The organism is Deinococcus depolymerans, assembly GCF_039522025.1.
GTDB classification, from domain to species: Bacteria; Deinococcota; Deinococci; order Deinococcales; family Deinococcaceae; genus Deinococcus; species Deinococcus depolymerans.
On sequence record NZ_BAAADB010000003.1, the window covers coordinates 1 to 56,617 of the forward strand.

The 56,617-nt window shown below is 68.3% G+C and carries 48 protein-coding genes, 2 tRNA genes and 1 riboswitch (1 of these 51 cut by a window edge); of the genes, 31 read left to right on the top strand and 19 right to left on the bottom strand.

The window, feature by feature from the left end:
- Positions 1–135 precede the first annotated feature (135 nt).
- Both ABDZ66_RS00435 and ABDZ66_RS00440 read right to left on the bottom strand, forming a co-directional pair.
- Positions 136–2,871: an AAA family ATPase gene (locus tag ABDZ66_RS00435; protein ID WP_343754878.1), complete on the bottom strand. Its 2,736-nt coding sequence runs from the start codon at positions 2,869–2,871 to the stop codon at positions 136–138.
- An 85-nt stretch (positions 2,872–2,956) separates the two neighbouring features.
- Positions 2,957–4,135 (bottom strand): exonuclease SbcCD subunit D, encoded by a 1,179-nt coding sequence (locus ABDZ66_RS00440; protein WP_343754880.1) that lies wholly within the window; start codon positions 4,133–4,135, stop codon positions 2,957–2,959.
- A 286-nt stretch (positions 4,136–4,421) separates the two neighbouring features.
- Between ABDZ66_RS00440 and ABDZ66_RS00445 the strand changes: the two genes are divergently transcribed.
- The 6 genes from ABDZ66_RS00445 to ABDZ66_RS00470 all read left to right on the top strand — a co-directional run bounded on the left by ABDZ66_RS00445 (position 4,422) and on the right by ABDZ66_RS00470 (position 10,634).
- On the top strand, positions 4,422–4,556 hold the full coding sequence (locus tag ABDZ66_RS00445) for a hypothetical protein (protein ID WP_343754882.1): 135 nt from the start codon (positions 4,422–4,424) through the stop codon (positions 4,554–4,556).
- Positions 4,557–4,624: 68 nt separating this feature from the next.
- Positions 4,625–6,760, top strand: coding sequence for an SF1B family DNA helicase RecD2 (gene recD2, locus ABDZ66_RS00450; RefSeq protein ID WP_343754883.1), 2,136 nt, complete (start codon positions 4,625–4,627; stop codon positions 6,758–6,760).
- A 128-nt stretch (positions 6,761–6,888) separates the two neighbouring features.
- The gene (locus ABDZ66_RS00455) at positions 6,889–8,892 is read left to right on the top strand and encodes a DUF4900 domain-containing protein (protein ID WP_343754885.1); all 2,004 of its coding nucleotides are present in this window, start codon (positions 6,889–6,891) and stop codon (positions 8,890–8,892) included.
- Positions 8,889–9,350: a pilus assembly FimT family protein gene (locus ABDZ66_RS00460; RefSeq protein ID WP_343754887.1), complete on the top strand. Its 462-nt coding sequence runs from the start codon at positions 8,889–8,891 to the stop codon at positions 9,348–9,350. The genes ABDZ66_RS00455 and ABDZ66_RS00460 overlap by 4 nt, the downstream gene beginning before the upstream one ends.
- Entirely contained in the window at positions 9,337–9,816 is a 480-nt protein-coding gene (locus ABDZ66_RS00465; protein WP_343754889.1) for a type IV pilus modification PilV family protein, read from the top strand. The genes ABDZ66_RS00460 and ABDZ66_RS00465 overlap by 14 nt, the downstream gene beginning before the upstream one ends.
- Positions 9,813–10,634 (top strand): PilW family protein, encoded by an 822-nt coding sequence (locus tag ABDZ66_RS00470; protein ID WP_343754891.1) that lies wholly within the window; start codon positions 9,813–9,815, stop codon positions 10,632–10,634. Before ABDZ66_RS00465 ends, ABDZ66_RS00470 begins: the two co-directional genes overlap by 4 nt.
- A gap of 42 nt (positions 10,635–10,676) precedes the next feature.
- Here the strand turns inward: ABDZ66_RS00470 and ABDZ66_RS00475 are convergent, their stop codons facing one another.
- The 3 genes from ABDZ66_RS00475 to ABDZ66_RS00485 all read right to left on the bottom strand — a co-directional run bounded on the left by ABDZ66_RS00475 (position 10,677) and on the right by ABDZ66_RS00485 (position 14,964).
- Positions 10,677–11,663: an ABC transporter ATP-binding protein gene (locus ABDZ66_RS00475; protein WP_425544379.1), complete on the bottom strand. Its 987-nt coding sequence runs from the start codon at positions 11,661–11,663 to the stop codon at positions 10,677–10,679.
- A gap of 171 nt (positions 11,664–11,834) precedes the next feature.
- Positions 11,835–13,382: an ABC transporter permease gene (locus tag ABDZ66_RS00480; RefSeq protein ID WP_343754895.1), complete on the bottom strand. Its 1,548-nt coding sequence runs from the start codon at positions 13,380–13,382 to the stop codon at positions 11,835–11,837.
- 532 nt (positions 13,383–13,914) lie between these two features.
- Positions 13,915–14,964, bottom strand: coding sequence for a thiamine ABC transporter substrate-binding protein (locus tag ABDZ66_RS00485; protein ID WP_343754897.1), 1,050 nt, complete (start codon positions 14,962–14,964; stop codon positions 13,915–13,917).
- A 54-nt stretch (positions 14,965–15,018) separates the two neighbouring features.
- A riboswitch (TPP riboswitch) is annotated at positions 15,019–15,120 on the bottom strand.
- Positions 15,121–15,206: 86 nt separating this feature from the next.
- On the opposite strand from ABDZ66_RS00485, the gene ABDZ66_RS00490 reads away from it, so the two are divergent.
- The 4 genes from ABDZ66_RS00490 (at position 15,207) to ABDZ66_RS00505 (ending at position 18,451) form a co-directional block, all read left to right on the top strand.
- Positions 15,207–15,653, top strand: coding sequence for an NUDIX domain-containing protein (locus ABDZ66_RS00490; protein ID WP_343754899.1), 447 nt, complete (start codon positions 15,207–15,209; stop codon positions 15,651–15,653).
- Between the two features lie 133 nt (positions 15,654–15,786).
- Entirely contained in the window at positions 15,787–16,254 is a 468-nt protein-coding gene (locus tag ABDZ66_RS00495) for an NUDIX domain-containing protein (RefSeq protein WP_343754901.1), read from the top strand.
- Between the two features lie 86 nt (positions 16,255–16,340).
- A complete protein-coding gene (locus ABDZ66_RS00500; RefSeq protein WP_343754903.1) occupies positions 16,341–16,835 on the top strand; it encodes a MarR family winged helix-turn-helix transcriptional regulator in 495 nt (164 codons plus the stop codon).
- Complete coding sequence (locus ABDZ66_RS00505) at positions 16,832–18,451, top strand: MDR family MFS transporter (RefSeq protein WP_343754905.1); 1,620 nt, start codon at positions 16,832–16,834, stop codon at positions 18,449–18,451. The genes ABDZ66_RS00500 and ABDZ66_RS00505 overlap by 4 nt, the downstream gene beginning before the upstream one ends.
- 70 nt (positions 18,452–18,521) lie before the next feature.
- On the opposite strand, the gene ABDZ66_RS00510 is transcribed toward ABDZ66_RS00505, so the two are convergent.
- Together ABDZ66_RS00510 and ABDZ66_RS00515 are read right to left on the bottom strand one after the other, a co-directional pair.
- Positions 18,522–20,804, bottom strand: coding sequence for a DNA internalization-related competence protein ComEC/Rec2 (locus ABDZ66_RS00510; RefSeq protein WP_343754907.1), 2,283 nt, complete (start codon positions 20,802–20,804; stop codon positions 18,522–18,524).
- Between the two features lie 34 nt (positions 20,805–20,838).
- Entirely contained in the window at positions 20,839–21,231 is a 393-nt protein-coding gene (locus ABDZ66_RS00515; RefSeq protein ID WP_343754909.1) for a ComEA family DNA-binding protein, read from the bottom strand.
- Between the two features lie 201 nt (positions 21,232–21,432).
- Here ABDZ66_RS00515 and rpmH point away from each other — a divergent pair, with 201 nt between their 5' ends.
- The 4 genes from rpmH (at position 21,433) to yidC (ending at position 24,032) form a co-directional block, all read left to right on the top strand.
- Positions 21,433–21,576, top strand: a complete 144-nt coding sequence (rpmH, locus tag ABDZ66_RS00520) for a 50S ribosomal protein L34 (RefSeq protein ID WP_055362370.1) — start codon at positions 21,433–21,435, stop codon at positions 21,574–21,576.
- A 91-nt stretch (positions 21,577–21,667) separates the two neighbouring features.
- Complete coding sequence (gene rnpA, locus ABDZ66_RS00525; RefSeq protein WP_343754914.1) at positions 21,668–22,123, top strand: ribonuclease P protein component; 456 nt, start codon at positions 21,668–21,670, stop codon at positions 22,121–22,123.
- Positions 22,120–22,401, top strand: a complete 282-nt coding sequence (gene yidD / locus ABDZ66_RS00530) for a membrane protein insertion efficiency factor YidD (protein WP_343754916.1) — start codon at positions 22,120–22,122, stop codon at positions 22,399–22,401. Before rnpA ends, yidD begins: the two co-directional genes overlap by 4 nt.
- Positions 22,398–24,032, top strand: a complete 1,635-nt coding sequence (gene yidC / locus ABDZ66_RS00535) for a membrane protein insertase YidC (RefSeq protein WP_343754918.1) — start codon at positions 22,398–22,400, stop codon at positions 24,030–24,032. Before yidD ends, yidC begins: the two co-directional genes overlap by 4 nt.
- A 199-nt stretch (positions 24,033–24,231) precedes the next feature.
- Here yidC and ABDZ66_RS00540 read toward each other — a convergent pair whose 3' ends face one another.
- The 4 genes from ABDZ66_RS00540 to ABDZ66_RS00555 form a co-directional block, all read right to left on the bottom strand.
- The gene (locus tag ABDZ66_RS00540; RefSeq protein WP_343754920.1) at positions 24,232–25,242 is read right to left on the bottom strand and encodes an alpha-ketoacid dehydrogenase subunit beta; all 1,011 of its coding nucleotides are present in this window, start codon (positions 25,240–25,242) and stop codon (positions 24,232–24,234) included.
- Positions 25,239–26,411: a pyruvate dehydrogenase (acetyl-transferring) E1 component subunit alpha gene (gene pdhA / locus ABDZ66_RS00545; RefSeq protein WP_343754922.1), complete on the bottom strand. Its 1,173-nt coding sequence runs from the start codon at positions 26,409–26,411 to the stop codon at positions 25,239–25,241. Before pdhA ends, ABDZ66_RS00540 begins: the two co-directional genes overlap by 4 nt.
- 329 nt (positions 26,412–26,740) lie before the next feature.
- Positions 26,741–28,738 (bottom strand): alpha-amylase family glycosyl hydrolase, encoded by a 1,998-nt coding sequence (locus ABDZ66_RS00550; protein WP_343754924.1) that lies wholly within the window; start codon positions 28,736–28,738, stop codon positions 26,741–26,743.
- 373 nt (positions 28,739–29,111) lie between these two features.
- Entirely contained in the window at positions 29,112–29,990 is an 879-nt protein-coding gene (locus ABDZ66_RS00555; RefSeq protein ID WP_343754926.1) for a DUF4384 domain-containing protein, read from the bottom strand.
- A gap of 374 nt (positions 29,991–30,364) precedes the next feature.
- Here ABDZ66_RS00555 and ABDZ66_RS00560 point away from each other — a divergent pair, with 374 nt between their 5' ends.
- From ABDZ66_RS00560 to ABDZ66_RS00570, 3 genes are read left to right on the top strand one after another with little or no spacing between them, the layout of a single operon-like run.
- Positions 30,365–30,943, top strand: coding sequence for a hypothetical protein (locus tag ABDZ66_RS00560; RefSeq protein ID WP_343754928.1), 579 nt, complete (start codon positions 30,365–30,367; stop codon positions 30,941–30,943).
- Complete coding sequence (locus ABDZ66_RS00565) at positions 30,940–32,199, top strand: ATP-binding protein (protein WP_343754930.1); 1,260 nt, start codon at positions 30,940–30,942, stop codon at positions 32,197–32,199. Before ABDZ66_RS00560 ends, ABDZ66_RS00565 begins: the two co-directional genes overlap by 4 nt.
- Before the next feature lie 53 nt (positions 32,200–32,252).
- Positions 32,253–33,239: a CAP domain-containing protein gene (locus ABDZ66_RS00570; protein ID WP_343754932.1), complete on the top strand. Its 987-nt coding sequence runs from the start codon at positions 32,253–32,255 to the stop codon at positions 33,237–33,239.
- A 131-nt stretch (positions 33,240–33,370) separates the two neighbouring features.
- Here ABDZ66_RS00570 and ABDZ66_RS00575 read toward each other — a convergent pair whose 3' ends face one another.
- Complete coding sequence (locus ABDZ66_RS00575; protein ID WP_343754934.1) at positions 33,371–33,961, bottom strand: RNA polymerase sigma factor; 591 nt, start codon at positions 33,959–33,961, stop codon at positions 33,371–33,373.
- 157 nt (positions 33,962–34,118) lie between these two features.
- On the opposite strand from ABDZ66_RS00575, the gene ABDZ66_RS00580 reads away from it, so the two are divergent.
- Positions 34,119–34,475: an FUN14 domain-containing protein gene (locus ABDZ66_RS00580; protein ID WP_425544380.1), complete on the top strand. Its 357-nt coding sequence runs from the start codon at positions 34,119–34,121 to the stop codon at positions 34,473–34,475.
- Positions 34,476–34,555: 80 nt separating this feature from the next.
- On the opposite strand, the gene ABDZ66_RS00585 is transcribed toward ABDZ66_RS00580, so the two are convergent.
- Positions 34,556–35,557 carry a LacI family DNA-binding transcriptional regulator gene (locus ABDZ66_RS00585; RefSeq protein WP_343754936.1) on the bottom strand — a complete coding sequence of 334 codons (1,002 nt, stop codon included), beginning with the start codon at positions 35,555–35,557 and terminating at the stop codon, positions 34,556–34,558.
- A gap of 168 nt (positions 35,558–35,725) precedes the next feature.
- Between ABDZ66_RS00585 and ABDZ66_RS00590 the strand changes: the two genes are divergently transcribed.
- The 6 genes from ABDZ66_RS00590 to ABDZ66_RS00615 are packed head-to-tail and all read left to right on the top strand — an operon-like array spanning position 35,726 to position 40,385.
- Positions 35,726–36,367 (top strand): copper chaperone PCu(A)C, encoded by a 642-nt coding sequence (locus tag ABDZ66_RS00590; protein ID WP_343754938.1) that lies wholly within the window; start codon positions 35,726–35,728, stop codon positions 36,365–36,367.
- A 20-nt stretch (positions 36,368–36,387) separates the two neighbouring features.
- Complete coding sequence (locus ABDZ66_RS00595) at positions 36,388–37,077, top strand: SCO family protein (protein ID WP_343754940.1); 690 nt, start codon at positions 36,388–36,390, stop codon at positions 37,075–37,077.
- Entirely contained in the window at positions 37,074–37,925 is an 852-nt protein-coding gene (locus ABDZ66_RS00600) for a cytochrome c oxidase assembly protein (protein ID WP_343754942.1), read from the top strand. The genes ABDZ66_RS00595 and ABDZ66_RS00600 overlap by 4 nt, the downstream gene beginning before the upstream one ends.
- Positions 37,926–37,972: 47 nt before the next feature.
- Positions 37,973–39,235, top strand: a complete 1,263-nt coding sequence (locus tag ABDZ66_RS00605) for an NAD(P)/FAD-dependent oxidoreductase (protein ID WP_343754944.1) — start codon at positions 37,973–37,975, stop codon at positions 39,233–39,235.
- Entirely contained in the window at positions 39,232–39,867 is a 636-nt protein-coding gene (locus ABDZ66_RS00610; RefSeq protein WP_343754946.1) for a VOC family protein, read from the top strand. Before ABDZ66_RS00605 ends, ABDZ66_RS00610 begins: the two co-directional genes overlap by 4 nt.
- Positions 39,864–40,385, top strand: coding sequence for an NUDIX domain-containing protein (locus tag ABDZ66_RS00615; protein WP_343754948.1), 522 nt, complete (start codon positions 39,864–39,866; stop codon positions 40,383–40,385). Before ABDZ66_RS00610 ends, ABDZ66_RS00615 begins: the two co-directional genes overlap by 4 nt.
- On the opposite strand, the gene ABDZ66_RS00620 is transcribed toward ABDZ66_RS00615, so the two are convergent.
- Positions 40,361–40,996, bottom strand: a complete 636-nt coding sequence (locus ABDZ66_RS00620; protein WP_343754950.1) for a rhomboid family intramembrane serine protease — start codon at positions 40,994–40,996, stop codon at positions 40,361–40,363. The two genes, ABDZ66_RS00615 and ABDZ66_RS00620, sit on opposite strands and share 25 nt — an antisense overlap.
- 84 nt (positions 40,997–41,080) lie before the next feature.
- Here ABDZ66_RS00620 and ABDZ66_RS00625 point away from each other — a divergent pair, with 84 nt between their 5' ends.
- Positions 41,081–42,073 carry an aldo/keto reductase gene (locus tag ABDZ66_RS00625; protein ID WP_343754952.1) on the top strand — a complete coding sequence of 331 codons (993 nt, stop codon included), beginning with the start codon at positions 41,081–41,083 and terminating at the stop codon, positions 42,071–42,073.
- Between the two features lie 264 nt (positions 42,074–42,337).
- Here ABDZ66_RS00625 and ABDZ66_RS00630 read toward each other — a convergent pair whose 3' ends face one another.
- The 4 genes from ABDZ66_RS00630 to plsY form a co-directional block, all read right to left on the bottom strand.
- A complete protein-coding gene (locus tag ABDZ66_RS00630) occupies positions 42,338–43,357 on the bottom strand; it encodes an aspartate-semialdehyde dehydrogenase (RefSeq protein WP_055362111.1) in 1,020 nt (339 codons plus the stop codon).
- A 328-nt stretch (positions 43,358–43,685) separates the two neighbouring features.
- Positions 43,686–44,210 carry a hypothetical protein gene (locus ABDZ66_RS00635; RefSeq protein WP_343754955.1) on the bottom strand — a complete coding sequence of 175 codons (525 nt, stop codon included), beginning with the start codon at positions 44,208–44,210 and terminating at the stop codon, positions 43,686–43,688.
- Between the two features lie 45 nt (positions 44,211–44,255).
- Complete coding sequence (locus ABDZ66_RS00640; protein ID WP_343754957.1) at positions 44,256–44,555, bottom strand: hypothetical protein; 300 nt, start codon at positions 44,553–44,555, stop codon at positions 44,256–44,258.
- A gap of 434 nt (positions 44,556–44,989) precedes the next feature.
- Positions 44,990–45,586, bottom strand: a complete 597-nt coding sequence (gene plsY / locus ABDZ66_RS00645) for a glycerol-3-phosphate 1-O-acyltransferase PlsY (protein WP_343754959.1) — start codon at positions 45,584–45,586, stop codon at positions 44,990–44,992.
- 109 nt (positions 45,587–45,695) lie between these two features.
- On the opposite strand from plsY, the gene ABDZ66_RS00650 reads away from it, so the two are divergent.
- The 4 genes from ABDZ66_RS00650 (at position 45,696) to ABDZ66_RS00665 (ending at position 53,812) form a co-directional block, all read left to right on the top strand.
- A tRNA-Ser gene (locus ABDZ66_RS00650) sits at positions 45,696–45,782 on the top strand.
- A gap of 304 nt (positions 45,783–46,086) precedes the next feature.
- On the top strand, positions 46,087–49,158 hold the full coding sequence (locus ABDZ66_RS00655) for a BPTD_3080 family restriction endonuclease (protein WP_343754961.1): 3,072 nt from the start codon (positions 46,087–46,089) through the stop codon (positions 49,156–49,158).
- Entirely contained in the window at positions 49,155–52,112 is a 2,958-nt protein-coding gene (locus ABDZ66_RS00660) for a site-specific DNA-methyltransferase (RefSeq protein ID WP_343754963.1), read from the top strand. Before ABDZ66_RS00655 ends, ABDZ66_RS00660 begins: the two co-directional genes overlap by 4 nt.
- A gap of 326 nt (positions 52,113–52,438) precedes the next feature.
- Positions 52,439–53,812: a hypothetical protein gene (locus ABDZ66_RS00665; protein WP_343754965.1), complete on the top strand. Its 1,374-nt coding sequence runs from the start codon at positions 52,439–52,441 to the stop codon at positions 53,810–53,812.
- Between the two features lie 144 nt (positions 53,813–53,956).
- Here the strand turns inward: ABDZ66_RS00665 and ABDZ66_RS00670 are convergent, their stop codons facing one another.
- On the bottom strand, positions 53,957–54,835 hold the full coding sequence (locus ABDZ66_RS00670; RefSeq protein WP_343754967.1) for a tyrosine-type recombinase/integrase: 879 nt from the start codon (positions 54,833–54,835) through the stop codon (positions 53,957–53,959).
- A gap of 254 nt (positions 54,836–55,089) precedes the next feature.
- On the opposite strand from ABDZ66_RS00670, the gene ABDZ66_RS00675 reads away from it, so the two are divergent.
- Positions 55,090–55,179, top strand: a tRNA-Ser gene (locus ABDZ66_RS00675).
- 240 nt (positions 55,180–55,419) lie between these two features.
- A protein-coding gene (locus ABDZ66_RS00680) for a hypothetical protein (protein WP_343754969.1) crosses the window boundary here: on the top strand, positions 55,420–56,617 show its 5' portion. 101 nt of this gene lie beyond the right edge of the window; 1,198 of the gene's 1,299 nt are visible here — the first part of the coding sequence; the start codon lies at positions 55,420–55,422; the stop codon falls past the right edge of the window.

Sequence of the window (56,617 nt, forward strand, 5' to 3'; positions counted from 1 at the left end):
ACGGCAGGCAGCTCAGAATGCTGAAAAGTACGTCCTGACCGGGATGGAGCAGGACGGACTCCTGCTTAAGGCCGCGTGACACGACATCGGCAGGGAAGTGGAAACTCTTGGTTAACGAAACAAACGGAATCCGTCTTACAGGTCCAGTCGCTGCACGGAGCTGCCGGCCACGCTCTTGGTGACGAGCAGGCGGCTGGGCAGGCGTTCGGACAGGCTCTCGACGTGCGTGACGACGCCCACCATGCGGCCCTGGGTGCGCAGGTTCTCCAGGGCGTTCGCCACGGCCTCCAGCGCCTGCGGGTCCAGCGTTCCGAAGCCCTCGTCGAGGAACAGCGCCCCCAGGACGTGATTGCCGGCCAGGTAGTCACTCAGGGCGATGGCCAGTGACAGCGAGGCCAGGAAGGTCTCGCCGCCCGAGAGGGTACGCACGCCCCGCGCCTCGCCGGCGTTCCAGAGGTCCTGCACGACGTACTCACCGGCATCCAGGGCCAGCCGGTAGCGGCCGTCGCTGATCTCGTGCAGCAGCAGGCCCGCGCGGGTCAGCAGCTGCGCCTCGACCTCGGCCAGCAGGAACTGCTGGAACTCGTTCGCCTTGAGGCTGTTCGTGAGGGTCTGCCAGGTATCCAGCGTGCGCGAGACGGCCAGCGCACGTTCCTGCAGTTCGGCGCGGCGTTCCAGACGCTCGCGCATGGCGCGTTCCTGCTCGGCGAGGCTGCCGGCGCGTTCACGCGCGGCCGTCAGGGCGGCCTCGGTGGCGGTCAGGTCGCGGGCCACCTGCGCCAGTGCGGCCGGGTCGAAGGGCGCGGCGCCCAGCTGCCGGTCCAGGTCGGCCAGCGCCTCGCGCAGCTGCGCGAGCTGCGCGGCGTGCGTGCGCGCGGCCTCCTCCAGCGCGGCGATGTCGTGTTCGGGCAGCGCGGCGGCGCGGGCCTGCGCGGCGTCCAGGCCAAGGCTGCCCAGCGCGGCGTCCAGGCTGGCCTGCGCCTCGGCGGCCTCCTGGGTGCGGCGCGCGGCGCTGGCCTGCACGCCGCGCAGCGTGGCGGCGGTCGCGGCGGCCTCGCCCTGAGCGCGGGCCACGCTGCCCAGCGCGGTCTGCGTGGCGGTCCGCAGGGCCTGGATCTCGGTCAGGGTGGCCTGCCGGGCGCGGGCGGGGTCGGGGCCGGCGGCGCGCACGCGGGCGGCCAGTCCGGCCAGCAGGCGGGCCGCGTCGGTCTGCGGGTCACCCGTGACGAGCGCCTCGGCGGCGCGCAGGTCCGTCTCGCGCTGCGTGAGTTGCTCGTCCCAGTTGCGGTACTCGGCGCGTTTCTCGTCCAGCCATGCCTGCCGGGATTTCTGCGCGGCGCGCAGGTCCGTGAAGCGGGTGCGGCGCTCATCCAGCGTGGCGCTCAGGGCGGCGACCTGCGCTTCGAGGGCGCTCAGGTCGGCGGCGGGCGCGGCACCCAGGGTGCGGACCACCTGACCGCACAGTGGGCAGTCGTCCCCGACGTGCAGGTGCGCGCGGTACGAGGCGAGGCCCGCATCGAGCCGCGCGGCTTCCAGCGTGCGCTGCGCGGCGTCCAGGTCGGCTTTCGCCTGGGTACCCTCGCGCTGCACGCGTTCCAGTTCGGCCTTTCCCTGTTCCTGCGCGCGTTCCTCGGCCGTGAAGCGGTCCTGCGCGGCCCGCAGGCTCACGCGTTCCGTGGCGAGCAGCGTGCGTTCCTGCCGGTGCTTCTCGGCCCGCTGCGCGCCCTCGCGTGCCGCCTGGAAGGCGTCCTCGTCCCAGTCGAGCGGCTGGGCGTGGGTGGTCTGCGGGGTGCCGCCCCAGCGTTTCAGGCGGGCGGCGTCTCCTTCCGCGTCGCGCAGCGCCTCGGCCCGCGCTTCCAGGTCCGGGATGCGGGTCTCGGCGGCCTGCGCGGCGGCCAGCGCGGTGTCGGCGGCGTGCGCGGCCTGCGCGGCCCGGTCGGCGGCGACCTGCGCGGCCTGCCGTTCGCGGTCCTCGCGTTCGGCGGCAATGCGGGCGCGTTCGGCGGCGTCCAGCAGCGGCAGCACCCCGGAGACCCGCCGGGCCCGCGCGGCCTGCTCCGCGCCGGCCTGCACGCCGGCCGCGCGGGCCTCCAGGGCGGTCAGGCGGCGGGCGGTGTCTTCACGGGCCTTCCAGACGCGTTCCTGTTCCCGCAGGCGCAGTTGCGTGGCCTGGAGTGCCTCACGCGCGTCGGTCAGGCGCTCGGCCTCGGCGTCCGTGGCTTCCCGCTCGGCTCGCAGCGCGTCGGCCGCCTCGGGTGTCACGCCCGCGTACTCGGAGTCCAGCAGGGTGTTCAGGCCCTGCGATTCCACCTTCAGCGCCCTGGCCCGGTCGGACGCGACGCGCTGCATGGCACCCACGTGGTCCAGGCCGGTCAGTTCGCCCAGCAGCGCCTGCCGCTCCTTGCCGGTGCCGTGCAGCACGCGGGAGAACTCGCCCTGCGGGAGCATCACGCTGCGCGCGAAGGTCTTGAAGTCCAGGCCCACGGCCCGGCGGATGCGGTCGTTGATGCCGCGCGCGCCTCCTTCCGAGAGGTTCGCCCAGCGGCCGTCCGCGTCCAGCCGCTCGAAACGGACCTCGTTCTCGGCCTGCTTGCGGCCCTTGGTGCGCGAGGCGCGGTACGTCGCGCCGCCCACCTCGAAGGTCAGGCTGACCGACAGGCCCCGCTCGCCCTGCGAGATCAGCGCGTCCAGGCCCGCCGCGCCCAGCCGCGCGGTCTGCCCGTACAGCGCGAAGGTGATGGCGTCCAGCAGGCTGCTCTTGCCGCTCCCGGTCGGCCCGACCAGCGCGAACAGTTCCAGGTCCCCGAATTCCAGGGTGGTGAACTGCCGGAAGGCCGTGAAGCCCTGCAGTTCCAGTTTGACCGGCTTCATCGCTGCGCCTCCGGCGTGGTGATGGTGGATGGTGGATGGTTGATAGAAGTCAGACCATCAACCGACGTTCTACCTTTCACGGCGCTCACGCGCTCTCCTCGGTGCGGGCGAGTTCATCGGCTTCCTGGAAGGCGGCGCGCAGGTCGTCGGGCAACTCGCCGCGTTTCTCCTGGTGGTAGCGTTCGTACAGGTCGATCAGGCTCAGGCCCTCGCGTTTCAGGTCGGGCGTGGCGAGGTCCTCCTGCGCCGCGTCGAGTTCGACGGCCAGGGTGGTGGGCGCGAGTTTCAGCACGCGGTCCTTCAGGCCGGGCAGGGCGGTCCCGGCGGGGGCGCGCACGACGACCTTCAGCAGGCCGCCGAAGTCACTCAGGGCCGCGAGGCGCGACTCGACGTTCTCCAGGTCCACGCGCAGGGTCCGCAGTTCGCGTCCGCTGGCGAGCGGCAGGGCGTGGACGCGGGCGGGCCGCCCGGCCTCGACCTCCACGAGGTTCACCTGTTTCTTCTCGCCGGCCTCGCCGAAGTCCAGCTGGATGACGCTGCCGGGGTAGTACGCGGGGGGCGCGTCGGAGACCTGCTGCGGCTTGTGCACGTGCCCGAGCGCGACGTACTGCGCGCCGGGCGGCAGTTGCAGGCCCGAGAGGGTGTAGCTGTTCGTCAGGTCGAACTGCAGGGTGCGCTCGGAGCCGCTGGGAACGGCGCCGTCCATGGTGGCGTGGCACATCAGCATGTTCACGCTGCTTCCGGTGAAGCCCTCGCCGAGTCGGCGCAGGAAGAAGCCCATGCCCTCGCGGTACTTCTGCCGCCACGCGCCGGTGTCGCCGCCCAGCAGGTCGGCGGCCTTCACCAGCCGCCGTTCGGACAGGTACGGCAGGGCGCCCACGACCAGACGCTCGCCGCCGCGCGTCTCGACGGTGCGGATCATGTCGGCCGGGTTGGCGGTGGGCTGCGCGACGACCTGCACGCCCACCCAGCCCAACAGCCCGGTGACCGAGGCGAGGCGGGCGGCGCTGTCGTGGTTACCGGCGATGACCACGCCCGGAATGCCCTGGTCGCGCAGACGCAGGAAGAAGTCGAACACGGCGGCCTCGGCGTCGGCCGAGGGGTTGCCCGTGTCGAACAGGTCGCCGGACACCAGGACCACGTCGGCACGCTCCGTGCGGGCCAGTCCGGCAATCTCGGTCAGGGCGTCGTGGACTTCCGGGGTGCGGTCGAACCCCCGCAGGGATCGCCCGGCATGGAAATCGGCAGTGTGAAGTACGCGCATCACAGAAAAAAATAGCATGGAGGGCGCAGCGGCCCGGTCCTGAACGCCCGCGCACACGCTGCGCGCCGGGCCGGCCGTGCATAACCGGCAGGCCAGACTGCATACGGCTTCTGGACGTGGCGGCGCCGGGCGCCGCGGCGCGCGGGCCTCCGTGGACGCCGGCAGGGGAAAGGGCTGGCCGTGTTTCAGACGCGGCGGCCGACCGGTATATGTTCAAATGCGCGAATATATATTCAAAGGGTCATTTATCATATTTATTCCCGCCGAACACTGCAAAGATGGCCGCATGTATAGCAGTGACCTCGACCTGTACACCAAGGCCCGCCTGCGGGAAACGCAGGACGTGGCCCGCGCCCAGCGCCCCGCCCGCTCCCTGACCCGCTGGGTCCGCCGCGCCGCCCGCCGCCTCGGCCGCCGCTGACCCACCCCCGGCCCCGGCCCCGTTTTGTTCATGACGGAATGGGCCGGGCCTTGCTATGCTGGCGGTCTATGTCGTTCTCCTCTCCTGCCGAGACTTTCCGCGTGTCCGGCGGTGTGAACAGGGTGCGCTTCCGCGCGGACTCGGGCTTCACGGTCATGACCGCCCGCATCCGCAACGAGGAGGGCGAGGACCCGGACGCCACCGTGATCGGCGTCATGCCGCCCCTGGAAGCCGGTGACACCTTCAGCGCCGACGTGCTCATGGAAGAGCACCGCGAGTACGGCTACCAGTACCGCGTGCTGAACCTCGTGCTCGAAGCCCAGCCGGCCGACCTGACCGAGGCCGGGATCGCCGCGTACCTCGAAGCGCGGGTGGGCGGCGTGGGCAAGGTCCTGGCCGGCCGCATCGCCGCGGCGTTCGGCGCGGCGACCTTCGACATCCTGGAAAACGACCCGGACCGGCTGATGCAGGTGCCGGGCGTGACGGGCAGCACCCTGCACAAGATGACCCAGAGCTGGTCGCAGCAGGGCCTGGAACGCCGCCTGCTGGCCGGACTGCAGGGCCTGGGCCTGAGCATCTCGCAGGCGCAGCGGGCCGTGAAGCACTTCGGCGAGGCGGCGCTGGAACGCCTGCAGGCCGACCTGTTCGTGCTGACCGAGGTCGAGGGCATCGGCTTCCTGACCGCCGACAAGCTGTGGCAGGCGCAGGGCGGCGCGCTGGACGACCCGCGCCGCCTGACCGCCGCCGCCGTGTACGCGCTGCAACAGGCCGCGCAGCAGGGCGGGCACTCGTTCCTGCCGCGCGCCCGCGCCGAGCGGGGCGTGGCGCACTACACCCGCGTGACCCCCGCCCAGGCCCGGCTGGCCGTGGAGACCGCCGTGGAACTCGGCCGCCTGAGCGACGACACGCCCCCGCTGCTGGACACCGAGGACGCGCTGCACGACCCGACCCGCATCTACCTGCCGCCCACCCTGCGCGCCGAGAAGAAACTCGCGGGCCTGATCCGCACGCTGATCGCCACGCCGCCTGCCGGGGACGAGTGGAGCGTCCCGAAGGGCGCGGCCAGGGGCCTGTCCGCCGAGCAGGCCGGCGTGCTGGACCTGCTCGGCGAGCACCGGCTGGTCGTCCTGACCGGCGGCCCCGGCACCGGCAAGAGCACCACCACCCGCGCCGTCGCGGACCTTGCCGAGAGCCTGGGCCTGGAGGTCGGCCTGTGCGCCCCGACCGGCAAGGCCGCCCGCCGCCTGGGCGAGGTGACGGGCCGCACGGCCAGCACCATTCACCGCCTGCTCGGGTACGGCCCGGCGGGCTTCCGGCACAACCACCTGGAACCAGCCCCGTACGACCTGCTGATCGTCGACGAGGTCAGCATGTGCGGCGACGGCCTGATGCTCTCGCTGCTCTCGGCGGTCGCGCCGGGCGCGCGGGTGCTGCTGGTGGGCGACACCGACCAGCTGCCCCCCGTGGACGCCGGCCTGCCCCTGCACGCCCTGACGCAGACCGCGCCCACCGTGCGCCTCACGCAGGTGTACCGGCAGGCGGCCGAGAACCCGATCATCCGCGCCGCGCACGGCCTGCTTCAGGGGCAGGCGCCGCAGTGGGGCGACCCCCGATTGAACATCACGGAAACCGAACCGGACGTCGGCGCCCGGCGCGTGGCCCTGCTGGTCCGCGACCTGGGCGGCCCCACGCAGGTGCAGGTCCTGACGCCCATGCGCAAGGGCCCGCTGGGCGTGGACATGCTCAACCACCACCTGCAGGGCCTGTTCAACCCCGGCGAGGGCGGCGTGCGGATCGCGGACGCGCACGCCCGGCCCGGTGACGTGGTCGTGCAGACCAAGAACGACTACACCAACGAGGTCTTCAACGGCACGGTCGGCACCGTCCTGAAGGCCGACGGGTCGCGCCTGACCGTGGATTTCGACGGGAACATCGTGGAACTCGCGGGGGCGGAACTGTTCAACCTGCAGCTCGGGTACGCGCTGACCGTGCACCGCGCGCAGGGCAGCGAGTGGGGCACCGTGCTGGGCGTGCTGCACGAGGCGCACATGCCCATGCTCAGCCGCAACCTCGTGTACACCGCCCTGACCCGCGCCCGCGAACGCTTCTTCGCGGTCGGGTCCGGCAGCGCCTGGCAGCGGGCCGCCGGCCGCCAGCGCGAGGAACGGCACACGGCACTGCTGGAACGCATCCGCGCCCGCTGACCCGCGCCCGCCCGTCCGGGGAGAACCAGCTTACAGAATCCTCACGGAAAGTCACGCGAGTTTGAGGATTTTCACACCCCCCGATTCGGGGAGTGAGATTTCCCGCATTCGGCGCCCATACTGAAGACATGCGCACCCACGAACGGACCCAGGGCGCGACCCTGATCGTGTCGCTGCTGTTCGTCATGCTGATCCTGGCGGTGATCATGAGCGTCACCGCCCAGGTCACGCTCTCGGCACGCCGCTCCAGTGTCGACCAGGACGCCATCCTGCGCGCCCAGTTCGCCGCGGAGTCCGGCGCCGCGCGCGTCCAGGCCCGCCTGCGGGTCCTGGGCAACCTCCTGAGCAGCGCCTCGCTGCCCCCGGACGGCACGCAGGTCCTGAGCGACCTCGCCGCCCTGTGCGGCCTGGGCAGCCTGCCCGTCGCCGCGGACGGGCAGACCCTCTGCACCCTGGACCCCACCGCCGGCCTGAACAGCGCCGTCAGCGGCGTCAACCCCCGCGTGGCGCTGCTCGTGAACGCCGTCGGCCAGCAGGCCTTCGAGGAGGCCGGCATCAGCGGCGCCACCCCCGCCGTCCGCAGCCGCTTCTGGTCCGACCTGTTCTCCGGCACCCAGGGTGTCGCCCTGGACGGCGATCAGGACGCCTCCAGCTACGCCGTCACCTACGGCCTCAGGCCGCTGGCCGTCATCCGCGACAGCGCCACGCAGTACCGCGTGACCTTCGACGTCCCCGACGTGACCGTCACGGGCCGCGCCGGCACCGCCACCCGCACCGTCGCCGTCCGCGCCAACCTGCCCACCCTGAACCTGCTCGTCAGCCAGCCGTCCCTGGCCCCCTACGCGCTGCTCACCAACCACCACTTCAACAGCCCCGACTCCGAAACGAACGGCAACCGCATCACCTTCACCAGCCGCACCCTGTTCAGCGGCCCGGTCCACACCAACCAGCAGTTCATGTTCCAGGGTAAACCCTGGTTCGGGGGGGCCGTCACCAGCGCCGGCTGCCCGGGCGGCACCCTCGGCGCCCAGTGCAACGCCACCATCCGGACCGCCGCGCAGCCCGGCGCGTACTTCGCCGGCACCTTCCGCAGCGTGACCGACATGACCCCCAGCCCCGCCACCCCGACCGAATGCGCGCCCGGTGACGCGGCCTGCGCCGCCAGCCCCGGCGTGGCCCCCACCTTCGCGCAGGGCGTCGACTGGGACTCCCCGGTCCTGCCACTGCCCACCAACAGCAGCGACCAGCAGGCAGCAGCGCAGACCGGCGGGATCGCCGTGCCCGGCAACGTCAGCAGCCTCAGCCTGTACCGCGACACGGTCGCCGGTCAGGACGTGCAGCGCGTGACCTTCACCACCGACGCCGGCGGCACGCCCGTCACCACCCAGCTGGCCTTCGGCGCGGACCGCCGCCTGCGCATCCTGACGCCCGACGGCAGCTGGCAGGACGCCACCCGCAACCCCGACGGCACCTTCACGCCCGGCAGTCCCGCCGCGCCCTTCAACGGCGTGATTCACGTCGACGGGAACGTCGGCAGCCTGAACGCCGGCCCGAACGCCACGTCGGGCGCGGCCGTCGCGCCCTTCGCCGGACTGACCCTGGCCGCCGCCGGCGACATCGACATCACCAGCGACCTGCGCTACGCCGACCCGCCCTGCAGCGGCGCCCACACCCGCAACGGCGACGGCACCGTCACGCCCGCCCCCTGCACCAACCTGGCCGCGCAGAACATCCTCGGCATCTACGCCAGCCAGGGCAACGTGAACCTCATCCGCCCCGGCAACGGAAAACCCACCGAACTCGGGAACGACCCCACCATCCACGCCGTCCTGATGGCCGGCCAGGGCGCCGTGCAGGTCGACGGGTACAACACCGGCAGCGCCCTGGGCAGCGTGAACCTGATCGGCGGCGTGATCGAGAACTACTACGGCGCGTTCGGCACGGTCAACGGCGACACCCAGCAGACCGGGTACAGCCGCAACTTCGTGTTCGACCCCCGCACCCTCAGTGGCCTGCGCCCCCCGTACTTCCCCACCGCGCAGACCTGGACGGTCGGCCTCTACGACGGCCCGGCCCCCGTGACCGACCCGCGCCTGCGGGGCGACACCATCAGCACGGCAGGCAACCCGTGACCCCCGGACACCCCCGCGCCCGGCAGGCCGGATTCACGCTGCTGGAACTGCTGATCGCCATGGCGATCCTGGCCATCGTGGCCGGCATCTTCAGTTTCTCCCTGCTCGGCACGTACCGCGCCAGCCAGGTGCGCGAGGCCGCCGCGCAGCTCACCGCCGACCTCCGGCAGGCCCGCAGCGACGCCCTGAGAACCGGGCAGTCCGCCAGCGTGACCGTCGCCGCCAACTCGGCGGCGTACACCTTCACCCGCGCCGGCACCCCACAGGCCCGCACGCTCCCCAACGGGGTCACGCTGACGTCCGTGGTGGGCGCCAGCAACGTCATCTACACCGCCCCGACCGGCACGACCGGCGGCAACGGCACCACCTGGACGCTCACCAGTCCCGGCGGCACCCGCAGCCTGAAGGTCAAGGTCATCGGGATCACCGGAAAGGTCATGATCGATGCGACGAACTGACACGCCTCCCCTCCAGGCCAGCGCCACCTCGGCACCCCGCCCGCGACCCGCGCCCACCCGCCACGCGCGGGGCTTCACGATTGTCGAGGTGCTCGTGGCCGTGCTGCTGACCAGCGTCATCGCCTTCGTCGTCCTGACCCCCCTGACCGGCTTCTTCGGCCTGACCCGCCGCAGCACCGAGCAGGTCACCGCCACCCAGCAGGCCCAGCAGGTCCTGGAAAGCGTCCGCGGCGACTGGCTCAGCACCGCCAACTACGACCAGCGCTGCGCCACCCAGCCCGTTCCGGCCAGCGCGCAGGTCACGCTCACCAACCTCGACGTGAACGGCAACCCCACCGGCACCCCCGACCTGAACGCCAGCTGCGGCAGCAACCCCCCGGACCCCGCCCCGGTCCGGCGCATCAACGTGCAGGTCACGCTGGGCACCGCCACCTCCAGCCTCAGCGTGGACGTCGCCCGCCCATGACCCTGCCCCCCACGCCCCCCGCCCGCACCGCCGCCTTCACGCTCATCGAACTGCTCGTCGCGGTTGCCCTGGCCCTGATCATCCTGTTCGCCGCGTCATCCCTGCTGATCTCTTCCTCCCGCTCGTCCGGGGACCTGCAGGCCAGGAACGACCTCCTGCAGGAACAGCAGATCGCGCAGAACTACCTGATCGCCAACGTCCGGGAGGCCGCCTACGTGTACCCGCAGGGCACGGTCCTGAACCTCGGCAGCGGAAAGACGACCAAACGGCCCGGTGGGGGGCCCTGGGTGGTCGGCAGCGCCACCGTCCCGATCCTGGCGATCGTGAAATCCCCGGAGGTGCCGGTCAGTGGATGCAGCGCCAGCAACGACCGCGCCTGCTACAAGTTCAAGGCCTACTACCCGGTCCTGCGCAAGACCTGGGTGAGCGACGCCGCCGGCACCCAGAACGACCCCGGCGCCGACCCGAGCAACGAGGACAGCTGGCTGCTCATCGAATACACCAAGAACCTCGTGCAGACCACCCCGCCCACCCTGACCGAGCTGACCGCGCTGGCCCCCACCGGCCTGAACGGCGAGAGCGGCCGACTCCTGCTGGACTACGTGCAACCCGCAGTGACCGGCCTGCCGCCACTCTTCAGCGTGCCGCCCGCCGGACCGCAGGCCGCCGGACAGACCCGCGTCACCGTCAACCTCAGTGCCAGCCGCGTGACCTCCGGCAAGGTGGTCGCCGTGCCCGCCCGCAACAGCACCGACCCCGCCACCTGGGTGCAGCCCGTCCTGGTTGCCCCGCGCAACGTCGGTCGCCTCGCTCCCTGAACACCCCCGCACTGCACGGGCAGAAGCTGCCGGATCACGCCGTCACCCGACCGGCACCTCCCGGTCGTCCGGCAGGCGCCGCACACCCGACACCTCCACGTCCAGGCGCAGGCGGTCGCCGTCCAGCGCCGCCGCCTCCCGCGCACTCAGGGTCAGGGACAGAGGCCCCCACGCGTGCGCGACCGTCACCTGCACGCCCCCCTCTACCGGTTGCCGCGCCGTCACCGGCAAACGGTCACCCACGCCGGGCCGCAGCGCTTCCTCCGGCACGAACCGCACCCAGCCCGGCCCGTCCGGCAGGAGGTTCGACTCGCCCAGGAACGCCGCCACCCACGCCGTCGCGGGCCGCGCGAACACCTCCTCGGTGGCCCCCACCTGCACCAGTTCACCCGCCCGCATGACCGCCACGCGCGCAGAGAGCGCCCGCGCCTCCCGCTGATCATGCGTCACCAGCAGCACCCCCGCCCCCACCCGCGCGAACAGCGACCGCAACCCTACCCGCAGCTCGGCCCGCAGCCGCTCATCCAGGTTCGACATCGGCTCGTCCAGCAGCAGCAGCCCCGCCCCCGTCGCGAGCGCCCGCGCCAGCGCCACCCGCTGCGCCTGCCCCCCTGACAGCCCCGCGACCCGCCGCGCCTCCAGCCCCGGCAGGTCCACCAGCGCCAGCGCCTCGCGCGCCCGCGCCTCCGCCACCGCGCGCCCCGCCCCCCGCACCCGCGGCCCGTACGCCACGTTCCCCAGCACGCTCAGATGCGGGAACAGCGCGTAATCCTGAAACACCAGCCCCACCCCGCGCGCCTCCGGCGGCAGGCCCGTCACGTCCCGCCCCGCCACCACCACCGACCCCGCATCCGGCCGCTCCAGGCCCGCCACCACCCGCAGCACCGTGCTCTTCCCGCACCCGCTCGGGCCCAGCAGCGCCACCGTCTCACCCGCTGCCACGTCCAGCGACACGTCCCGCACCGCCGCCACCCCACCAAACGACTTGCGGAGACCAGCGAGGGACAGGGCAGCGGGAAGGTCGTTCACGCGAGACAGCATGTCATACGGATTCCGTCTGTTTCGCCGACCATCCGGAACTTCACCGGATTGCCAGCTCCACGTCCGGAACCCGCCCAGCTCCTTCTCTGCGCAGCAGCTCTCCGAGTCGCATCCGCTCGGATTGAATGGGCTTTGCAGCCCATTCAATCGGAGTCCGTATCACGTGACCTCGCCCTCGCCGCCGTCCAGCAGGGTGAAGGCCAGGGTGGACAGCAGCAGCAGCGCGGTCGCCAGCGCGCAGGCCTCGCCGAGGTTGCGTTCGCCGGGGCGGCCCAGCCGCTCGTACAGGCCGGTGCTGAGGGTCGCCCACTCGGGCCGCGTGAGGACCAGCGTCGCGCCGAACTCGCCCAGCACGGTCGCCAGGGCCAGCGCCCCGCCGCCCCGCAGCGCCGGGAAGGCCAGCGGCGCGGTGACGGACCGGAACGCCGCGCCGCGCGTGGCGCCCAGCGAGCGGGCTGCCCCCAGCAGCCGGGGTGGAATGGCCCGCAGCGCGGGCAGCAGCGAGCGCACCACCAGCGGCCACGCCAGCAGCGTGTACGCCGCGATCAGCATGGGCAGCGTCGCGGCCAGCGCCGGGTACGCCAGCAGGTACCCGACTGCGAGGCTGACGGGGGAGACCATCAGTGGCAGCAGTGACACCAGGTCCAGTGCCCGCGACCCGGCACGCCACGCACCCAGCGCGTACAGACCGCCCAGCAGGGTGGCGCCCGCCAGGGCCATCAGTCCGAACCGCAGCGTGTTCCACACCAGCAGCGGCGTCGCTTCGTCCGCCAGGACGCCCTGCCAGTACGCCAGCGTGAACCCCGACGCGCCCAGCACGCCCCGCAGCATCACTGCGATCAGCGGCGCGAAGCACACGAGCGCCACCACCCCACCCAGCCCCAGCAGCGCCGCCCGCGCCCCGCCCCGCGCACGCGGCAGGCCCCCCAGCGGCACACCCACCCCACCGCGCGACAGCGCCACGTACGCCCAGGTCGCCAGCAGCGTGAACCCCAGCTGGCCCACGATCAATGCACTCGCCTCCGACAGGCGCAGCTGCAGGGCCGTCAGCGTGTAGATCTCCACCTCCAGCGTCGCGAACCGCTCGCCACCCAGCGCCAGCGGAAGGCCGAAACTCAACGCCGAGTACAGGAACACCAGCACCACCCCCGCCAGCACCCCCGGCAACGCCAGCGGCAACGCCACGCCCAGCGCCGCCCGCCACCAGGGCGCCCCCAGCGACCGCGCCGCCCCCAGCACGTTCCCCGGCACCCGCGCGAACCCCGCGTAACTCAGCCGCACCAGCACCGGCACGTTGAAGAACAGGTTTCCCAGCACCAGCAGCGCCGGCGTGTCACTCAGGTCCACCCCGCTCAGGCGCGTCACCCAGCCCTGCGGGCCCAGCAGCGCACTCAGGCCCAGCACCGCCACCAGCGTCGGCGTCACGAACGGCAGCAGCAGCAGTCGCAGGAACAGCGCCTTCCCGCGCACCTCGAAGCGCGACAGCAGGAACGCGAGCGGCACCCCGATCAGCGCCGCCACGCCCGCCGTCACGCCCGCCTGCGTCAGCGTCCACGCGAGGCGACCCTGGAAGTACGGGTCACGCCACACGTCCAGGGTCACGCCACCCTCCCGCAGCGTTCTGGCCAGCGGCAGGACGAGGCAGAGTGCCACGAAGATCAGGCCGGGCAGGGCGAGGAGCCAACCCTGGAGTTTCGTGGACGTCATAGGGGGGCGCCTGCGGCGGGCTGCCCCACCCCCCAGCCCCCTGCCCCAGAGGGGCAGGGGGAGCAGCGTTGCACTGGGCAGGTATTTCGCTGAGGTGATCGGTGGGTGTGGGGCGGGTCCGGCCACGGATGGGGCTGCCTACCTCCGCCTGCGCGCCGTGCGCCCCGCGCGCTTCGCGCACGACGGGCTCGGTTGCGGCTTCGGTTGTGCGGCGGGGTGTCTTGGTGCATGTCGGCAGGTTCTACTTTCTCAGCTCAGGCTGAAGCAGGTGTGCAGGCTCCCCTCTGAGGGGAGCTGTCAGCGCAGCTGACTGATACGGACTCCGATTGAATGGCTTACAAAGCCGTTCAATCCGAGCGGATGCGACTCGGAGAGCTGCTGCGCAGAGAAGGAGCTGGGCGGGTTCCGGACGTGGAGTTGACAGATCGGTGGTGTTCCGATCTGTCAACGAAACAAACGGAATCCGTATGAGGGGTCCTGCGAAGCAGCTGTGTTGCCGTTCCCACTTCCCACTCCCGACTGCCCACAACCCTCACCGCGCCCGGAGCACCTGCGTCACCCAGGCGTCCACGAGGCGCTGGGGGTTGCTGGCGACCTCTGCCTTGATGGGGGTGGGGGTGGGTTCCTGCGCGAAGGTGAACACGGGGTTCAGGGGGGTGCCTTTGATGGCGGGGTAGATCCACATGCGGGTGGGGATGTCGGTCTGGACGGGTGCGCCGAGCATGAAGTCCACGAATTTCCGGGCGAGGGCGGTCTGTTTGCTGCCTTTCAGGATGCCGACGCCCTCCAGCTGGGTGTAGGTGCTGCCGGGCAGGAACAGGTTGGCGGTGGGGGCCTGCGCGGGGAGGTTGGCGGGGTTGAAGCCGTCGGCGTAGAAGACCTCGGCGGCGGGGCTGCTGGCGTAGGACAGGACGATGGGGTACTTGCCGCCGTTGCGGGTGAAGTCCTTGTAGTACGCGTCGCTCCAGCCGCGCGTGACTTTCATGCCACCCTGCCGGGCGGCGCGCCACCAGTTCCAGGCACCCGCCTCGCCGTAGTGGTTGACGGTGGCGAGCAGGAAGGCGAGGCCGGGGCTGCTCGTGGCGGGGCTCTGCACGACCGTGAGTTTGGCGTAGGCGGGGGTTTTCAGGTCGTCGAGGCTTCTGGGCAGGGCGACCTTGTTCTTCTCGAACCACGTGCGGTCGTAGTTCAGGGCGACGAAGCCGTAGTCGACGGTGTTCAGCAGGCCGTCCTCGCCCAGGCGGTACGCGGCGGGCACGCGGGAGAGCGCGGGGCTCTTGTACGGCTGGAGGATGCCGGCCTGCCGGGCGCGGGGCAGCAGGCTGTTGTCGAGGCCGTACACCACGTCGGCAACGGGGGCGCGGCGGGTGAGGATCAGGCGGTTCAGGAGTTCCCCGGCGTCGCCGCCCTTGATGAAGCGCACCTTTGCCCGGTTCTGCGTCTCGAACGCGGCGATCAGTTTCCTGTCCACGTCGAAGGAGTCGTGCGTGATGACGGTCAGGGTGGCCTGGGTGGGGTTGCCCTGGGCGCTGGCGGCGCTGGCAAGGGCAAGGGCGGCAAGTACGGTCAGTGTGTTACGCATATGGAAAGTCCCCTCGCGTCACGAGGGGAAGCGGTGGGCCGCCACACGTGGGGTGTGGGCTGCCGGTCACGCTCCCTCCGCCGGTATGACCCGGATCAGGTTCTTTGGGGTCAAGTCTCAGCCCGCCGCTGTCGGCAGGCACCCCCGGTGACGCATCCGGCAGGATAGCGCAGGCCGCCGCGTGGGGGGTGTCCTGCGTCACCTGTTGCGGTTGCGGGGCGCGGCGCGTGCCACGCTGGGCCATGCGGAATCTGCTGGTGTGGGTGGTCGTGCAGGATGAGCGGGGCCGGGTGCTGCTGGGCCGCCGGGACGGATCGGCGTACGGGCACGGGCTGTGGGGCCTGCCGGGCGGGCAGGTGGAGCCGGGCGAGGGTCTGCCGGAGGCGGCGGCGCGTGAGGTGCGCGAGGAGGTGGGCCTGAGCCTGGACCCGACCGGCCTGCGGGTGCTGGGTGTGCGGCGGTACGAGGTGGACGGCGCGCAGGGCACGGACTTCCTGTTCCGCGCGCCAGGGTGGGCGGGTGTGCCGCGGGCGCTGCACAAGACGTCCGGGGTCGCGTGGTTTGCCCCCGACGCGCTGCCGGACGACGCCCTGCCGTGGATCGCGCCGCTGCTGGACGCGCACCTGCGGCGGGGTGTGTGCGTGACCGAGCAGCTGGCCGACGTGCGGCAGGCGCGGGTCCTGGTGTGATGCGGATGCGGTCTGTTTCGTTGACAACCCGGGAAGACACCGGGTTGCCAACTCCGCGTCCGGCATCCGCTGGGCTCCTACTCGCGTCCGCTCGGATTGAACGGGTTGCAAAACCCGTTCAATCGGAGTCCGTATGACCTTTCATCTGGTGGCGTGGGCGGTGCTGCTGGATGACCGGGGGCGGGTGCTGCTGGGGCGGCGCAGCGGGACGTCGTACGCGGACGGTCTGTGGGGGCTGCCGGGCGGGCATGTGGAGGCGGGGGAGACGCTGGCGGGCGCGGCGGTGCGTGAGGCGGCCGAGGAGGTGGGCGTGAGTCTGGACCCGGCGGCGCTGGCCTGCCTGGGCGTGGCGCGCTATGACCTGGACGGCACGCAGGGGCTGGACGTGTTCTTCGAGGCGCGCGTGTGGGTGGGAACGCCGCGCCCGCTGGAGAAGACCTCGGAGGTGGGGTGGTTCGCGCCTGGCGATCTGCCGCCGGACGCGTTGCCGTGGCTGGGTGCGGCGCTGGCGTTGCATCTGCGGGATGGGGTGCGGCTGGCCGAGCAGGTGGACGGCATGGCGCAGGTGCAGGCGTTGCGGCTGGCCCCGACAGCACACTGACGGGTGTCCGGTCGGGTTGGACGGGTGCGCCTCTGTGACGAAAGGCGCGGTTGCATGTCTTTCCATCTGGAATACTTCCAGATGAAATGAGTGCTGCGACTTCCCCCCATCCCGCCCCCGGCACCGGCCCGAGCGCCCCCGACGACGCCCTGTACCTGCTGGTGCGCACCACCCTGCGCTTCTCACGGCGCTTCAAACACGCCCTCGACGAGCCACTGGAACGCGCGCTGGGCCTGAACACCAAGGAACTGCTGGTCCTCGCCAGCATCATGGACGGCGCAGGCACGCCCGGCGCGGTCGCCGCCCGCCAGAACCTGCCCGCCCCCACCGTGACCCGCATCGTGACCAAACTGGTCGGCGCGGGCCTCGTGCAGCGCGTCACGGACCCCGCCGACCTGCGCCTGCAGCGCCTGCAGCTCACCCCGCAGGGCGAGGCCACCCGCGCCCGCACCCGCGCCACCGGGCAGGACATCGTGCAGGCCCACTTCGGGCACCTGCCGCCCGAGCGCGTGCAGGCTGCCCTGGCCGCACTGAACGCCCTGGACGACGCACTGAACGACCCCACCGGAGAACGCGCATGACCCCACCCACCCCCGCCACGCACAGCGGCCTGAACGAACGCGAGAAGATCCTGGCCTTCGTGGGCATCCTGACCGTGCTGTTCCTCTCCAGCCTGAACCTGACCGTCGTCGGCAGCGCCATGCCGCGCGTCATCAGCGACCTGGGCGGCTTCCACCTGTACGCCTGGGCCTTCACGGCGTACTCGCTGGCCACCACCATCACCATTCCCATCGTGGGCACCGTCAGCGACCGCTACGGCCGCCGCCCCCTGATCCTGCTCGGCATCGCCGTATTCACGCTGGGCAGCGTGGGGCTGGGCTTCGTGCAGAACATGGAACAGCTGATCCTCCTGCGCGCCGTGCAGGGCATCGGCGGCGGCACCCTGATGGCCATGAGCTTCACCGCCATCGCCGACCTGTTCACGCCCATCGAACGCGGCCGCTACCAGGGCTACACCGGCGCCGTGTGGGGCGTCAGTTCCGTCGTGGGGCCGCTCGTCGGGGGCTTCCTGACCGACCACCTGGGCTGGCGCAGCGTGTTCTTCGTGAACCTGCCGTTCGCGCTGCTCGCCGCGTACTTCATCTGGCGGTTCTTCCGCCTGCCCGCCCCCGGCACGCGCGGCCACTTCGACGCCCTCGGCGCCCTGCTGCTGGGTGCGTCCGTCACCACCCTCACCCTGGCCCTCTCGTGGGGCGGCGGCACGTACGCCTGGACCAGCCCGGCCATCCTGGGCCTGCTGCTCGGCACCGCCGCGCTGTTCACCGGGTACGCGCTGCACAGCGCCCGCCAGGAACGCCCCATCCTGAACCTGCGCCTCCTGAAGGACCGGGGCATCGCCGTCGCGTCCTTCGCGGGCTTCCTGACGAGTGCGGGCATGTACGCCGCGATCCTGTACCTCCCGCTGTACATGCAGGGCGTGCGCGGCTCCAGCGCCAGCGGCAGCGGCCTGGCCCTGGCACCACTGATGTTCGGCATGATCCTCACCAGCACCCTGAGCGGGCAGATCGTCAGCCGCACCGGCCGTTACAAGAACCTGATCCTGACCGGCGGCCTGGTCGCCACCGCCGCGCTGCTGCTCGCCACCACCCTCGGCACCGACACCCCGCTGCTGCTGGCCGTCGGCATCATGGTCCTGCTCGGTCTGGGCCTCGGCCCCGTGAACAGCCAGCTGACCCTGGCCGTGCAGAACGCCGCGCCCCGTGAACAGCTGGGCAGCGCCACCGGCGGCAACCAGTTCTTCCGCCAGATCGGCGGCACGCTGGCGGTCAGCCTGTTCGGCGCCCTTGTGAACACCCACCTGAACAGCCACCTCGCCGCCAGCCTCCCGGCCCAGGCCCGCGACCTGCCCGCCCCCGTGCAGGACGCCATCGCCAACCCGAACCTGCTGACCAGCCCGCAGGCCACCGCGCAGCTCGGCGCGGGCCTGGGCAAGCTCGGAGACGGCAACCTGCTCCAGCCCATCCTGGACGCCCTGCGCGGCGTGATGGCCGGAGCGATCGATCAGGTGTTCCTGGTCTCCGCCGTGCTGGTCGGCCTCGCCTTCCTCTCCACCCTGATCCTCCCGGAACGCCCCCTCACCAGCCGCGCCGGACTGGCGCCCAGGGCCGAGGACCTGAAAGCCAGCGCCACCGACTGAAGGAATTGGTGGGGGTGTGGGCTGCGGGGAGGAGATTCCCGCCGCCCACACCCCTTATGGCAGCGGCCCCTCACGGCAGCGGCCAGGTGATCGTGCCGTTGCGGTCGGTGCGCCACGCGCGGGTGTGCGCGGCGGCCAGTCTGCCCAGCACGTCCGGGTGGGGGTGACCGTAGGTGTTGCGGCCCACGCTGATCACGGCGTCGGCAGGGCGCGCCTGCGCCAGCAGGGCCTCGCCGGTGCTGTGGCGGCTGCCGTGGTGCGCGACTTTCAGCAGGTTCAGCGGGCCGGTGTTCAGCGCGGCCTCGGCGGGGGCGGGCAGGTCACCCAGGAACGCGGCGTGCCAGTCGCCCACATCCAGGCGGACAGCCACGCTGTTGTCGTTGTCCTCGGTACTCCACACGTTGCCGGGAGGCCACAGGACCGTCAGGGCCGCGCGGCCCGCCTGCACGCGGTCGCCGCGCCGCACCTCGCGTACCGGCACGCCGCGCACCTGCGCCTCGTTCAGCACGGCCGTCAGGACCGGGTCGTCCGTCTTGCGTTGCCCGATCCACAGCTCCCCGACCGGCAGGGCGCGCAGCACGCCGCTCACGCCCTCGATGTGGTCCGTGTCGGCGTGCGTGGCGATCACCACGTCCAGTTTCCGAACGCCCAGCGCCCGCAGGGCCGGGACGACCGTGCGCCCGCCCACGTCGTAGTCACTGCCGACCGAGCCGCCCGCATCGATCAGGACCGTCAGGCCCGGCAACCTTAGCAGCGTGCTGTCGCCCTGCCCCACGTCCAGGAACACGATGTCCTGCGCGGGCCGCACCCAGCCGGGCAGCGCCGTCAGCAGCGTGCCCGCCAGCACCGCCCCCACGACCGCGCGGCCCGGCACGCGCCCCAGCAGCCACAACCAGCCCGCCCCGGCCGCCGTGACGAACGCCACGAACCCCGCCGGGCCGATCACGCCCCAGCTCAGGACCGGCGCCTGCCCGAACGTCTGCGCGACCAGCAGCAGCGCCGACGCCAGCGGCCCGTTGATCAGGTTCAGCGGCGCGGCCAGCGGCCCCAGCAGCCCCGCCAGGAACCCCAGCGGAACCAGCGCCGCCATGATCACGCCCGCCACGAGGTTGGCGGGCAGGCCCACCAGCGGCACCTGCCCGAACGTGCCCGCAATGACCGGCAGGGTGCCCAGTTCCGCCAGCACGGTCGCCGCGACCGCCAGCCGCAGCGCGTGCGGCCAGCGCGCCGGCAGCCGCCCGGCCAGCCGCGCCGAGCCGGTCAGGGCCAGCACCGCCAGGAACGACAGCCCGAAACCCAGGTCCAGCAGCCACAGCGGGAACAGCAGCAGGCACAGCAGCGCCGCCAGCGCGATCAGGCCCAGCGGGTCGGGCCGCCCGCGCCCCACCGCCAGCGCGACCAGCGCCACGCCGCCCATGATCACCGCCCGCGTGATGCTCGGGGACGGCTGCACCAGCAGCAGCAGGTACGGCAGCAGCAGCGCCGCCGGCAGCCCGTAACGCCACGCGGGCGGCGCCCCGGCGCGGATCAGCAGCCACAGCAGCACGCCCGTGATCAGCGCGACGTTCTGCCCGGACAGCGCCATCAGGTGCGCCAGTCCCGCACGTGAGAAGGCGTCCCGCACCGCGTACCCCCCGGCGAACTCCTCGCGGCTGATGTCGGCCCGGTCGCCCAGTTCGATCGCCTGCATCAGCGCCGCGCGCCGGTCGTCCAGTCCGGCGCTCAGGCCGCGCCGGAACCAGCCGCGCAGCCCCCGCCCCGGCGTGTGCGCCTGCACGCGCGCCGCGACCAGCACCGCGCCCGGCGTGGGCAGCAGCAGCCCACCCTGGGCGCGCAGCCACGCCGCCTGATCGAACCCGCCGGGCGTGCGCCGCCCCTCCGGCGCGACCAGCCGACCCGACACGGTCAGTTGCCCCGCGCCCTGCGTGGGTTTCGGCGCGACCGCCACCCGCGCGCGCGGCTCACGCAGCGTCAGGAACTGCCCGTCCCACTCGCCCTTCAGGGTCACCTGTGCCCCCAGCCACGGCGTCATGGGGTCCGGGCGGGCCAGCACGGTGCGCGCCGACAGGAACCCCGCTCCCACGCCCGCCACGGCCAGCCCCAGCAGCAGGCCCCGGCGGGGTTCACGGCACGCCAGCGCCCCCAGCAGCCCACCCAGGCCCGTCAAGGACAGCAGGCCGGATTCACTGAAGTCCAGCGTGACCCCCAGCGCCAGCAGGATGCCCGCGATCACGCCCAGCACCGCCGGAACCGACCACGCCGTGCGGGCCGCCCGCGCCGCCGCCAGCGCTGGCCTGGGCGCCGCCTCCACGTGCGCGCGGCCCAGCGGACCGGGTGCGTGCCGTCCGCTCACGCGGCCCCCGGCGCCGGGGGCCGCCCCCACCCGGTCAGAACGTCACCAGCGGGGTCAGGGTCTTCAGGGCGGCCGGTCCGACGCCCTTGACCCGGTCCAGGTCGGCCAGCGAGCGGTACGGGCGGCCCGCGATGATCTTCGCCGCCAGGGACGGCCCCACCTTCGGCAGCGCCTCCAGCTGCTCGGGCGTGGCGGTGTTCAGGTTCACCCGCCCCGAGATGAGTGGCTGCACGCTGGCCGTGACCGGGTAACTGGGCGGCTCCTGGGCGGCCCTGGCGGCGGGCAGCGCGGCGGGTGGCGGGAGGTTCACGCGCGTCACGGCCGGCACCTGCGGGCGCGGCAGGAGGGCCGGGCCCAGGCTCAGGGCCGCGCACAGCAGCGTGCCTGCGGTCAGCAGGGCCGTCCAGCCCCGGTCGTTGCTGATCATGAGGTCAGCTTAGTGGCGCGGCCCGCTGCTGTCGCGCGACGATGCGGTCCGCAGCGCCGTGCGCCCGCGCACCGTCCGCCTCTTGGACGCTGCTGGCCTTCCGTGATACACTCCCGGAGTTTGCCCTCCGCAGGGGGGCGCTATCGCGTGAGGCTGCCACGACCCCAGGAGAGGGGCAGTTCCGCGAGCAAGGAGAGCACCATGAAGCGTACCTACCAGCCCAACGTCCGCAAGCGGGCCAAGACCCACGGCTTCCGCGCCCGCATGAAGACCAAGTCCGGCCGTAACATCCTCGCGCGCCGCCGCGCGAAGGGCCGTCAGCAGCTCACCGTCTCCGACGAGTAAGCCCCTGCCTTCAGGAGCGACCCCTATCGCCCGTGCAGTTCAGTCCAGCGCCACGCAGGAACGGCCCCGCCGTCCGGTGGCGCTGGATTCGTTGCGTGGCGACCGCGAATTCCGCAAGGTCCGCAGTCACGGCCTCGCGGTCCGGGACCCGCTGTTCACACTGCGCGTCACCGAGTACCGCCCCCGCCACGGCGAGACGTGGCGACCCCGCGCGATCATCGGCATCGTGGTCAGCAAAAAGACCCTGAAGCGCGCCGTGGACCGCAACCGCGCCCGCCGCCGCGTCCGCGAGGCACTGCGCACCCTGCCCGGCGGCCTGCCCCCCTGCCGCGCGATCCTGCTGCCCAACCCGGCCGTCCTGACCGTGCCGTTCCCGCAGTTGCAGGCCGCCCTGGTCCGCGCGCTCTCCCGCGCTCCGGGCCGCGTGAAACGCGGCGGTTCCGGCAGCAGGCAGGGCGGCGGGAACGCCGCAGGCCCACGGGACGTACCTGCTTCCGTGCAGACCGACCGCCCCGCCAGCCCACCCACCCCGGACGGGTCCGCGTGAACAACCCGGACGCACGGCCAGCCGGGGGACTCGCGGCCCGCGGGCTGCTCCGCGCCGTCCGGTACTATCAGGCGGCGCTGTCTCCACGCAAACCCGCGCCCACCTGCCGCTTCACCCCGACCTGCTCGGAGTACGCCGCGCAGGCCATCGAGCGGCACGGCGCGCTGCGGGGCGCGTGGCTGGCTTCCTGGCGCGTCATGCGCTGCAATCCACTCGTGCCGGGCGGGTTCGACCCGGTGCCCGAGCACTTCCCCAAAAGGCGACCCCACACCCCATGAAGACAAGACACCTGCTTCCCCTCGTGGCCGTCGGCGGCGCGCTGCTCCTGAGCAGCTGCAGCCAGACCGGCCCCCTTCCCACCTTCGGCAAGGCCATCTCGCCCGAATGGATCACCGCCGACTTCGACGGTCAGCCCGGCGACGAGTTCATCGCGACCAGCAACCTGCAGGACGTGGTGTTCAACGCACGCGGCGAGATCATCGGCTGGTACATCAAGAGCTACGCCGGCACGCCGTACCTCAAGAAACGCGCCGACGGCACCTTCGACTTCAGCACCCTGAAAGACCAGAAAGGCATCGTGAACATGGTCGCCGGCCGCAAGGCGCTGGCCGTGCAGGCCGAAGGCACGCTCGACCCGGCCGCCGACGCCCAGGTGACCGCCCCCACCGGCCTGACCACCGACGTGACCGCCAACCGCCAGGACGCCGTGTTCCGCTACGAGCAGGGCGGCGTGACCGTCACCAAGACCGTCACCCTGCACCCCCGCAACTTCAAGGTGGACCTGAAGACCGAGGTCACGGGCGGCCCCGACCGCGTGAACATCCTGTTCCCCGGCCTCGGCAAGGCCGACAACCCCCGCGTGCAGGCCCTCGCGCAGAACGCGCCGCAACCGGCCGCCGTGCAGGGCAGCGGCACCCTGGTCGTCGAGAACATCCGCTACGCCGCCCTGCAGGAAAACCCCAGCCAGGTCGCGCACGCCCTGATCATCCAGCCGCAGACGACCGCCAGCGCCAGCGCCGCCGCGCCCGGCAACGAACCCGCCGCGCCCATCAACGCCACCCTGACCGGCGGCGCGCAGGGCCTGATCAGCGCGTCCGTGCCCGCCAGCAGCAACCTGGAAATCTACGGCGGCAAGAACGAACTGATCCACCTGTACCAGAGCGGCTACACCACCCTGCCCGGCCTGTTCCAGCCGAACTTCTTCGGTCAGATCAGCCTGCTGATCGTGAAACTCATGGAGCAGCTGTACAAGGTCATCGGGAACTGGGGCCTGGTGCTGGTCGTCCTGACCGTCCTGCTGCGCGCCGTCATGTGGCCCCTGATGCAGGCGCAGGGCCGCACCACCGCCCGCATGCAGGTCATGCAGCCCAAGATCAAGGAAATCCAGGACAAGTACAAGGACCGCAAGGACGCCGACTCGCAGCGCGCCATGCAGACCGAGATGGCGCAACTGTACCGGGATTACAACTTCAACCCGGCCGGGTGCTTCTCCACGTTCATTCCGTTCCCGGTGCTGATCGCCCTGTGGTCCACCATCCGCAACTTCGAGTTCGACAGCGGCTTCCTGTGGCTCCCGGACCTCGCCATTCCCGACCCGCTGTACCTGCTGGCCGTCGTGTACCTGATCGTGAACATCGGACAGCTGTACGTCATGACCCGCAAGAACCCGGACATGTTCCGCCAGCAGGCGTTCATCTACCTGATCTTCCTGTACTTCGCGCTGACCTTCCCGGCAGGCGTGACCATCTACATCATCCTGTCCACCCTGATCGGCATCGGGCAGCAGATCCTGATCAACAAGCAGGTCGAGAAGGAAACCGCCACCATCGGCCAGAAGGTCGAGAAGGCCCCTACCCGCCCCGCCGGCAAGAGCAAACCCGGCAAGACCATCGACGCACCCAAGAAGTAAACGCGTTGTACACAGCAGGCCCCGACAGGTGAACGTCGGGGCCTGCTTCTATAGAGCCGCGTTACAGCGCCGTGAGCCCCTGCCGGGCCTCCGCGTAGCCGGGGCGCAGGCGCCGCGCCGGCCGCCCACACGGATTCCGTTTGTTTCGTTCACAGATCGGTGAAGTTCCGGATTGTCGGCGAAACAATCGGAGTCCGCATCAGTAGTCCATGACCTGCCGGATCGCCTTCGCCACGCGGACGGGGTTGGGTCGGTACACGTCCTCGACGGCGGTGAAGGGGGGGTAGGGGGCGTCGAAGCCGGTGACGCGGACGATGGGGGCGCGGAGGTGTTCGATGGCTTCCTCGGCGATGACGGCGGCGATTTCACTGTGGAAGCCGGCGGTGCGGGGCGCTTCGGTCACCACAACCACGCGGCCCGTTTTCGCCACGCTGCTCAGGATGGTGTCGGTGTCCATGGGAACGAGGGTGCGCAGGTCGATGACTTCCACGCCGATCCCGGCCTGACGGGCGGCAGCGGTGGCTTTCTCGGCGACTTCGACCATGCCGCCGTAGCAGATGACAGTCACGTCGTCGCCTTCGGTGACGAGGCGGGCCTTGCCGATGGGGACGCGGTAATCCCCGACCGGTACGTCTGCCTTGGTCGAGCGGTACAGTTTGATGGCCTCGAAGAAGAACACGGGGTCCGGGTCGTTGATGGCCGAGAGCAGCAGGCCCTTGGCGTCGGCGGGGGTGCTGGGGATGACGACCTTGACGCCGGGGGTGTGGGCGAGGATGGCTTCGGGGCTGTCGGCGTGCTGTTCGGGGGTGTGGACGCCGCCGCCGTAGGGGGCGCGGATGACCATGGGGAGGTGGTAGCGGCTGCGGGTGCGGTGGCGGTAGCGCCCGAGGTGGGAGAGGATCTGGTCGAGGGCGGGGTAGAGGAAGCCCGCGAACTGGATTTCCGCGACGGGTTTGAGGCCCGCGAGGCCCATGCCGATGCCCATGCCGACGATGCCTGCCTCGGCGAGGGGCGTGTCGAACACGCGCGCCTCACCGTACTTGGCCTGGAGGCCGTCGGTGGCGCGGAACACGCCGCCCATGACGCCCACGTCCTCCCCGAAGATGTGGACGGTGTCGTCGGCGCCCAGGGCGATGTCGAGCGCGTCGTTGATGGCGGCGACCATCGTCATGTTCCTGGTGCCGGTGGGGGGGGTGGCGGTGGCGGTCATGCCTGCTCCTTCTGGTCGTGCGCGTGTTCGGCGAGGATCTCTGCGCGCTGTTTTTTCAGTTGGGGGGTGGGTTCGGCGAAGACGTGGTCGAGGATTTCGGCGGGGGTGGGTTCGGGGTAGCTGTCGGCCTCGGCGAGGGCGGCCTCGAATTCGGCGGCGATTTCGGCGAGCATGTCGGCCTCGCCCGTTTCGGTCATCAGCCCTTCGGTCAGCAGGTGGGCGCGCAGGCGTGTGACGGGGTCCTTGGCGTCCCAGCCGGCGTTGTCGGCGTCCGTGCGGTAACGGGTCGGGTCGTCGGCGACGGTGTGCGGCTTGACGCGGTACGTGACGGTCTCGATCAGGGTGGGGCCGCCGCCGCTGCGGGCGCGGTCCACGGCCTCGCGGGTCACGTGGTAGGTGGCGAGGGCGTCGTTGCCGTCCACGCGCACGCCGGGGATGCCGTACCCGTCGGCGCGGCGGCTCAGGTCCGTGGCCCTGGTCTGGTGGCGGGTGGGGACGCTGATGGCCCAGCCGTTGTTCTGGAGGATGAACACGCATGGGGCGTTCAGGGCTCCGGCGAAGTTCAGGGCCTCGTGGAAGTCGCCCTCGCTGCTGCCGCCGTCCCCGATGAAGGCCATGGCGACGTTGCGGGTGCCCTGTCGCTGCTCGGCGAGGGCCGCGCCGACTGCCTGCGGGTACTGCGTGGCGATCGGGATGTAGAACGGCAGGACCTTCAGGTCGGCCGGCATGTGCCACCCGTGCGGGCTGGTGCGCCAGTACGCGAGGGTCCGCGCGATGGGCAGGCCGAGCGTGAGGGCCGCGCCGGTGTCGCGGTAGGTGGGGAACAGCCAGTCGTCCTTCGTGAGGGCGGCGGCGGTGCCGACCTGGCTGGCTTCCATGCCGCCGAAGGGTGGGAATACGCCCAGGCGGCCCTGGCGGTACAGCACCCAGCCGCGCTCGTCGAAGTGCCGGGCGCGGCGCATCTGGCGGTACAGGTGCAGGCGCGTGGCGGGGTCGGGCAGCAGGTCCGGGCGGACGACCGTGCCGTCGGGCGCGATGACCTGCAGCATGGTGCCGGCCTGCTGCCCGGCGTCGTAGGCGGCCTCGGCGGCGGCGTAGGCGACCTCGCTGGATTCAGGGCGGGGGCTGGATCCGGGGTGGGGGGCTTGCGGGGTGGGTTCGGGGCTCATGGGAACTCCTGGGAGGGCAGGGGGGCGGGAACGGGGGCGAGGTCGCCGGGGGTGGGGCCGCCGGGAGCAGGGCCGCGGGTCGGGGCCGTTTCAGGGCGCGCGGCGCTGGTTCAGCAGGCGGTCACTGCGCGCGGGCAGGCCGGGGATGGGGCAGGGCAGGGCGTCTGGCATGGGGGGTGGGGAGGGGAGCGGCGCGTCTCCCCGGGCAATGTTGAAGTGCCTCCCAGCGTAGCAGCCGGGAGGCACCTGTTCCAAACGGGCGTTCGTTTTTACCCTGCGGCCCGCGCGGCTGGGCCGGACAGCCGGCCGGGCCTTATGCGGAGTCCGTATTACTGCCAGTTGCCGCCGTTGTACGTGGCGCTGCCCGAGGCGGGCGTCGTGTAGGTGCGGTTGCTGCCGCCCTCCCAGGTCAGGCTGGCTCCGCTGTCGCCGGGTTTCTTGATGAACTTGAACTGCGCCGCCACGCTGGGGGGCAGGCTCACGGTGGTCTTCCAGGTGCAGGTGCTGCCCACGCAGCCGCCCGGCGTCATGGCCAGCGCCGAGGCGGTGTTCCACGCGCCCAGTTCCGGGCGGTCCCCGACGAGGTACACGTCCTGCCCGAAGAAGGTGCTGGCCGACACCTGGAAGGTCACGCTGACGGCCGTGCCGCCCGTCCCGCCGGTGCCGGTCGCGCCGGCCCGGTAGATGCCCATCTTGCCGGCCCCGATGGTCACCGGGAGTTTCCCGGCCGTGACGGTCGCGCTGGCGGGCGCCCCCTCGGCCAGCAGGTCGTTGAAGACGGTGCCGTTACTCAGGGCGCTCTTGTCGGCCGCGCTGATGCCGGCGTTCCCCTGAAGGTCCAGGTTCACGCTCGCGGCGCTGGACGAGGTGTTCACGACGACCACGACGCGGTTGGTGCCGCTGCCGCGGTAGAAGGCGTACACGTTCTGCCCGCCGTTGGGGCGCCACAGTTCGGCGTAGTTGCCTTTCCACAGCGCCTCGTTCGCCTTGCGGATGCCCGTGAGTTTGCGGGTCAGGTCGTAGGTGTTCTTGGGGGTGCCGCCGCCCGCCACGAAGTTCGCCTGCGCCGCGCCGCGCCCGGTGTCGGTCCAGGCCCAGGCGGGCATGTCGCGGCGGTTGTCGGGGTCGGAGGCGCCGTACATGCCCAGTTCGTTGCCGTAGTACAGCTGCGGGATGCCGGGCAGGGTCATCAGCAGGCCCAGGGCGTTGCCGTAGCGGGCGCGGATCTCGGTCTCGGCGACGCCCACGCCGGGTTCGTTCACGAAGCGGGGCACGTCGTGGTTGTCGAGCAGGTTCACCTGCAGCAGCGTGCGGTCCAGGCCGAAGGTGGTCAGGGTGTCCTGCATGCGGGACGCGAGGCCGTCGAGGCTGCCGCCCTTGCCGACCGAGTCCACCATGGCCTGGCGCAGCGGGAAGTTGAACGTGGAGTCGAAACCGGCGTCCAGGTAGGTTTTCAGTTTGCCCAGGTTGCCCGAGTCGAAGACCTCGCCCAGCAGGAAGGTGTTCGGGCGGGTGGCCAGCACGCCCGGCACCCAGGAGTTCTGCCAGTAGCTGGTGGGGGCGTGTTTGACGGTGTCCATGCGGATGGCGTCGATGGCGTACGTGCCGGTCCAGCTCTTGCTGAGGTTGGTGAGGTAGGTGGCGACGGCGCTGTCTTCCTGCCGGAAGTCCGGGAGGCCGGCAAGCGGGCAGACGATGTCGTCGCCGGTGCAGTTGCCGTGGAACCAGGAGGGGTTCTGGGTCGTGATGCGTGCGCCGTACCCGGCGTGGTTGACGACCATGTCCATCATGTACTTCTGGCCGCCGGCCTTCAGGTCGCTGATCAGGCCGCTCAGGTCGGTGCCGGTGCCGAATTTGGGGTCGAGGGCGGTGTCGTCGGGGTTGGTGTAGTCGGGCCAGTAGCCGTGGTAGCCGCACTGGCTGCCGTTGACGATGCCGACCTGCCGGTAGACGGGGGTGGTCCAGACGGCGGTGGCGCCCAGGTCGCGGATGTACCCGAGTTTGTTGCGCAGGCCCTGCAGGTCGCCGCCGTGGAATTTGGTGGGGCTGGCGGGGTCGAAGCAGTTGGGTTGTCCCAGCGTGTCGTTGGAAGTGTTTCCATTCGAGAAACGGTCCGGCATGACGAGGTAGATGACCTGTTGCCGCCAGGCGTCGATGTTCGCGCCGCTGATCGCCTGGGACTGAACGGGGACCGTTTTGGAAACGGTTCCAGGCTGGGTCGGCGTGAGCTGTGCCGGAGCGGGCGCCTGAGAGCAGGCGGACAGGAGCAGGGCCGCCGACAGCGCGCCCCCGATCCCGGTACGGGCAGGAGAGACAGCACGTTTCATGGTGAAACCTCCAAAAGAGTGCTCCGCCACAGCGCGGAGCGGGTGGAATTCAATTGTGGTGCCTGCCCATCATAATGGTCAGCCCAGGCCGGAATGCAAGGGGAGGGGCCAGTCTGAACCGACTGACCCCTCTAGACAACAGGTTGGAATTCGCTTGCATCCGGCCCCTCATGCAGACCCGGATGGAACGGGTTGGCCAACACCGTTCCATCCGAGCGAAGCGACCCGTCGGGCGGCTCCGCCGCGTGGGACCCCAGAGGAGTGCCGGGCGTGACGTGAACGGATCGGCGGTGTTCCAATCCGTTCACGAAACCCGCGCGGCCCGGTCCAGAGGCGGCGGGGGGAATCCCCCCCGCCGCCTCTGAAGACCGGCTCAGCGCCGCTCGACCGTGATCTCGGTGCGGTTGCCCTTGCGCTTGACCTTCAGTTCAGCCTTGCTGCCATCCGCCCGGCGGAACTCGCTCTCGATCTCGCTGTTCTTCACGCGGGTCTCCACCAGCACGTACCCCTCGCTGCGCAGTTTCGCGGCGTACGCGTCGTGCTGCCCACGCAGGTCCGAACGGCTGTCCACGGTGATCCGCCACTCACGCTGCGCGCCCCAGGGACTCGTGACCACCGGCGCCGGGCTGGGCGTCACGGGACGCGGCGCACTGACCGCGCGGCCCGCCACGGCATAGAAGGCCGTATCGGTCACCCAGGCGTTCTGGGGCAGGGGCGTCACGACGATGCTCAGCGCCTGCGCCAGCCCCTGCTGCCCCGTGACCTTCACGCTGGCGAAACTGTCCTGCCCGGCCTTGAACGTCGCGATCTGATCGAGGTTCAGCGGCGTGCGGCTGGCCACCGCCAGCACCTTGTTCACGCCGTACGGCGCGGCGATATCGAAGCTGAAGGGATCCCCGGCCGCCGGGAACGCCTTGACCACGTTCGCCTTCAGGAAGTTCGCGCCCCCCTGGTACCGGTTCGGCAGGATCAGGTCCACCTGCCCCTGCGGGTCCACGTTGAACAGGTACACGTACGCGTCCTGGTTGACGCTGGTGTACAGGCGGATCTTCTCGCCGGGCGCGTAGGACGGCGTGGCGCGGCCACTGCTGTCCCGGTCCGTCCAGACCTTCACGCTCAGGTCCGACACCACGGGATTCACGATGATGCTCTGGGCGCTCAGGTTGGGTGCGGCCCGCGCCGGTCCCAGGGACGACACGGCTGCCAGGGCGGCCGTCACGGTCAACAGGTGCTGGATACGGAAGAAAGTCATGCCGGCAGTGTGCGCCCCCCGTGTGACGCCCACCTGACCCTTCTCCCCCCGTCCCTGCGGGAAGTTCTCACCTGCCCGTCAGTCAGCGCGCCGAGCCGGCCCTCCGGATCCCCGGAAGTCCCAGCCGGCCCCGGACGATGGAAAGGCACCTGATACGGCCGGCCTTCTGGTTCGTTCACACTCCGCCCACCCACCGGGTTGCCAGCGTCACGCCCGGCAGTCCTCTGGGGTCCCACGCGGCGGATCCGCTCTCCGGGGCGCTTCGCTCGGATGGAACGGTGTCGGTCAACCATGCAATCGGAATCCGTATCACAAAGTAAATTCTGTTCACCGCCGCCTTGTGATCCGCTCATGCAGCCACTAGACTGACCTGCGTGTCCCCCCGCAAGCCACACTTCCTGACACGCCCACACGTGTGGCGCCTGGGACTATCGGCCGTGCTGATCCTCGCCGCCAGCCGCGCCGGCCAGGCCGGACCGCTGCAGCTCAAGCCGCGCCCGCCGGCCTTCACCTACGTCCGCGCCGCGCAGGCCACCCCCAGGGTCCAGCCGGGTGAACGCCGCGCGCTGACCATCAGCACCGGGCACAGCGACCTGAAACTCACCCTCGGGCAGCTTCAGGCCATGCCCGCCGTGCGCTACACCACCCCGCACCCGCAACTGAAACGCACCTTCACCTACGAGGGCGTCACCCTGCGGGACCTCGCCGCGCGCGGCGGCTTCCTCGGCCGCGACCTGCGGGTGTACGCCTCCAACGGCTTCGCCAGCACCATCCGCGCCGACGACTACATGAACTGGCCGATCATGCTCGCCTACCGCGCCGACGGCGCACCCATCCCCATCCTGCAAAAAGGCCCGCTGACCGTCGTCCTGCCGGAACGCCCGGAACGGTTCCACACGGGTGAGTACTCGGCCGCCTGGGTGTGGTTCGCCGAGCGCATCGCCCCGCAATGACGCCGCCCGCTCCCGAACGCCGCCGGATTCCCCCGCGCCTGCTGCTGCTGGCCCGCGAACTGCTGCTGGCCAGCCTGCCGGGCGTCCTGACCACCACCGTCCTGCTGACCACCACCCTGCCCGCCTACACCGCCCTGAAAAACAACGGCAGCGGCTGGAGCCCCTACGCCTACCAGGGCTTCGTGCAGGACGTGATGCAGTACCAGGTTTCCCGCCACCCGGACGTGCCGGCCGAGGAACGCCAGCAGCGCCGGCTGGAGGCCCTGTCCAGCGCCCTGAACCGCGCGCAGTTCGCGCTGCTCGACGACGTGGAACGCCTGGGTGAACGCCGCCTGTCGGTCGTGGCCCGCAACCTGCAGGAGGACACGGCCGCCTCGGCCGAGCGGGCCGCGCAGGAAGCGATCGGGCTGAACGTCCAGGCGAACGAGTACGCCAAGAGTCTCGGCATCCGCTACCAGCAGGAACTCGCGCGGCTGCGGTACGCGCTGATCGGCACGTCCGCCCTGACCGGCCTGCTCAGCGCGCTGCTGATCCTGCGGGCACTGATGTTCTGGCGGCGGGAACACCTGCGCATGCGCCTGCGCGAGGAGCGGCAGCTGGAAGCCCTGAACCTCGCCAGTCACGAGATGCGCCGCCCCCTGCAGACCCTGCTGCTCGCCAGTGACCTGCTGCGCCGCGCCGAGACACCCGACCAGCAGCAGCGCCTGCTGGCCATGATCGAGGACAGCGCCTCGCAGATCTCCAACCGCGCGGACCTGAGCCGCCTGAACGACCTGTACCTCGACGTGACCCTCCACCCCCAGCGGACCGACCTGCGCCCGCTGGTGCGCCGCTTCGCGTCCGCCCGCGTGCACGTGGTCACGCCGGAAACGCCGGTCCTGTGGCCGGTGGACAGCGGCCGTTTCCGGCAGATGATCGAGAACCTCACCGAGAACGCCCTGAAGTACACCGACGGCCTGGTCGAGGTGACGCTCCTGACCCCGCAGGGCCGCCCACAGGTGCAGGTCCGTGATTTCGGTCCCGGCATGAGCCCCGAACTGCAGGGCCGGGTCTTCCAGCCGTACGAACGCGGCCCGGTGGGCCTGCGCGGCGGGCAGGGGCTGGGCCTGCCGCTGGTGCGCCGCTACGCCCGCGCGCACGGCGGGGACGTGACCATCAGCCACCCGCCGGGAGGAGGGCTGATCGTCACCCTCACGCTCGGAGACCCCGCCACCCACCTGCGGGCCGCGCCCACCCCCAGTCTGACCACGACCTGACGAACCGGATTTCCGCACAGCGCCCCGGCTCGCCGCCCCGTACGCTGGACTGCGTGATCCGCCGCTCCCGCCTGCCCCGCCTGCTGCTGGGCCTGCTGTCCGTCCTGTCCGCCCCGGCCGCCCATGCGCAGGGCACGTTCCGCATCGGGTACAGCGCCGAGGCCGAACGCCGCGCCCCGCTGACCGTCACCTACACCGCCACCTTCCCCGCCGGCCACACCGCTCGCTGGTCCTTCGGGGACGGCGGCGCCGCGCAGGGCGCGCAGGTCACGCACACCTACTACCGGCCCGGGACCTTCACGCTGGTCGCCACGCTCGTGGACGCGCAGGGCCGCGAGGTCAGCCGCGCCGAGACCCCCATCGAGGTGCGCAGCGGCGGACCGGAACGCGCCGACCTGACCGTCCTGCACGCCCCCGGCAGCGTCCGCATCGGCGCGGCCGGCAGCGTCCTGTACCACCCGGAACCGCCGCGCGTGCTGCTCGACGGCCGCGAGGTCGGCCCCGGCCCGCTCCCCCTGACCGCCGGCCCGCACGTGGCGCAGGCGCAGGCCACCGGCAGCGCCGGGCAGAGACTGGAACGCCGCCTGACCCTGAACGCCGCGCCCTTCCAGACCAGCGCCGCCTTCGACAGCGAGGTCCTGCGCCTCACCAACCGCGCCCGCGCACAGGGCTGGAACTGCGCGACGCTGCGCCCCGGCGGCCCCGCCCTGCCCCCCCTGCTCCCGCACCCGGCGCTGGACCTCGCCGCGCAGGGACAGTCGGCCGCCATGGCGCTGTACGGGTACTTCGACCACACCAGCGCCCTGGACGGCAGCAGCCCCCTGCGCCGCGTGCAGACCGCCGGCCTGAATCCCGCCAGTGTCGCCGAGAACATCGCCGCCGGGCAGACCACGCCTGCCGAGGCGGTGGACGGCTGGCTGCGCAGCCCCGGCCACTGCCGCAACATCATGGGGAACTTCACCCTGATCGGCCTGTCGTACGTCACCCGCCCCGGCAGTCCCTACACCCGCTACTGGACGCAGGTGTTCGCGCGTCCCTGAACCCGCCGCGTGACCGGTGGGCGCCGGCCTTTGCGGCAGGAACCCGCCCAGCTCCTCCTCTGCGGAGCAGCTCTCCGAGTCGCATCCGCTCGGATTGAACGGCTCTGCAAGCCATTCAATCGGAGTCCGTATCAGTTGACGTCAGCGACGCTCTCCAGCAGGTCCGCGAGCTGCTCCTTGGCACGGAACACGCGGCTCTTGGCGGTGCCGAGCGCCACGCCCTGAATCTGCGCGATCTCGTCGTAACTGAGGTCCTCCACGAAGCGCAGCACGACCGCCTCGCGGTACTCGGGCGGCAGTTGCAGCAGGGCGCGCTGCACGCGGTCCTGCGCGTCGGCACTCTCCGCCGCCTGCACCGGGGACCGTTTCTGGCTGGTCACCTCGAAGCCCACGTCCTCGCGCGCCTGCTCCAGCGAGAAGCGCTGCAACTGCTTGCGGCGGTGAGATTCGATCTGCGTGTTCCGCGCCACCTGATACAGCCACGGCAGCACCCGCTCGCCGGGCCGGAAGGTGCGGATGCTGCGCCACGCCCGGTAGAAGACCTCCTGGGTCAGGTCCAGCGCGTCCTCGCTGTTGCCTTCCAGGCGGTACAGGTACCCGTACATGCGGCCCTCGTACTCCTGCACGAACTCGAACCACGCGCGTTCCTCGCCGGCCGTCAGCCGCTCCAGCAACTCGGGAGAGAGGAGGTCGGCGGGCACAGGCTCGGTCGGGAGGTCCACAGTGCTCCTACCATAGCGCCCCGCACCCGGCCCGCGCACCGCAGTCTGGGTTCCCGGCAGGTCGCGTCACCGGCCCCCGCTCCTGCGCTAGGATGCGCGCCACCCCACCGGCCGCGCGGCCGGCGCACCGCCCACCCCGCCCATGACGATTCCCCCCGTGACTCCCCCCGCTCCGGCCCTGCCCGGCGTCTCCTCCCTGAGCGACACGCTGCGCGCCATGCTGCCCGACCTGAGCGTGGGCGCGCTGCTGGGGTTCGCGACCGGCGTGGCGCTGCGCCACATCGGGCGGGTGGTGCTGATCGTGCTGGGTGTCCTGTTCATCACGCTGCAACTGCTGTCGTACTTCGACCTGATCACCGTGAACTGGCTGCGGGTGCAGGCGCTGTCCGAGCCGTGGCTGCGGCAGGGCAGCGAGCAGGGCGGCGCGTGGCTCACGCGGGTCCTGACCGCCAACCTGCCGTTCGCCGGGGCCTTCACCGCCGGCCTGCTGCTGGGCCTGCGCGCCAGGGTGTAGAGAGTGAATGGTGGATGGTTGATAGAGGGGTGCGTCTATCAACCATCCACGTGCAACCATCAACGTTCGACCATCGCCCCTTACGCGCTGCCGCGCACGATCAGGCGCGGTTCGAAACGGCGGGCGCGGGGCGGTCCCTTGTAGCCGTTCAGGCGCGAGAGCAGCAGCTGCGCGGCCTCGTAACCCATGCTCTCGACCGGCTGGTGCAGGGTGGTCAGGCCCCGCTCGGCCGCCCAGGGCTGGTCGTCGAAACCGATGACCCGTACGTCCTGACCGATGCGCAGGCCGCGCAGACGCACCTCGTCGAGCAGCGCCCCGGCGAGCATGTCGGCCGACGCGAACACCGTGCAGGGCAGCCCGGCGGCCTGCGCGTCGTCCAGCAGGGTCGCGGCGGTGTTGCGGGCGGCCAGCGAGTCGAAACTGGAGGTGTACTCGGCGCGGACGCTGCGCCCGGCCGCCTGCACCTCGCTCATGAAGCCGCTGCGGCGATCCTCGAACACGCGGGTGGTGAACAGCTGATCGAGTTCCGTCTCGACCCACACGGCGTACAGCTGTCCCGGGAGTTTCGCGGCGTACTCGCCGGCCAGGCGGCCCCCGGCAACGTTGTCCATGAACGAGGAATCCACGTTGTCGGCGTACGCGTCGACGAGGACGGTCGGTTGCTGCGTGCGCAGGCGGCGTTCGTGGAACATCTGCGTGAGGTTATAGGTGGCCATGACCAGCCCGTCCGCCTGGTACGCCAGGGTGTGGGACCCCAGGTAACGTTCCAGGCGGGAGCGGTCCAGCAGCGGGAAGATCGCCACGTCGTACCGCGCTTCCTGAAAGGCGCTTTCCAGGCCGTCGAGGAGCCGCACGTAGAACTCCGTGGTGAGGACCGGCAGCAGGACGCTGATGGTGTAGCTCTTGCCGCCGGCAATGCGCCGGGCGTGCGGGTTGGGCGTGTACTCGAGGTCCGCGATGGCCTTGAGGACGCTCTCGCGCGTGGCTCCCTTGACGGCGACGTGGTTGTTCAGCACCCGTGAAACGGTGCCGACGCCAACCCCGGCCTGCCGGGCAACATCCTGAATGGTGGGTTTCCGCATGGTCTTGGCCTCACCATACTCCCTTTATGGAAAGGGTTCCACAGGGGGACGGGCGGCGCGGCCGGCCCGGCCGGGGACAATGCGGCCCCCGGGCGCGGCCTAGACTGCCGCTGAAGACCGCCGGCCCGGCCCCGTGTCACGGCCACGCCGGCCGCCGAAAGGAGTGTCATGACCCCACCCGTTCCTCCACGCTGCCCGCGCACCCCCCCTGCGGTGCCGCTGGCCCTGCTGGCCCTGCTCACCCTGAACGCCTGCGGGCCCGGCGCGGCCTCCGAAACGGCCGCCGGCACGCCGGCCAGCACGCAGACGGCCACACCGGCGGCCCCCACCACCCACGACATGGGCGCGATGGCCCACAGCGACGCAGGGCACGGTGACCTGACCCACGGCGCGACCCACGGGAAGCCGGTCGCCGCAGACGCAGCCCCGCAGACCGCCGCGCCGCTGCCCATCACCGTCAGCGGCGGGCGCGTGGTCGCCGTGCCGCCCGGCGTGCGGGACACCAGCGTGTTCGCCACGCTGACGAACACCGGGCCCGACGACATTCAGCTGAGCGGCGTGAGCAGTCCCGCCGCGACCGGCGGAACGCTGATGGTCACCCGCACCGACGCGGCCGGCCTGACCGGCATGAGCGCCGTGGACACCCTGACCGTCCCCGCCGGCGGCACCCTGACCCTCAGCGACACGGGCGACCACCTGATGCTCAGCGGCCTGAAAGCGCCCCTGCAGGAAGGCGAACGCCTGAGCCTCACCCTGACCGACACGCAGGGCCGCGCCCTGACCCTGGACCTCCCGGTCCTGAAACCCTGACACCCGCCCCGGAGACCCCCGTGACCGAAACGCCCCCCCACCCGCCGCTCGCGCCCCCCGGACCGCCCGCCCGCCCCTGGTACGTGTCGGCGCTGCTGGCAACCGCCGCCGTGACCCTGCTGCTGCTGGCCGTGTGGGGTTACGCCCGCCTGAAGAGCCCGTACCCGTTCTTCGGAACGGCGTACCCGGCCGGAACGCGGGCCGCCGGGTTCAGCGGGACCGTGCAGGCCGGGGAGCGCGAGCAGCCCTTCACGTTCACGCCGGACAGCGGACAGGCCGGCGGGCCGGTCACGGCGCTGTTCTTCGGGTTCACGAACTGCCCGAACATCTGCCCGCTGACCCTCTCGTACCTCAACCGCGTGCGTGACGCCCTGCCACCCGCACAGCGCGAGCGGCTGCGGGTCGTGCTCGTCAGCGTGGACCCCGCGCGGGACACGCCCGCCCGCCTGAACGGGTACGTGTCGTTCTTCGGGAAGGCGGGCGTGGGCGTGCGCGTGCCGGAACCGGCGCTGTCCACCCTGGCCGCCGCGTACGGCGTGGCGTACCAGAAGGCCGACGTGAAAGGCCCGCAGTCGTACCAGATCAACCACACCACCGCCACGTACCTGATCGACGCGCGCGGGCAGCTGCGGGTCCTGTGGGACTACACCCAGCTGCCGCAACTCGAACGCGTGAAGGCCGACGTGCAGTACGTCCTGGAGACCCCATGAGCGCCCCCACCCCCGTCAACCTGAACCCCACCCTGGCCGACCTGCTGGTCCCCACGCCCGACCCGGCCTTCCTGATTCCCACGCTGCTGGCCGCCGCCGCGTACACCTGGGGGTTCCTGCGCGCCCGGCGCGGCGCGGCGGCCGGGGCGTGGCCGGCGTGGCGGGCCGCGCTGTTCGCGCTGGGCACCGCACTGCTGCTGATCACCACCCAGAGCCGCGCCGCCACCCTGACGCAGAGCAGCATGGCGCTGTACATGGGCCGCCTGATGATCCTGGCGGAACTCGTGCCGCCGCTGCTGGTGCTGGGCCTGCCGCGCCTGAACCTGAACCCGCGCCGCGCCCTGGGCCGCGCCCTGGGCGTCCTGCTGGACCCCTGGGTGGCGCTGGCCGTCTGGACAGCCGTGATCGTGTTCTGGAACGTCCCCGCCGGATTCAACGCCAGCGTCGTGTCGAACACCGCCGGGGCGCTGCTGCCCGCCCTGTACCTGCTGAGCAGCCTGATGGTCTGGAGTGTCATCCTGCGCCCGCTGCCCAGCGTGCAGCCCGCCGACATCGGCTCACGCGGCTGGTTCGGGCTGATCAGCGCGCTGCCCATGATGGCCGTCGCCAGCGTCTGGCTGTACTCCCCCCAGGTGCTGTACACCCCGTACGTGAGCGCCCTGTGCCTGTGGAACTACACGCCGCTGCAGAACCAGCAGCTGAGCGGCTGGATCATGATGCTCGCCGGACTGCCGGCCCTGGCCCTGGCGTTCATCCAGCTGTTCGCGTGGCTGATCAGACTCTCCGAGGGGCAGGGCATGCCGCCCCAGCCTCCCACCCGGCCGCCCGCGCCGCCCACCCGACCCTGAATCCCCTCCACCCCGCCTCTGTGGCTGCCCTGCGCTAGCCTGCACGCATGCATGACGCAGTGGTGATCGGCAGTGGGCTGGCGGGACTCACGGCGGCGCGGGTTCTGGCGCGCGCCGGGCAGCGGGTGCGGGTGCTGGAGGCCGCGCCGTTCGTGGGGGGCCGCGTGCACTCGCGCGCCGTGAACGGCTTCACGCTGGACGCCGGGTATCAGGTGCTGTTCCCGGCGTACCCGGCGGTGCGGCGGCAGCTGGACCTGGGCGCGCTGGACCTCGTGCCCGTGCCGTCCTCGGCGGTGGTGTGCCGGGGTGAGCAGCGCGACACGCTGGGCAGTCCCCTGAGCGACCCGGCAGCGCTGCCCTCGACCCTGCTGAGCGGCGTGCTGAGCGTGCCCGACAAGGCGCGCGTGGCGGCCCTGGCCCTGAAGCTGCGCGTCCCGGCGCCGCACACGCTGCTGCGCGGCGAGGACCAGTCCACCGAGGCGTTCCTGCGCGAATTCGGCTTCAGCGAGGGCGCGCTGGACCGTTTCTTCCGGCCGTTCTTCGGGGGGATCTTCCTGCGGCGCGAGCTGGACACCAGCGCCCGGCTGTTCCGCTACTACTTCCGGATGCTGATGGACGGCGGCGCGGCCCTGCCCCGCGCGGGCATGGGCGAGGTGGCGGCGCAACTGGCGGGCGGGCTGGACGTGGTGACCGGCGTGCGCGCCACGCACCTGAACGCCCACGCGGCGCACGTGACCGTGACCACCAGCGCCGGGGAACTGGACGCGCGGCAGGTGATCGTCGCGACCGACCCGGACAGCGCCGCCGCCCTGACCGGCCAGCCCACCGGGCGCGGCAGCCTGGGCAGCACGTACCTGCACTACGCCGCGCCGCACGGCCTGGACCGCGAGACGCGGCTGCTGCTGAACGCCGGGGCGGGCTTCATCAACAACGCGCACTGGCTGTCGAACGTGATCCCGCAGCGTGCCCCGCAGGGCCAGTCGCTGCTGACCGTGACCGTCCTGGGCCTCCCGGACCTCGACGACGACGCGCTGGACGCCCGCGTGCGCGGCGAACTGGAACGCTGGTACGGCCCGCAGACCGCCGCGCTGCGGACCCTGCTGGTCGAACGCATCCGGCACGCGCAGTACCCGCAGCCCGCCGGGTACGCCGCCACCCTTGCCGGTCACGCCACGCCCCTGCCCGGCGTGATCCTGGCGGGCGAGGCGACCTCCATGAGCGGCATTCAGGGCGCCATGGAAAGCGGCGAGAAGGCCGCCGCGATCCTCCTGAACGACCCGGCCGGCATGAGCCGCCCCAGGGGCGCATGACCGCCCACCCCGCCCCGGCCCGACCGGGTGCGCGACTGGATCATCTGGTCGTCGCCGCCCGCACCCTGGGGGAGGGCCGCGCGTGGCTGGAAGGCCGCCTGCACTGCCCGCTGGAACCGGGCGGGGAGCACGAGCTGTTCGGCACGCACAACGCCCTGCTGTCCCTGGGCCCCGACGCCTACCTGGAAGTGATCGCCGTGAACCCGCAGGCCCCCGCCCCGGCCCGCCCCCGCTGGTTCGGCCTGGACACCCCCGCCATGCAGCGGCGGCTGTCGCACGGCCCGGCCCTGATCCACTGGGTGGCGGGCGTGCCGCACCTGCCGGCCGGTCCCGACGTGCTGGCCCTGTCACGCGGCGCGAACCGCTGGACCCTGACCGTCCCCGCCGACGGCCACCTGCCCGGCGGCGGCCCGCACCCGTCCCTGATCTGCTGGGAGACCCCGCCGCCCCCCACCCGCCTGCCCGACCGGGGCGTGCGCCTGGGCACCCTGCACCTGGGCACGCCCGACCCCGACGCGCTGCGCGCCGCGCTGGACACCCTGAACTTCACGGGCGAGGTCGAGGTTCAAAGGGGCCCGCAGCCCGAACTGCGCGCGGTCCTGACCACCCCCGGCGGCCCGGTCGAGCTGTGAGCTCTCAAGGGCCGCTGCCGCCCCCGGACGCCACCCACTACACCCGCCCGGATGGCGTGCCACCGCGCCTTAGCGTGGGCGGGGTCATCCTGCGCCCCCTCAAGCTGGATACCGCCACACTGGCAGGTACGCCGGGCGGCTGGCAGGTCGCGGTCGTCGTGGAACCCGGCCCCTACCCGCAACTGCCCAAGGGTGGCCTGGAAGCCGGCGAAACCCACCGGGACGCCCTGCACCGCGAACTGCGCGAGGAGGCCGGTCTGGAGGGCGTGCAGATCCTCCGCGAACTGGCGACCCTGGAACGCCTGAACTACGCCCGCACGAAGTGGCAGGTCACCCGCTACTACCTGGGCACCACCACACAGCAGGAGGCTCTGCCCCCGCTGGAGCCGGGCTACAGGCTGGAATGGCACCCCCTGTCGGGCCGCAGCGGGCAGGTGCCGGACCTGTTCTGGCCCGAGCAGACGCGGTTACTGCGGCAGGTGGCCCGCCAGCTTCAACGGAACGGCACGCCGTTCTGACCTGCCCCCCTGCGGGGCCGCCGCCCGTGCAGCAGCGCCGCCGCCAGCAGGCCCGCCAGGAACCCGAACAGGTGCGCCTCCCACGACACGTACGGGTTGCCGGGCAGCACGCCCCACAGGATGCCCCCGTACAGCGCGAACGCCGCGACCGCCACGCCGATGGCGACCGGCGTGCGCTCCCACCAGCCCACGCCCAGCAGGTACGCCAGGAACCCGAACACCAGTTCGCTGGCCCCCAGGTGGACGCTGCCGCCCCTCCCGAACAGCCACACCAGCGCGCCCCCCACCAGCACGATGATCAGCGTGGCCGCCACGAAGCGCCCCACGCCGCGCACGGCTCCCATGAACGCCAGCGCGGCCAGCGGCACCGTGTTCGCCATCAGGTGCCCGAAGCCCGCGTGCAGGAACGGTGCGCTCAGGATGTTCCAGAACGCTCCCGTGTCACGCGGGAGGATGCCGTAACGGTCCAGCGACCCGCCGAACAGCAGCTGATCGGCCACCTCCTGCCCCCAGATGCCCGCCACGAGCGCCGCCGTCAGGGCCGCTGCCGGGCCGGGCTGACCCACGCGGGAGCGAGGGCGCGCGGGGCGGAACCGGTCGGGTCGGGTCATGCGTCCAGTGTGCCGCATGCGGGCCGGGCGTGGCGTCCACCGGAGGGTGCAGGGACGCGCGGGCGGGTGCGCTACGCTGCCCGTATGAACAACCCGGAAGCAGGCGCCCACGCGGCAGGCACCCAGGCGGCAGGCAGCAGCACCCCCGCACACAGGACCCTCGGGCACAGCGGACTGAGCGTCTCGGCGGTCGGACTGGGCTGCAACAACTTCGGCGGTCGCCTCGACCAGGCCGCCACCACCGCCGTCGTGCGCCGCGCGCTCGATGCGGGCATCACGCTGTTCGACACGGCCGACATCTACGGCAACCGGGGCGGCAGCGAGGAGATGCTGGGCCGCGCCCTCGGCCCGGAACGCCGGAACATCATCCTGGCCAGCAAGTTCGGCCTGGACATGGGTGACGGCCAGCAGGGCGCACGCCCTGAGTACATCCGCCGGGCGCTGGAGGCCAGCCTGCGCCGCCTCGGCACGGACTACCTGGACCTGTACCAGCTGCACACCCCGGACCCGCACACGCCCATCGAGGACACCCTGGGCACCCTGAACGACCTCGTGCAGCAGGGCCTCGTGCGGGCCATCGGCGTGAGCAACATGCCCGCTGCCGACGTGCGCGCCGCCGACGCCCTGGCCCGCCGGCACGGCTGGGCGCGCTTCACGTCCTGCCAGGACGAGCACAGCCTGCTGGTCCGAGACATCGAAACCGACCTGATCCCCGCCGCCCGCGACCTGAACCTGGGCCTGCTGCCGTACTTCCCGCTCGCCAGCGGTCTCCTGACCGGCAAGTACCACGCCGGGCAACCCCTCCCGGACGGCGCGCGCATCACGGGCAGCCAGGGCGCTCAGGACCGCTACCTGACCCCGCGCAACTGGACGGTCGTCGAGAACCTGCGGACCTTCGCGCAGGCCCAGGGGCACACGCTGCTGGAACTGGCGTTCAGCTGGCTGCTGTCCTTCCCCGAAACCAGCAGCGTCATCGCCGGAGCGACGAGGCCCGAACAGATCGACGCGAACGTCGCCGCCAGCTGGACCCTGACCGCCGACGAACGGGCCGAGGTGGACCGCATCACGCGCGGCTAGGCCGCAGGGAGTGGGGGAGAGCTGATACGGACTGCCGTTTGTTTCGTTAACAGATCGGAACACCACCGATCTGTCAACTCCACGTCCGGAACCCGTTTCTCTCCTGCTCGCTCCGCTCGGATTGAATGGCCTTTGCAGCCCATTCAATCGGAGTCCGTATGAGCCCACGTCGACTGAACGTCAGCAGAAAAGCCGGGGCAGGACGCTCCGGCTTTCCTGGGACTGGGTCGAGTCGGGGAGCAATCCCCCGGCCCCACTGCTCCCTTACGCCCGCTGCTTAGCTTTCAGCGCACCTTTCTGCTGGAGGTACTCGGCGATCTGCACGGCGTTCAGGGCCGCGCCTTTCAGGAGCTGGTCGCCCGCGACGAACAGGTCGATGCCGCCGTCGAACACCAGCGACTCGCGGATGCGGCCCACCTCCACGTCGTACTTGCCGCTGGCGGTCAGGGGCATGGGGTACAGCTTGCCTTCCGGGTTGTCGCGCACCTCGACCCCGGCAGCCCCGGCCAGCAGCTCACGCACGGCTTCGGGCGTGGCGGGGCGTTCGAGTTCCAGGGTGATGGCCTCGCTGTGGGTGCGCAGGGTGGGGATACGCACGGCGGTGCAGCTGATCTTCAGGCTGTCGTCCCCGATGATCTTGCGGGTCTCCCAGGCGACCTTCATCTCTTCCTTGGTGTACCCGTTGTCCTGGAAGGAATCGATGTGCGGAATCACGTTGAAGGGAATCGGGTGCGCGAACACGCTCGCCTGCGCCTGCTCGCCGTTCAGTTCCGCGCGGGTCTGCTCCAGCAGTTCCTCCATGCCCTTGGCCCCGGCGCCGCTGGTGGCCTGATACGTGCTGACGATCATGCGCTTCACGCCGTACTCGCGGTGAATGGGCGCCACGGCGACCACGGCGATGGCCGTCGTGCAGTTCGGGTTCGCGATGATGCCCTTGTGGCCCAGCGCGGCGTCCCCGTTCACCTCGGGCACGACCAGCGGCACGTCCGCGTCGTAGCGGAAGGCGCTGGAGTTGTCGATCACGACCGCGCCGCCCTCCACCCACCTGGGCGCCAGCGCCTTGCTGATGCTGCCGCCCGCCGACGCCAGGATCACGTCCGCGTCGATCGCCCCTTCCGGCGTGACCTGCACGGTCAGGGATTGGCCCTTGAAGGTCAGCTGCGTGCCCGCGCTGCGCGGACTGGCGAACAGGAGCAACTCGTCGAATTGCAGGCTGCTGCCCTCCAGCACCTTGAGAAGTTCGTGCCCCACCGCTCCGGTCGCTCCGACAATCGCTACGCGCATGCTCGTCTCCTTCCCATAAAAAAACCGCCCGGCGTGTCTCGCGGGGCGGTTGCCATCAGGACACCGCCCTCACGGGGTAATGGTGGTCATGACGGTCATGCCCCCCAGCGTAGGCGCTGCCCCTCCGGGGGTCAAGGCTGCCTGCCTAGCGTGAAGAGAAGGTGGGAGTCATACGGACTCCGATTGAATGGCTTGCAGAGACCGCTGGGTCCGAGCGGATGCGACTCGCAGAGCTGCCCCGCAGAGTGGGAGAGAAACGCCCCTCCGGGCGTGGAGCTGGCAACCCGGTGCCCTGCCGGGTTGCCAGCGAAACAGACGGCAGTCCGTATCAGAGGCGCACGGGAGCGTCGCCCACACCCTGGTGCATGCAGGGTCCGGCGGTGGGGACGGTCAGGGTGATGGTCGTCTGATAGGTGAACGAGTTCATGTCGAGCGCCTCGTCCCGCTGGACGGTCAGCGTGCCGAACGTCCGGGGTTCGAGGCTCTGGGTGGCGAGCCAGTCCGTCAGGTCGCGGACCTGCGGGCCGCTCAGCTTCAGGCAGGTGCGTCCGGCGCGTCCCAGGAACTCCTGCATTAGCTTCAGTTGCGTCCCGCTGAGGGCGTGCCTGGGCACCATGATCTTCAGGTCGCGGATGGGCTGTTTCGGCGCGGCGCTCGTGGTGAACGCGAAGAGGAAGTCCGGTTCAGTCAGGCTCCGCAGGATGAAGCCGTCATGTCCGGTCTTCCAGATCACGGTGCCGGTCACGGCCACCTGCGCCAGCGTGGTCGGCGCGGCACCACTCGGGGCGGGAACGGTCTGCGCCTGGGTGGCGGGCAGGGTCAGCAGGGCAGCCAGAAGCAGATGGCGGAGCATGCCTCACGGTACGCGGCAGGACGGGCAGGAGTTGCCGCAGGTGCGTTACTTGCGCCGCCGCAGGAAGCTCAGCCACCCGGCACGTTCGGGTTGCCGGGCCGGGGCGAAGTCCTCCATCCTGATTTCCGCTTCCGGGTGGGGCGCGGCCTCCCAGCCGTACTCGGTGGCGATCAGGCCACCGAACCGCCCGGCGGCGTACAGCGCGTGCGTGCGCTCCTGCTCCTCGGTGACGGCGCGTGGATCGGCCAGCGCCTGCAGCATCGCCTGGAGGCTCTCGTCGTCGCACTGCCACGCGCCCTGCGCGAACACCGCTTCCTTACCGTAAACGCGAATCCTGGCCGACATGCACTCCTCGCAGCTTGATGGGGTTTCCCCGCTTTTCGGTTGTCTTGACCGGCCCAGCATAGCGCACGCCGCGCCGGACCGGAGCGGCAACCCGGCGCGACCCGGCCCGGGCGTTCCCGCCGGTGGCCGCCGACCTGGACGGGAAACCCGGTGATGCGTTCCGGCTGTCTCGTTCACGGCCCGCGACAGGGGGATTGATGGCCCGCCAGGGCGCTTCTCGCCTCCTGCGCGGGGCCACTCTGCGGGTCGTCTCCGCTCGGATCCAGCGGGTTTGGCAACCCATTCCAGCGGAGTCCGTCTCATGCAGATTCCGTTTGTTTCGCCAACAATCCGCACCTTCACCGGATTGCCGGCTCCACGCCCGGAACCCGTTTTTCTTCCACTCGCTTCGCTCGGATTGAATGGCTTACAAAGCCATTCAATCGGAGTCCGCATCAGCTGACCTTTTCACCGAAGCGGCGTTCGTTCCCGGCGTGCAGTTTGCGGATGTTCTCGCGGTGCTGCCACACGATCAGCGCGGCGAGCGCCGAGACGGTCACAGACAGCCACAGCGGGGCGCCCAGCAGGTACGCTGTGAACGCCCCGGTCAGCGCCCCCAGGATGCTGCCGGCCGACACGAAGCGCGTGAGCCACACGGTCGTGATGCCCATCAGGAAGAAACCCAGGCCCGCCACGGGCAGCAGTGCGCAGATCGTCCCGAAGGTGGTGGCCACGCCCTTGCCACCCCGGAAGCGCAGGAACGGACTGAAATTGTGCCCGATCACGGCCGCCACGCCGCACGCCGCCTGCGCCGGCCCGTCCAGACCCAGCGCCCGCGCCAGCCAGATGGCCACGGCGCCCTTCAGGATGTCGAAGATCGCCACGACGATCGCCGGCCCCTTGCCCAGGGTCCGCAGGACGTTCGTGGAACCGCTGTTGCCGCTTCCCACCTTCAGGATGTCCACGCCGCGCGTCCGCGCCACCCAGGCCGCCGCCGGGATCGCCCCGACCACGTAAGAAATCAGCACCGCCAGCACGGCAAGAAAGGTCACAGTTGCATTCTAGGACATCCGCGTGCCGGGCATCCGTGCGGGCCGGACGGCACCCCGCCCACCCCCGGATTTGATTTTCCCACCCTGACCCGCTAATCTGCTGTGCGCTGGAACGGTGCCCGAGTGGTTGAAGGGGCACGCCTGGAAAGCGTGTGTACGGGCAACCGTACCGAGAGTGTTTATGCCTCCCGTTCCGAAAGTCAGAAATAGAGCGTCGCAGTCGGCTGCAAGCCTGCTCGGCGCTATTTTCATCCCCTGACCTCCCAGTGAGCCGTATGTACGCTTAGGGCTCGGTGACAACGATATTATATACCCTCCACGACGGGCAAAAGCTCATTCTTGGGGGGTATTTGCACGGTCTCCAAAGGTGGATTTCTGCAAGTGAGTCAGCCAAAGCAGAGACGACCTGCGAGACTGACTGAAGCCTTCCCGATAACGCTCTTGGCTCCTTACCCTTCCTGTCACTTCTGTGACCATCGTCTCCTGCGAGGACCAGACCTGTGTCTAACCCTTTCTTCGACCATCCCATTCTGAATTCCCCCTACGCGTACCCGCAGCGGCACTGGGAACTAGACAACGACGGACAACCCACTCAGAAGGTGAAGGAGCAGCGGAGACCCGCATCCTTCGTAACGCCGATTCCCAAGCCAAAGCTGCAGGGCAGGAAGAAAGCCAGCGCCGCCGCGCCCATGCTGGATTTAGTGGACGCCAAAGGGCTGAGCAGCACAGAGCAGAAGTACGACACCACTTCGTACATCAACGAAGTGCGCCGGGAAGTGGACAAGTGGCGCAGCATTCCAGACCCTTCGAAGTGGGGCGTTACGCCAGTCACACAGCGTCTTTTGCAGCACTGGCGCACGCATGAATTCACCCAACAACGCCCTTTCTTCTGTCAGATTGAAGCCGTTGAAACCGCTATCTGGCTGAGCGAAGTCGCACCGAACACAACGGACGGCAGGCGCATCCTGACTTACCTTGCCAGCGCGAACGAAGGTGCAAACCCTGGCCTGAACCGCATTGCTCTGAAACTGGCGACTGGCGCCGGGAAAACGCAGGTCATGGCGATGCTGATTGCGTGGCAGACCATCAACTCAGTGCGGCAACCCGGAAGCCGGAAATTCACCAAGGGTTTCCTGCTGGTCGCTCCTGGCCTGACCATCCGTGACCGTCTGCGCGTGCTTCTTCCCAACGACCCGGACAACTACTACCTGAAACGCGAGATTGTTCCTGCAGACCTGATGCAGGACATGCAGCAAGCCCGAATCGTCATCACGAATTACCATGCCTTCCGACTGAGGGAAAAAATCGAACTGGCGAAAGTCAGCCGTGCCTTCCTGCAGGGCAGAGGCGAAGCCGTCTCGACCCTGGAAACGGAAGGACAGATGATTCAGCGCGTCATGGGTGACCTGATGGGCCTGAAAAATATTCTGGTCCTGAACGACGAAGCGCACCACTGCTACCGCGAAAAGCCCGTGCCTGAAACAGACGAGACGCTGAAAGGCGAGGAAAAAAAGGAAGCGCAGGAGAATAACGAAGCCGCGCGGCTCTGGATTAGCGGTCTGGAAGCCGTGAACCGGCAGTTGGGCCTGCAGCGCATCTTCGACCTGTCTGCCACGCCCTTTTTCTTGGCAGGAAGCGGATACATCGAAGGCACCCTGTTCCCGTGGACAGTCAGTGACTTTTCCCTGATGGACGCCATTGAATGCGGAATCGTCAAGCTGCCGCGCGTGCCTGTGTCAGACAGCATTTCCAGCACTGAAGCTCCCATTTTCCGAGAGTTGTGGAAACACATTGGGAAGGACATGCCCAAAAAGGGAGCGAAAGCTGCAGGACAACTGGACCCTGAACGGCTGCCGCCCAAACTGCTGTCTGCCCTGGAAGCCCTTTACAGGCATTACGAGCAGACGCACGAGCAGTGGACGCAAGCGGGCATCAATATTCCGCCCTGCTTCATCGTCGTGTGCAACAACACCAGCACCTCAAAACTCGTTTACGAGTACATCAGCGGATACGAACGAGAAAACAGCGATGGGCACAAGGTGGTCAAGAACGGACATCTGGCACTCTTCCGCAACTACGACGACAACAACGCACGCCTTGCCCTGCCGCGCACACTGCTGATTGACAGTCAGCAACTTGAGTCCGGTGAAGCACTGGATGCCAACTTTAAGGAAGCGGCTGCAACCGAAATTGAAGTCTTCCGGCAGGCGGTGAGAGAGCGTACTGGCAACGCTCTGGCCGCTGATAAGCTCACGGATGAAGACCTGCTGCGTGAAGTCATGAACACAGTGGGGAAAGACGGTCACTTAGGCGCGGGCATTCGCTGCGTGGTCAGTGTCTCGATGCTCACGGAAGGCTGGGATGCGAACAACGTCACGCACGTTCTGGGTGTTCGGGCATTCGGGACACAACTGCTGTGTGAACAGGTCATCGGACGTGCCCTGAGACGCCAGAGCTACACGCTGAACGAAGAAGGCCTGTTCAATCCCGAGTACGCGGACGTACTGGGCATTCCCTTCGACTTCACCGCTAAGCCAGTTATTGCGCCCCCACAACAGCCCCGCGAGACCATTCACGTTCGTGCCGTTCTGGAACGTGAAGCACTGGAAATTCAATTCCCGAGAGTTGAAGGCTACCGCGTCGAACTACCTCAAGAGCGCCTGAAAGCTGCCTTCACGCCAGAAAGCAAACTGGTCCTGAACGCCGATATGGTTGGCCCTGCCATTACCCAGAACTCCGGCATCATCGGGCAAGCCGTCAACCTGGACATCAAACACCTGGAAAACGTTCGCCTGACAACCGTCGCCTACCACCTGACTCAAAAACTGCTTGAGCAGTGGCGCGAGCCGAACGAACCGCCACCCCTACACCTCTTCGGGCAACTCAAGAAAATCACGGAAGAATGGCTGGCAAATTACCTGCACTGTCAGCCTGGCACATTCCCAGCGCACCTGCTGTACACAATCCTGGCCGATGAAGCCTCCAACCGAATCATGACAGCCGTCACGCGCTACCACACGCAAGACCAGCCAATCCGCGCCATTCTGGACGCCTACAACCCGATTGGCAGTACACGATTCGTCAACTTCACCACGTCAAAAACCCTGCGCTGGCAGACGGCGACGGACAAATGCCACGTCAACTGGGCGATTCTGGATAGTACCTGGGAAGGCAAATTCTGCCAAATCGTGGAAGAACACCCGCGTGTTCACGCCTATGTCAAAAATCAGAGCATGGGATTCAGCGTGCCGTACCTGAGCGGAAACAAAGTCTGCCAGTACATCCCGGACTTCATTGTCCGCATAAACGACGGCAACGGTGAGCATGACCTGCTGAACCTGATAGTCGAAATCAAAGGGCAGGAAGACGGTAATTCCGACGACAAGAAAGCCACGATGGAAACCTACTGGGTTCCCGGCGTGAATAACCTGCAGACTTTTGGACGCTGGGATTTCGTGCAACTGACCGACCTGTACAGCATGGAAGACGATTTCGGGCAGGCGACAGAAACCACCATCAAGCGCGTGCTTGAGCAAGCCATTCAGGAACGAGTGAAGGGAGAGCGCCAGTGACCCGCAAAAGTACCCCTAAGACTGTCGAGACCATCAACCATGACGACACGCGCAAGAATATTCCCACGGCAGAGATGCAGAGTGTAGCTGAGAAAGGCAATCCTACGCCTATAACCCTGAAATACAACCGCAACACCGACCTTGACCCCCAATTGATGTGGCGTGGCAAAGACCAGCAAGACCTGCAACCACTGACTGTGCAAGCGTCACCCCTGTACATTCAGGAAAAGATTCACCCCCGTGCTCTGGTCAACGATTTGATTAGGCAGACGCAGGAGCGAACGGAACAAATGCCTGCTTTCATGCCGGACCTTTTCAGCGACTTCAACGGCGTACCGGAAGGAGCGAAAGCCGAGTTTTATCAGCATGAACAGCACTGGTCGAATCGCATGATTCTGGGCGACAGTCTGCAAGTTATGGCAAGTCTTTCGGAGCGTGAAGGCCTACGCGGTAAAGTGCAGTGTATCTATTTCGACCCGCCTTATGGAATTAAATTCAATAGTAATTTCCAGTGGTCAACGTCTAGTAGGGATGTGAAAGACGGAAATGCTACTCATATCACGCGTGAACCTGAGCAAGTTAAAGCCTTTCGGGATACTTGGCGTGACGGTATAAACAGCTACTTAAGTTATGTTCGCGATAGATTGATTGTTGGCCGTGAACTCCTTAATGAAAGCGGAAGTATATTCATACAAATAGGCGATGAAAACGTCCATAGAGTTAGATGCTTGCTGGATGAAGTCTTTGGTGAAGAGAACTTTGTTTCCCTAATTGCATATCAAAAAACTACTGGGGCAACGGCAGATAATATGCCTGGAACGCTGGATTATATTTTATGGTTTGCAAAAAACAAAGAATATCTTAAGTTTAGGCCTATAATACGACTTAAAAAGCCGGGAGAAGATGGAGCGACGAAATATAAGAAAATTATATTCCCTGATGGCCTTAGGGGTCAGGCTGGCGAATACGGTTCTTCGGGTTTTGAGCGCGGCGGCATGATTGGAAAACTTTACACGGATGGTGATTTGACTAGCCAAAGTATGGGCCGGGATAAAGGGGAGGGTGCTGCATCTTGGTTCAATGTGCTATTTGAAGGAAAAAAATACACACCTTCTCTTCAATCTAGATGGAAAACTAATGAATCTGGAATGAAACGGCTTGCGGCTGCACAGCGCATCGAGAGCGCAAAAACTACAATCAGATATGTTCGTCATTTTGATGATTTTCCTGCTACACAAATAAACAACCTATGGAGGGATATTGGTGGTATTCAAAGCCGTTCTGACCCAAAAGTCTACGTTGTGCAAACTGCGACAAGTGCCATTGAGCGTTGCATTTTAATGACTACCGACCCCGGCGATATTGTTATTGACCCGACATGTGGTTCTGGTACGACAGCCTATGTTGCTGAACAATGGGGTCGGCGTTGGATGACTGTAGACACTTCTCGCGTAGCTCTGGCGTTGGCTCGTGCGCGTCTAATGGGTGCGCGATACCCTTACTATTTGCTCGCAGATAGTCAAGAAGGTCAGGTGAAGGAAGCCGAAATTACTCATTCGGTGGTCAAGGTTTCCTCAAATCGTAAAAATATTCGGCAGGGATTTGTTTATGAACGAGTTCCGCACATCACACTTAAATCAATTACTAATAACGCTGAAATTGATGTGATTTGGGAGAAATGGCAAACTGAACTTGAATCGCTTAGGGCTGAGCTGGTCGCCTTGCGAGCGAAAAACATGGAAGAGTGGGAAATCCCGCGTGAAGCGGCGGACGCCTGGGAAGAGGCTGCTGTGCGTCTGCATGGGCGAATTTTGGCGGCGAAAGAGAACCAGAAAATCACTAACAAGACCGCGCAAGACTTGTCTGCGCTAAACGCTCTGTTGAAACGCTCCTACACACTGGAAAACCTACCGCAACAGCCTGCGGACTCCTGGCCTGCAGACCATGCTGCTGTACTGGCGAAATGGTGGGAGAAGCGGATTGCCCGGCAGAAGGAAATAGACTCCTCGATAGCGGCGAAAGCGGATTCTGAATTCCTGTATGACCGCCCTTACGTGGACAGCAAGAAAGTGCGTGTGGCTGGTCCGTTTACCGTTGAAAGCCTGTCGCCTCACCGGATGCTGGCGCTGGACGCGAACGGAGACCTGAAAGACCCGGCCAGTGAGCCGGAGGTTCAGGCGATTCAGTCATTCACGGACATGATTCTGGAACAGCTTAAAACGGCTGGTGTGCAACAGGTGGACAAAGCAGCGCGGATTTCGTTCGACACGCTGAAGCCCTGGCCTGGGAAATATGTCCATGCAGAAGGGCGTTACGAGGAAGACGAGGGGCAACAGCGCCGCGCCGCTATTTGCATTGGGCCGGAATTTGGCACCATGCAGCGTAAAGACATCGTGCTGGCCGCACGGGAAGCGGCAGATGCCGACTTCGATATTCTGATTGTCTGTGCCTTCAATTTCGAAGCGCACGCCACAGAATTCAACAGCCTGGGAAATATGCCGGTTCTGAAGGCTCGCATGAATGCTGATTTGCACATGGGCGGTGACCTGAAACCGACAGGAGCAGGAAACCTGTTCGTGGTCTTCGGAGAGCCGGACATTGAGATTCAGGACGTGCCGGGCAAGCAGATTCGCGTGAAGGTGAACGGCGTGGACGTGTTCGACCCCGCGAAAGGTGAAGTGCGGAGTGACGATGTGGACGGTATCGCCTGCTGGTTCATTGACACGAACTACGATTCGGAGAGTTTCTTCGTGCGTCAGGCGTATTTCCTGGGTGCGAATGACCCCTATGGGGCGTTGAAGACGACTCTGAAAGCGGAGATTGACGAGCAGGCGTGGGAGACGCTGAACAGCGATATTAGTCAGCCGTTCGACAAACCCCAGACGGGGCATATTGCGGTGAAGGTCATCAACCACCTGGGCGACGAGGTGATGAAGGTGTTTAGCGTCTCCTGAAATCCTGTTGCTGCACCTTGGGTCAGCTAATTGGAGGCGCAGAGTGTGAGCTGGGAATCCTCGTGTGGGAAGTTCGTTGCAAGTTCCCAGAGGCATTTTCTCGATGTAATTTTCAATAGTGTCTAATTCTGCGGATTATTCTTGCGGAACTATAGATAAATATTATTAGGGAGCCTATTTGGTTCCCTAATTCTATATTGTATGTTTGATTGTAGATTTATCTATGTGTGTAATCTGATTCATAGTTGATTTCGTGTCTATGTAGTAGCGTTGTGATTATTGATTAGGAGTGTTGATAGTAGATGTATTTGTCTAGCCAAGTTGGTTTGGAAGTTCGTAAATTGATGAATCGAATAGCACCTGATAAGTTAAGTCTTGGATTTCTTGATTATATTCTATTTAATCCTTGGTTTGATAAGGATGACGAAGAGAGGATAATTTGCTCCGCAGAGATTCTTCACGCTCTGGATAAAACTTCGCACCTCATTAAAAATCACCGCAGTGAAGTGGGGGCTCGTTTGGAACACTTTCAAGCGGTCCTTGCGCCTGATGTTCTTCTGAAAATTCATCCCGGTCATTCGGTTCAGCGCAGGGCAACGACTGTCACGGCTGAATTCGGGGCAAATGTTCTCCGAATTCGAGAGCTGCATCAGGAGCACATTCGCTCCGGTCAGCCCACTGTGGATGTCCTGACTGGTCGCGCCATCACACAGCGGCAGCGGCAGGCGCTCCGTAACGAATATCGAGAACTGGGAGCGCAAGCGGTAGCAGAGGCAAGAGAAATTCGTCATCCGCTGGCCGATGAACTTGATTACCTGAACTCACAACCGCCGAACTACTTTTCTCGCCTGGAAACTAATTTCCCTGAAGTCGAACGAAGAATCCGTCAGCTCCCGCCGAAGAGCATGGAAACTAATTTCCGTATTCTCCAACGCCTCCGCATTCATCCACAACCGCTCTATAAGGCCGCGCTGGGCAGTCCGCGACTGTACACCATCGGCTTCGGCCTGCAGAACATGAGTAAATCCGTTCGTGCGGTCCTGATGCCCGATTGCGTGTCGTTGGACCTGGAAGCCGCTCAGTTCGCCGTTGTCGCCGCCGTGTGGGGTATTCCGAGCATTCAGGAAGCCTTGCAGACGGGTTCAGCCTGGGAAGTCATCATGGGAGAAATCCATAGTCATTTTCCCCACATCAAAAAGTCGCAGGTGAAAAGCGTGCTCTACCCTCTGATTTTCGGCATGCCGAAGCATTCGCTGGCGCAGAGAATTCAGCATGAAACGCGTATCACGGCTGAGGAATTCTTCAACGCGTCCGTCACCATGCAAACCCTGCTATCAGCTCGGGAGACTCGCATGGACCTCATTCGGAAAAATGGGGGAATCGTGGACGCGACAGGTCGAACCCACTCGCTGCAGGAGCGGCAGGAGCGGGAAGATACACGTCAGGATAGAGCTATTCGCTCACTGCTGGCCTATGAGGCGCAATCTTACGAAGTCGAGCTGATGCGCCCGCTGCTGAACTTCATCCGCGAAAACGCTCGCTACCTGAAACTTAATCTGTTTATTCATGACGGTGTGTACGTGCAATTCACTGCAGAGGCAGACGAGCAGCGCCGAGAACGACTGCTTGTATCAATGCAGAACGCTGTGCAATCTGCCGCACAAAAACTGGGCGTAGTGACGCGCCTGACCCAAGAATAGGTGGAAAAGATAAACTCGGCAGTGGCCCTGAAGAAGGCATTTTCGCGTGATACAGCATGGAATCTTCCGCGTTTCTAGACGACAAGAAAAGCCGCCCGACATCATCGCGGGCGGCTCACTAGGGACTATCTATTCAGGAACAGCTTACCGGAGTGCATTCATGGGGCTGGCCCGACGATGAACGTCCTGTACGTCATTGGTATTCAGGACAGCGTACCGATTCGTCATCGTGGTATTCGTGTGCCCGAGCACCCGCATTAAGGTGAACTGGTCACCACCATTCCGCAAGTAGTTCACCGCGAATCCACGCCGGAACGCGTGCGGCCCATAACGCTTGACCCCAGCGCGGCGGCACAGGCGTTCAAGGAGCTTGTACACCGAGACGTTCGAATATCCAGACTCTTCATTCACGAGAAACAGGAAGGGCAGGGGAGAGTCAGGGCGCTCGTCACGCAGATAACGATTAACAAGCTTGAGCGTGGGGCGGGAAATCGGCACCACTCGGTCTTTGCCGCCTTTGCCTTCACGGACCATCAGGCATTGGGTGGGGAGAATGTCACGCAGTTCCAGATTGTTGAGTTCGGAGACGCGCACGCCGGTATCGAACAGGACTGCCAGAAGCGCCTGATACTTGAGCGGAGTTGCACTTTTAGAGGCTGCAAGCAGGAGCCGTTTCATGTCCTGGCTAGGCACGGCATCTAGGACTTTCTGCTTGAGTTTGGGCATTTTGACGCGCTCCATAGGATTAATCGGGAAGTAACCCTCTTCCGTTGCCCAGCGCAGGAAGGATTTGACGACCCGCAACCGGGCGTGAGCTCCTGCAGCGGACAGTTGATTCATGCAGTGAGCGGCGAAGGAGCGAATGACCAAGGTGGTGAGCTGGTCCGCGTATTCGGTGTCGTTTGTGAGGGCAAATTCGAGAAATTGTCGCAATGCCGTTCTGTAGGCTCGCATGGTGTTGCTGGAATGGCCGCGACTGAGACAGTCAAATTCGTACTCCTGCTTGATAGTTTCGAGCTTCATTCGCATGGTGTCTCCTGCACCAAAGCCCTATACACGACTTCACCATAAATGTGAATTTGATGAGTCGCTGCCCACATACGCCAGAAGAAAAGTCGCCGTAACAGAATCAAAGATGCTGCACTTTTTTGACGAATACTCTTCTGTTTTTTGTCACAAAAAAGCCCACTAGGACGGCATTTTTCCGGACCGGACAGCACACGGGTCGGCACCCAGATTTGATTTTCCAGCCCTGACCCGCTAATCTGCTGTGCGCTGGAACGGTGCCCGAGTGGTTGAAGGGGCACGCCTGGAAAGCGTGTGTACGGGCAACCGTACCGAGAGTTCGAATCTCTCCCGTTCCGCCAGAAGAAAATGAGCGTCGCAGTGGGCCCCTGGCCTGCTCGGCGCTCTTTTCATTGGTTCCGTACTTCCCCTGGCCCACGCCGGGGGGTTTTTCATGCGCCGGAATTCTTGAACTGGGGGGGCTGGTTTCAGGGTCCCGGCGTGCCGTATGGTGCCGTTCGCACACACAATCCAGTTTCTGGCCGGCGCGCTGTTGCCCGGCCCGGCCCGCCGCGTCTTGCCCTGCCCGGAGGAATCCCCGAATGCTCAGACCGTCCATGTCGTCTGCCCGGCCCGCTGCCCTGCTGCCTGCCACCCTTCTGCTGAGCGCCCTGCTGGGTGCGTGTTCGTCCGCTCCGGAACCGCAGGCCGCCGCGCCGGGCATCCCGGCGGGGTTCGGGGAGGCGCAGGCCGCGCTGGCTGCCCAGGGAGGCCGGGGCGGGGCACTGACCGCCCAGGCGGCCACCTGCCCCACGCAACTGGCGTTGCCGTACGGGCAGAGTGGCCTGGATACCGGCCTGTACTGGTACGCGAAGGGAGAGGCCGGGTCGCTGGGCGGCGTGGGCTGCAAGGCCCGCACGGACGGCGCCGCCATGACCGGCTACTACGATCCCGCCCGGCCCGTCCTGGTGTTCGTGCACGGCTGGCAGGACGGCAGCACCGTGGCTGGTGTGCGGGACAACTTCTACTTCAGCGAGGCGGGCCGCAACGTTGCAGACGCCTGGATCGACGCCGGCTGGAACGTCGCCCTGTACCACTGGACGCAACTGGCTGACGACGAGGGCACTGGCGGCGCGCCGTATCACTCGCAGGCGAAGATCTGGACGTCCACGTACGCCTACACCGACACGCTGGGCCGCGCCCAGAACATCGGGATGCGGTACCGCACGCCGGGTGGCACCTACGCGACGACCGGGATGCCCACCGTCAGCGCCGGGCAGCTCTTCTACGCGGCCTACAAGAGTGCCCTGAGCCAGTGGGCGTACGCGGGTGCCGAGGGCGTGCGCGTCATGGGTCACTCGCTGGGCGCGCAGATGGCGCTCGCCATGACCGAGCGGGCCTACGCGGACACGGCCCTGACCGCCGCCAAGCGGCCCAGCCGCGTGGTGCTGGCCGACCCGTACTGGACTCCCGCCACGGCCGGGTACGGGCACAGCTACGCGTTCCTGAGTCCCGACGTGAACCCTGCCGCCCGCAGCGCCCGCATCGCGCAGGCGCTGAAGAACAGCGGCGTGGCGGTCGAGTGGATCAAGTCCAGCCGCGTGAACGACCTGGGCGGCGACAACAACCTGAACATGGCGAAGTTCATCAGCCGCACCGAGGTGTTCCCGGATTACGTGTTCGACCTGAACCCCGCGAGCGGACTGGCCCGCAAGCACGGCGTCGCGCCCCGCTGGTATCTCTGGAGCCGTTCGTTCGCCGCGAATGGGGCCGTCAGCGCCGCGAACACCCAGGCGGTCG

Excerpts from the sequence above, each read along its gene's own strand:
- ABDZ66_RS00435 (WP_343754878.1), bottom strand. The coding sequence starts at position 2,871 with ATGAAGCCGGTCAAACTGGAACTGCAGGGCTTCACGGCCTTCCGGCAG.
- ABDZ66_RS00440 (WP_343754880.1), bottom strand. The coding sequence starts at position 4,135 with ATGCGCGTACTTCACACTGCCGATTTCCATGCCGGGCGATCCCTGCGG.
- ABDZ66_RS00445 (WP_343754882.1), top strand. The coding sequence starts at position 4,422 with ATGTATAGCAGTGACCTCGACCTGTACACCAAGGCCCGCCTGCGGGAA.
- recD2 (WP_343754883.1), top strand. The coding sequence starts at position 4,625 with ATGTCGTTCTCCTCTCCTGCCGAGACTTTCCGCGTGTCCGGCGGTGTG.
- ABDZ66_RS00455 (WP_343754885.1), top strand. The coding sequence starts at position 6,889 with ATGCGCACCCACGAACGGACCCAGGGCGCGACCCTGATCGTGTCGCTG.
- ABDZ66_RS00465 (WP_343754889.1), top strand. The coding sequence starts at position 9,337 with ATGCGACGAACTGACACGCCTCCCCTCCAGGCCAGCGCCACCTCGGCA.
- ABDZ66_RS00470 (WP_343754891.1), top strand. The coding sequence starts at position 9,813 with ATGACCCTGCCCCCCACGCCCCCCGCCCGCACCGCCGCCTTCACGCTC.
- ABDZ66_RS00480 (WP_343754895.1), bottom strand. The coding sequence starts at position 13,382 with ATGACGTCCACGAAACTCCAGGGTTGGCTCCTCGCCCTGCCCGGCCTG.
- ABDZ66_RS00485 (WP_343754897.1), bottom strand. The coding sequence starts at position 14,964 with ATGCGTAACACACTGACCGTACTTGCCGCCCTTGCCCTTGCCAGCGCC.
- ABDZ66_RS00490 (WP_343754899.1), top strand. The coding sequence starts at position 15,207 with ATGCGGAATCTGCTGGTGTGGGTGGTCGTGCAGGATGAGCGGGGCCGG.
- ABDZ66_RS00495 (WP_343754901.1), top strand. The coding sequence starts at position 15,787 with ATGACCTTTCATCTGGTGGCGTGGGCGGTGCTGCTGGATGACCGGGGG.
- ABDZ66_RS00500 (WP_343754903.1), top strand. The coding sequence starts at position 16,341 with ATGAGTGCTGCGACTTCCCCCCATCCCGCCCCCGGCACCGGCCCGAGC.
- ABDZ66_RS00505 (WP_343754905.1), top strand. The coding sequence starts at position 16,832 with ATGACCCCACCCACCCCCGCCACGCACAGCGGCCTGAACGAACGCGAG.
- ABDZ66_RS00515 (WP_343754909.1), bottom strand. The coding sequence starts at position 21,231 with ATGATCAGCAACGACCGGGGCTGGACGGCCCTGCTGACCGCAGGCACG.
- rpmH (WP_055362370.1), top strand. The coding sequence starts at position 21,433 with ATGAAGCGTACCTACCAGCCCAACGTCCGCAAGCGGGCCAAGACCCAC.
- yidC (WP_343754918.1), top strand. The coding sequence starts at position 22,398 with ATGAAGACAAGACACCTGCTTCCCCTCGTGGCCGTCGGCGGCGCGCTG.
- ABDZ66_RS00540 (WP_343754920.1), bottom strand. The coding sequence starts at position 25,242 with ATGACCGCCACCGCCACCCCCCCCACCGGCACCAGGAACATGACGATG.
- pdhA (WP_343754922.1), bottom strand. The coding sequence starts at position 26,411 with ATGAGCCCCGAACCCACCCCGCAAGCCCCCCACCCCGGATCCAGCCCC.
- ABDZ66_RS00550 (WP_343754924.1), bottom strand. The coding sequence starts at position 28,738 with ATGAAACGTGCTGTCTCTCCTGCCCGTACCGGGATCGGGGGCGCGCTG.
- ABDZ66_RS00555 (WP_343754926.1), bottom strand. The coding sequence starts at position 29,990 with ATGACTTTCTTCCGTATCCAGCACCTGTTGACCGTGACGGCCGCCCTG.
- ABDZ66_RS00565 (WP_343754930.1), top strand. The coding sequence starts at position 30,940 with ATGACGCCGCCCGCTCCCGAACGCCGCCGGATTCCCCCGCGCCTGCTG.
- ABDZ66_RS00585 (WP_343754936.1), bottom strand. The coding sequence starts at position 35,557 with ATGCGGAAACCCACCATTCAGGATGTTGCCCGGCAGGCCGGGGTTGGC.
- ABDZ66_RS00590 (WP_343754938.1), top strand. The coding sequence starts at position 35,726 with ATGACCCCACCCGTTCCTCCACGCTGCCCGCGCACCCCCCCTGCGGTG.
- ABDZ66_RS00600 (WP_343754942.1), top strand. The coding sequence starts at position 37,074 with ATGAGCGCCCCCACCCCCGTCAACCTGAACCCCACCCTGGCCGACCTG.
- ABDZ66_RS00605 (WP_343754944.1), top strand. The coding sequence starts at position 37,973 with ATGCATGACGCAGTGGTGATCGGCAGTGGGCTGGCGGGACTCACGGCG.
- ABDZ66_RS00610 (WP_343754946.1), top strand. The coding sequence starts at position 39,232 with ATGACCGCCCACCCCGCCCCGGCCCGACCGGGTGCGCGACTGGATCAT.
- ABDZ66_RS00620 (WP_343754950.1), bottom strand. The coding sequence starts at position 40,996 with ATGACCCGACCCGACCGGTTCCGCCCCGCGCGCCCTCGCTCCCGCGTG.
- ABDZ66_RS00625 (WP_343754952.1), top strand. The coding sequence starts at position 41,081 with ATGAACAACCCGGAAGCAGGCGCCCACGCGGCAGGCACCCAGGCGGCA.
- ABDZ66_RS00630 (WP_055362111.1), bottom strand. The coding sequence starts at position 43,357 with ATGCGCGTAGCGATTGTCGGAGCGACCGGAGCGGTGGGGCACGAACTT.
- ABDZ66_RS00635 (WP_343754955.1), bottom strand. The coding sequence starts at position 44,210 with ATGCTCCGCCATCTGCTTCTGGCTGCCCTGCTGACCCTGCCCGCCACC.
- ABDZ66_RS00640 (WP_343754957.1), bottom strand. The coding sequence starts at position 44,555 with ATGTCGGCCAGGATTCGCGTTTACGGTAAGGAAGCGGTGTTCGCGCAG.
- ABDZ66_RS00670 (WP_343754967.1), bottom strand. The coding sequence starts at position 54,835 with ATGAAGCTCGAAACTATCAAGCAGGAGTACGAATTTGACTGTCTCAGT.